Consider the following 47,527-nt stretch of genomic DNA (forward strand, 5'->3'; position numbering starts at 1 on the left):
ATAGTTACAATTGAAATCCGACGAATAACATGGGTTGTATACAAAATCATAACTTACTGTTTTTACTGGGGAACTTAGTCGATTTTAGTCAGTCTCACGTCGCTTGAACTCGCCTGTTTTGCACGTCCTGCGCCGCTGAAAAGAGCTTTTCCGGACCTAGCGCCGGTTCCAGAAAATTGATTCGCTCCAGCGTTTTTCCATCCCATAGAACTGTTGCCGGTTGCCCAGGTAAGCGGCGTAGATCCGTGTCAGCAGATCGGCATAACCGGGCAATGCCTCGGGGTCGCCTTGCAGCGCGGCATGCACGGCCTGGGCGCAGTGTTGGCCGCAGTAAAGGGCGGTGGCGATGCCTTGCGAGGACAACGGATCGAAGGACAAGGCCGCATCCCCGACTGCCGCCCAGCGTTCACCGTGGAACAGCGAAAGCCGCCCGCTGCTGGCGTCCATGCCGTGGACCGAGGTGCCGGGGCGGTAGCCGTGGGTTTGGCACAGTCCCCATAGCAGGCGAGTCTGTGCCAACTGCTGCCACAGACCTTCGCTGCTCAGCAGTTGCTGGCGATCCAGCAGGTCGAGATCGCTGAGGTAGGTCACCAGCCGTTCCCCCGACGGCAGCAGCACGCTGTACCACCAACCTTGCTCGACCGCCTCGACCAGGGTCCGACCGTCCTGGTCGCTGCCTTGTGAACTGTGCAGCAACAGATAGAACGCCACCAGTCGATCATCCGTCAGGCGTTGCGCGCCCTGCTGGCGTGCGAATACGGCCGGGCGGCCGCCGGCGTCGATCAGCCAGCGGCTGTGGGCCAGGTGTTCGTGGCCGTCGCGGCTCAGTTGCAGCTGGAAACCGTCTTCGGCGGCGCTCTGGCTCAGTCGTGTGGAGGCGTGCACCGATACCCCGGCTTGTCGCGCCGCCGCACGCAGTTGCTGGTCGAAAGCCGCACGGTCCAGTTGATAGCCCTGGCCGTGGGTGTGAAAGATGAAGTCATCCGCGTGTGGCTCGTCCGAGCCCCACACGGAGACATTGCCGTAGCTGGTGCGATGCCTGGCGTCGAGGAAGCCCTCGAGCACTCCCAGATCACTGAGCAGCGAGCACGCCGAAGGCGGAAAACCTTCGCCCACCCGAAAGCGCCCGGCGGGCGCCGAGTCGGCCAGCAGCACCCGCCAGCCCAGGCGAGCGAGGGTAATCGCGGTCGCCGAGCCGGCCGGGCCGCCACCGATAATGGCGACGTCGTAGTGCTCCATCTAGACCGGACGGCTTCCGGGTTTGATGGCGCGAGGGGCCTGCAACGCTTCTTCCGGGCTGCTGAAGTTGGCGCCTTTGGGCGGACGTGGGCCCGCGCTCGACGGACTGCCCGCCGCGGCGAAATCGGCGGCCAATTGCGGGCTGGCAAAGGTCTGCGCCTGGGTGATGGCCGGCCCATAGCTGGCGACCATCATCGTGTCGGGATACACCGGGTTACCGGGGATCCCCTGGCGCACTTCCAGCAAACCCATGGAGCCGAAGATATCGACCATGGTCTGCATCTGGACGGCGGTCGGGGTCTTTTTCGGATAGTTGATGTCCAGCGGTGCGTTCCAGTTGCTGCGATCGGCAAAGGCGTCGCGACGTTGCTCCGGTGCCACCGAGGGATCGATGACCAGGGCGTAATCGGCATCGCTGAGGACCTGGTTGGGTACGCGGGCCGGCCAGAAGGTCGAGGTGAACGGGTTGTAGGCCTGGTCGTAGCCGCCACGGCAATATGCGGTGTCGGCCTGCCAGGGCAGCCCCATCCAGCGGTTCAGGTCGCCGGGGGCTTGTCCGTAAAGCGGACCGCCGACGGCCAGCGCCTGGGTCTGGTCCAGGGTCGCCCCGTAGTCGGGCTGCGGGTTGCCCGCCGCGCGTTGGCGGATGCGCCAGGGCTTGGCGTACAGCGGCAGGTGGCGCATCGGCCAGGTCAGTTCGCAGCCAGGGTGGAAGGCATCGGCCAGGCAGAAGTCGAGGGCCGCGCGGTCGAGCATCGCCGGCTGTTCGGCCAGGGGCACCGAGTCGAGGTGACCCGGCGGCGGCTCGCGGGTCCAGTCGGCTTCGAAGGTCCCGGCGGCCCAGCTGGAGAGGACCAGGTACTGGGTCTGGGTAATCGCCGAATTCTGCCGTGGGCTCTGGTTGGGCACCGAACTCATGAAGTCGCCATAGATCCATGGCCAGGGCAGAACGTTGCCATCGGTCGGTTCGGGCTGGCGGAAACTGTTGAAGATCTGCCGGCGGGTTTCGGCGAAGAGGTCATAGTTACCCGGTGCCGGTTTGCTCGCCAGCTGGGCGATAAAGGCCGGGTCTTCGAAGTTGTAGCGGCCGTGGTGGCCGAACTGGGTGGCAAAGCCCTGGTTGACCCATTGCAGGCCCGACAGGCGTTGCAGGATCGGATAGACGTCATGGCGGAACGACACCGAGGTGTTCGGCGTCAGCCAGCCGGCCTGGATAAACAGGTCGTAGGTCAGGTCATACAGGGTGCGCACGGCCTTGACCTGCGGCGCGTAGTTCGGTGGTGCGGTGACGACCCAGGCCGACTCCACCGGGATCGAGCGCCCGCCGATGCTGACCTGGGCGCTGACCGGGCCATCGGAGGTGTCGTCGAACCAGCCGTCGGCGTTGATGAAGCTGTTGCCGTCGGCGGGATTGAAGATCGGCGTGCCGGCGGGCGAGGCCGAGACACCGCGCCCGCCGAGGAACAGCAGCCGACCCTGGGCATCGGTGCGCAGTTCGCCGAGGTTGACCGGGGTGTCTTCGTACTGCCCGTTGAATTCGACACCGCTCTGGTTCGGCCCGCTGATGCTTTGCAGGCCGCCGTCGATGGTCAGGGCCGCGCGGGCCTTGGGGTCGGTGATCTTCGCGTTGCGCAGGGGCAGCACCACGGTGGCGGCTTCGGGGATGTCCATCGCCAGTTGCCACTGGTACCACTGCGCCTTGCTGTTGGCGACATGGGCCGACCAGACGATATCGGCGTTTTCCACGGTCAGCTCGGCGACCACTTCTCCGGCCAGGTTGTAGCCATACAGCCGGAACTCGGCGGCCTGGCGCTTCAGCGCCCCCTGGGCATCGCGGTAGAAGCCCAGGGGCTCGGGTCGCGGTGAGGTCACCAGGGGGCCGACAAAGTATTCCGCCTCGCTGTTGCCGACCCGCGCCACGCCGATGGCGGGGTGGATCGCGGCGCTGACGATGCGATTGTCTTTGCTGGGGGAGGAAGGGGTGTCGCCGTGGTAGTGCGTGGTATGACCGGGCGTGATAGACATAAATGCGCTCCGCAATCCGTGCTGGGAGGACGGGCCCGACGGGCGGGCAGGGTCCCTGGGCGGGTGCCGGACATCACATTCGCAGCACCGTCCGCAGACTCTAGTAAAGGGCCCGCGGTTTGTCGAATGGCCTTTTGCTATTGCCCAGGCGGCTATCCGACGCCCTGGTTATAGAGCGCCTCGCGGGGTGTCGATCAGCTCGCCTTGGCCATGATCGGCCTATTACTGTCGAGGCGAGGGGATAGGAGATATTCCTTGTTCCGCAAGCCACAGGCGGCCGGCCTCGGTTGTTCGATAGGCCTGTTGCGGGTGATTGACCACTTCGGGATGTAGGTATTCCAGAAAGCCTTCTTTGTCGCGCAGTGGGTTGATATGCCCAGTCTTCAGCGGCCCCATCTGCCTGTGTAATTGCCTGGCCAGCTGTTCGGCGCTGTGTGGCCGGATTGAGCAAAGCCAGAGGATTAAAGGCCACAGCTTTTCCTTGCGCGCTTTGGATGAGAGCGTCTTGATCGCGACCAGCAGTGTAGGGGGGAACTCGCTTGTATTCGGGGTGAGGTCACTCGTATTTGGGATCAGGTCACTCGTATTTGGGGCCAGGTCACTCGTATTTGGGACCTTAGTGGCGTCGGTTGTGACTATCGAGGTGGTTTGTCGTGCGTCGAAAGATGGAGGTGCGGGCAATTCGGCGAGTTGGTAATAGGTTGAGGGACCACCACCGCCTTTTACCAGCAGGCCGCGATCATGATGCAGCCTGCGCAACACTTGGCTGGCCGCCAGCGTGTCGAGTCCACTGATATCACGCAGGGCCGCATTATCAACCGCGCCGGTTTCCGACGCTAAAATCAGGGCCTTGGCCTCATCATCAGTCAGGTGCAGGTGGTTGAATTGCTGAAGCCAGCGTAACTGTTCCTCACCCAGCAATTGGTGGAGCAGGTAGTGAGCGGTGAACTGGTTTTCCAGTTGATGGCTGCTGAACACCGGGGCTGTCAATCCCAACTCCTGAAGCAAGCGGCGCATGGTGCGGATACCGGTGCCTTTGGTTTCGGCGAAATCCAAGTCATAGAGCACACTGGCAATGACCGGATTGCGCAATAGCGAGCCCATTTCTCCGAGCATCGTCGTGGGTTTGAGTGAGTAGCCCGCGTTGCGGATTTCCAGTCGGTTGCTGTAACGCACCACGAGTGTTGGTTGGTTGATCTGATAGTCCCTGTGCATGAGCGCATTCACAACCGCCTCGCGAATCACTTTCTGAGGCAACAGCGGTTGATCGGAACGTTGTGTTTCTCCCTCACGCAAACGAAAGTGCCGGGGTATGTCATCAAGAATCGTGGCCTCCAGTCGTGCTATCAGTCGAATCAATGGTTCGCGGAAATCCAGGGTGGTCGCAAAACGTTGTGTCGGATCTTGCACCCATTGCACACCCTGGATTCGCACATAATCCACGCGCACGGCTGGCAATAGACGACGAAGAGCCAGAGACTTGCCTAGCAATAGAAGTCCTGCAACGTTAGGGCGTAGGCGCCCGTTGGTTTCCTTGACGAGATTGAGTGCGCGCAGCATTTCCTCGTCGTTAGCCAGCAACTCCTCTGCCTGCGGACGCACCCTTGCGCGTAGCTGGCGATACAGAGAAATGGTGCCAGAATCCAGGTCCTCCCACTCGGCATCCGGGAGAACGACCTGCTCGAAACTCAGTCCTGACTTAGCCAGTAACAGAGGCTCAAGCTCTTGCTGGGAACATTCGTAATCACCATTGAGACCGCGTCGCCAGACGCCAGTCTTACGTTTGTTTTTGCTGTCGAATTTACCCTTGAACACACAAGGCTTTGCCGCTGCGTCCAGCTCGGGTACATAAACGGCGATGATCCGTTTGTCTTCCAGCACTACGGCTTCGCATTGCACCGGAATGGGCGTTTCGAATTGCTCACGGCAATTGACCTGAATGTCATTCAGCAGCTTGTCGATGTCTGTTACGCCATCGAGCCAGAACTTATCGTGAAACTCGTCCGGCTCGCACACGCCCAGCAGTAGATACCCGCCACCCAACCCTGGTTCATTGGCGAAGGCACAGAGGGTCTGCATGATTGAGCTGCCAACTTGTCCGGCACGTTTCGCCTCGATGCGCGGGTGCTCATCGAGTAGACGAAGTTCATCAAAAAGAGACTCGACCGATTGCATCAGCACAGATCACCTCCACCCCGTGTACCCGCGCAGGTTGGCGGCGCTGAGGCATGGGCTTTGGGGCTGATCATTCACCAACAGGTTCAAAAGGTGGATGCAGAAAGAGCTCTTTTACTTGCCTGAATTTTCCTGGAAGTCCGCAGCCCGTTGCTTCTGCCATTTGGCAGGGCGCCGTTGCAGCGCCCCGCCATTCGCTGATCAGCTTGCTTTTGCCATGATCAGCCCGGTTTCGCTGGCCTGCTCCAGGACAATGGCGACGAACTTGGAGGTCGGGGTGTGGCTGCCGTCGCCGATGCTTTCCAGCGGCACCAGCGGGTTCACTTCCGGGTAGTAGGCGGCGGCCTGCCCGGCGGGGATGTCGAATGCCAGCAGGGTGAAGCCCTTGACCCGGCGCTCGCGGCCATCCTCCCAGAGCGAGACGATGTCGGCTTTCTGGCCGGGCTTGAAGCCCAGGCGGATGATGTCCGCCTCATTGACGAACAGCACGTCGCGCTGGCCCTTGACCCCACGGTAGCGGTCATCGAGGCCGTAGATGGTGGTGTTGTACTGATCGTGGGAACGCATCGATTGCATGATCAGATGCGGCACCTTGCCGGTGGCATGGATGCGCTCGTGGATCAGGTCGGCCGGCAGGATATTCGAGCGGAAGTTCGCCCGGCCCGACGGGGTGTGCCAGCGGCGCGTGCCAGCGGCGTTGCCCAGATGGAAACCTCCCGGGTGCGCGAGGCGCTGGTTGAAGTCCTTGAAGCCGGGAATGGTGTCGGCGATCAGGTCGCGGATGCGTCCGTAGTCGGCCACCAGCCAGTGCCAGTCCACCGGCTTGGTGCCCAGGGTCGCGGCGGCAATGCCGGCGATGATCGCCGGCTCCGAACGCATCTGCTTCGACAGTGGCTGCAACTGGCCATTGGAGGCGTGGACCATGCTGAACGAGTCTTCGACGGTGACGGCCTGCGGACCTTCGGTCTGGATGTCGATGTCGGTACGGCCCAGGCACGGCAGGATCAGCGCTTCCTTGCCGTGGGTCAGGTGGCTGCGGTTGAGCTTGGTGCTGATCTGCACGGTCAGGTCGCAGTTGCGCAGCGCTTCGAAGGTCCGTGGGCTGTCCGGGGTCGCCTGGGCAAAGTTGCCGCCCAGGCCGATAAACACCTTGGCCCGGCCGTCGAGCATGGCGTGGATGGCTTCGACCACGTTATGGCCGTTGCTGCGCGGTACCTTGAACTGGAAGCGTCGCTCCAGGGCGTCGAGGAACGCCACCGGTGGACGCTCGTTGATGCCCATGGTGCGGTCGCCCTGCACGTTGCTGTGGCCACGCACCGGGCACAGGCCCGCGCCCGGGCGGCCGATATTGCCGCGCAGCAGCATCAGGTTGGCGATTTCCTGGATGGTCGGCACGGAGTGCCGGTGCTGGGTGATGCCCATGGCCCAGCACATGATCACGTTCTTGCCTTTGACGTACATCCGCGCCGCTTGCTCGATCTCCACCAGGGGCAGGCCCGATTGCGAAACGATCTGCTCCCACGGGGTGTCATCGATGGCGGCCAGGTAGTCGAGGACATTGGCGGTGTGTTCGTTGAGGAAGTCGTGGTCGAACACCGACGGCTCATTCGCCGCCTGGGCCTCGCGCTCCCATTGCAGCAGGAACTTGGCCATGCCGCGCAGCACGGCCATGTCGCCGCCCAGGGCCGGGCGGAAATAGGCGGTATTGGTCGGCTTGTCGCCATTGGTGAGCATTTCCAGCGGGTGCTGCGGATGCTGGAAACGTTCCAGGCCGCGCTCCTTGAGCGGGTTGATGCAGACCACCTGGCCACCGCGCTTCACCGCTTCACGCAGCGGTTCGAGCATCCGTGGATGGTTGGTGCCGGGGTTCTGGCCCCAGACGAAAATCGCGTCGGCGTGTTCGAAGTCGTCGAAGGTCACGGTGCCCTTGCCGACCCCGACACTCTGGGCCAGGGCCACGCCGCTGGCCTCGTGGCACATGTTCGAGCAGTCGGGGAAGTTATTGGTGCCGAAGGCCCGCACGAACAGTTGATACAGGTACGCCGCTTCGTTGCTGGCGCGGCCCGAGGTGTAGAACTCGGCCTGGTCGGGGCTGGTCAGGTTGAGCAGGTGCTTGGCCACCTTGGCGTAGGCGGCTTCCCAACTGATGGGCTTGTAGCGGTCGGTGAGCGGGTCGTAGCTCATCGGTTCGGTCAGGCGGCCCTGGTATTCCAGCCAATAGTCGCTCTGGTCGAGCAGCGCAGTGACGCTGTGCTTGGCAAAGAATGCGGCGTCCACCTGCCGTTTGGTGGCTTCCCAGTTGACCGCCTTGGCGCCGTTCTCGCAGAACTTGACCATGCCGCTTTCCGGCGAGTCGCCCCAGGCGCAGCCCGGGCAGTCGAAGCCACCGTTCTGGTTGGTCTTGAGCATCATGCGCAGGTTCTTCAGCGCGTTGTCGCTGGTCAGCCAGGCCTGGGCCACGCTGATCAGCGCGCCCCAACCACCGGCCGCGCCCTTGTAGGGCTTGTAGCGCGGGGTGGGGGTCTGATCGGCTTGTTGATGATTGCTCACGCGGGTTTCTCCATCGCAGGGCTGTAGACCCGCGGCGCATTCTTTTGCGGCAGGTGGATGAGATTGAGGTTGTGCCGGCGCGCCCACTGCAGGGCCAGGCCGGTAGGCGACGACAGGCTGACCAGGGTTTGGATGCCGGCGCGCAGGACTTTCTGGATCAGTTCGAGGCTGCAACGGCTGGTGACAATGGCCAGGCCGCCAGCGGTCGGGATGTTTTGCCGGATCAGCGCGCCGATCAGCTTGTCCAGGGCGTTGTGTCGGCCGATGTCTTCACGGCCCAGCAGCAATTGGCCCTGGTCGTTCATGAACAGGGCGGCATGCACGGCCCCGGAATATTGCCCCAGGGGCTGGAAGGCGCCGATGCGTTGGCGCAGGCCGTCGAGCCAGGCGGCCGGCGGCAAAGGCGCGCCGGGCAGCATCTGGAGTTCGGGCAGTGCCTGTTCCAGCGCTTCCACGCCGCACAGGCCGCAGCCACTGGTGCCGGCCAGCTGGCGGCGTTGCTGCTTGAGGTTCCAGAACGCGCGACTGGCGATTTCCACCTGGGCGTACTGGGCCGAGCCGCTGCCGCTGAGTTTCAGGTCGTAGATTTCAGAGGCGTCGGCAATGATGCCGCTGCCGATGCTGAAGCCGACGATAAAGTCTTCGAGGTCCGTGGGGGTGACCAGCATGACCGCCTGGCTGATGCCGTTGTAGGCAATCGCCAGGGCCACTTCTTCGGCAAGGGCCGTCTCAGCGGTTTCGCTGCGATCGAGGTCGCTGTACTGGTAGCTCTGGCTGGCGGCGGGCACGGCTGTCGAGGCGGCAGGGAGCGCGCAGGTGGGATCCTTGGCGTTCATGGGGGCATTACCGGCGGAATATCCAGTGTCAAGATTAGGCGCGACAAAGGGTCGCGTCTAATCGCTAGTACTGATCTGCCGATAGAGCCCGTCGATCAAGCCTTGTTCGATGATCGTTGGTGGAGGGCGAAACAGGCTTCCGCCAAGGCCGAGCGTGGTGCTCCCCGGCGCATGATCAGGCCGAGGCGTGCCAGGGTCCGGGCTTCGGCGATGGGTTGCAGGCGCAGGGTACCGACCAGATTGCCGCGACAGGCGGCGGCTTCGGCCTGCAGGCCGTCGTAGGCCGCCAGCACGGTACGAGCCCAGGCCAGGACCCGTTCGCCAGGGGCGGTGAAACCTTCGAAACGCTGGCCGCGGTTGACCAGTTGCAGGTCGAGTTCTTCTTCCAGGCTGCGCAGGCGCATGGACAGCGTCGGCTGAGTGATGTGGCAGTGGCTGAAGTGTCGGGTCTCGTCCAGGGCAATCAGGAATTTCAGCTGTTTGATGTCCATCGTCGCTCCGCGGGCTGTACAGCCGGGGATTCTAGCGCGCCTGGCTTCGAACTTGCTTATTCCAGGCCTTCGATCAAGGTCCGGTAATCACCTACGGCGTTGAATTCCTCGGTGTCCTTGGGGCCCTTACGGCTGTCCGGCTCGCTGACCGCGAGCAAGTGCGCCACGCCGAAGCGCCGGGCGCTGCGCAGGATCGGCAAGGTGTCGTCGATAAACAGGCTGCGGGCCGGGTCGAAGTCGATATCGGCCTGCAAGGCGTCCCAGAACTGCGGGTCTTCCTTGGCGAAACCGTAGTCATGGGAACTGATCAAACGCTCGAAATACGGCGCCAGTTCGATGCGCTCCAGCTTCAATGACAAGGAATCGCGGTGGGCGTTGGTAATCAGGATGACCCGCTTGCCAGCCCGACGGATGGCTGCCAGGAAGGTATCGGCATCCGGGCGCAGCGCAATCAGATGGGCCGTCTCCAGCTTCAACTCACGCACCGGCAGCTTCAACTCGGCGCTCCAGAAGTCCAGGCAGTACCACTTCAACTGGCCGGCATGGTCCCTGAACAACGGCGTCAGCTCCTGCTCGGCCCGTTCCCGGCTGACACCATGCAGATCGGCATACCGCTGGGGCAGGTGCTCCATCCAGAAATGGTTGTCGTAGTGCAGGTCCAGCAGGGTGCCGTCCATATCCAGCAGAACGGTGTCGATGTCGCGCCAGGGCAATGAGGGCATGGGAAACTTCTCGAACGGTAAAGGATATCCGACACAGACAATCGGAAAAGCCACGGTATAGTAACCCGTTCACGCCCAGGAGCCGCCCCATGCGCCAGAAACCCACCGTCCTCGCCCGCGAAATCATCGCCAGCAGCCGTTTGTTCCGTGTCGAAGAAGTGCAACTGCGCTTTTCCAATGGCGTTGAGCGGACCTATGAGCGCCTGGTCGGCCGAGGCGCCGGTTACGGGGCGGTGATGATCGTGGCGATGATCGATGCCGAGCATGCCCTGCTGGTGGAGGAGTATTGCGGCGGCACCGACGAGTACGAGCTGTCCCTGCCCAAGGGCCTGATCGAGCCGGGCGAGGACGTGCTGGCGGCGGCCGAGCGTGAACTCAAGGAAGAAGCCGGTTATGGCGCGCGGCAACTGGAGCACCTGACCGAGCTGTCCTTGTCGCCCGGTTATATGAGCCAGAAGATCCAGGTGGTCCTGGCCACCGACCTGTATGAAGAGCGCCTGGAAGGCGACGAGCCGGAGCCGATGCGGGTCGAGCGCGTCAATCTGCGTGAGTTGTCCGCCCTGGTGCAGAACCCGCAGTTCAGCGAGGGGCGGGCCCTGGCGGCGTTGTACCTGGCGCGAGACCTGTTGACCCAGCGTGGAGTTTTTCAATCGTGAGTGAGTTTTTTTCGAATCTGCCGCACCCCTACCTGGCCCCGGTGATCGACCTGGCGCGCCGCGCCGGCGAGGTGATCCTGCCGTTCTGGCGGGCGAATGTGCAGGTCATGGACAAGGCCGATGCCTCGCCGGTGACCGCCGCCGATATCGCTGCCCATCACCTGATTCTCGATGGGTTGACGGCGCTGGACCCAAGCATCCCGGTGCTGTCCGAAGAGGACGCCGATATCGCCCTGGCCGTACGGGCCGGCTGGCAGCGCTGGTGGCTGGTGGACCCGTTGGACGGCACCAAGGAGTTTATCGCCGGTAGCGAAGAGTTCACGGTGAACATTGCCCTGATCGAGCAGGGCCGGGTGGTGTTTGGCGTGGTGTCGATGCCGACCAATGGTCGCTGCTATTTCGGCGGTGCCGGCCTGGGCGCCTGGCGTGCGGACGCCGACGCGGCGCCGCTGCCGATCCGGGTACGTGACGTGCCGGCGGCGGGCGAGGCGTTTACCGTGGTTGCCAGTCGCCGGCATTCGAGCCCGGAGCAGGAAAAATTGTTGGCGGGGCTGAGCAGTAGCTTGGGGGAACTGGCGTTGGCGAATATCGGCAGTTCGTTGAAGTTCTGCCTGCTGGCTGAAGGCGCGGCGGACTTTTATCCGCGCCTGGCGCCGACTTCGCAGTGGGATACGGCGGCGGCCCAGGGCGTGCTGGAAGGCGCGGGCGGCGAGGTGCTGGAGTTGAGCGGCGAACGCTTCAGCTATCCGCCGCGCGAATCATTGCTCAATCCGTTTTTCCTGGCGTTGCCGGCCAAGGCGCAGTGGCGTGGGCAGTTGCCGGACTTGTTGCGTAGCTGAAAGCAGCGCCGAACCCTGTGGGAGCAGGCTTGCCCGCGAAGAGGCCTCGCAGCCTTGCGCCGTCTACACGGACACCGCCGCACTCCTCAGCGGTGCAGCACGTACTGCCCGCTGAAGCGCACCGCCGCGTCCTCACTGCCCTCATTCACCACCCGCGTCTCAAGCGTCAACCGCGCCCGTCCATACCGCTGGTAGGTTGCGAGGAATTTCTTCCAGACCTTTTCCTGCGGCGCATCACAGATCGCCTGGGCATCCCCCGTCACCGGCAGTGGATAACCGATCTGCCCCTCCTGGATCACGATATGCCCATCCTCGATGCCGGCCTCGCGCAGGCTCAGGTGCAACCAGCCCCAGCCGGCCAGCACCGCGCCGCAATAGAGACTGCCGCCGAACATGGTGCTCTTGTGGTTGACGTTGGGTTCCAGCGGCAGGTGCAGGCGCAACTGCCCGGCCTGCCAATCCAGGACCTTCAGCTTCATGTCGCGGGTAAGCGGAATATCGTGATGGAGAACGGATTCCAGGTAACGACTGTCGCGGTTCATGCACTGACCTCTTGGCGGTGATTCATTCGAGTTCGTCGCTGGCGGCGGTGCCGACGCTGTCGAAGCTCAAACCGTGTTTGCGCAGCTTGTCGTGCAGGGTCTTGCGCGGAATACCCAAGGCTTCGGCCAGGCTGCGCAGCGAGCCGTGAGCGCGCGCCAGTTCGGCGGCGATCAGGGATTTCTCGAAGTGCTCCACCTGCTCGCTCAAGTTGCCGCCCGGGTGCCCGGCAATGTTCGTATCGAGATTTTCCGGCGTGTTGTCCAGGGCCAGTTCCAGGCCCAGGGCGAAGCGCTCCGCGGCATTTTGCAGTTCGCGGACATTGCCCGGCCAGGTATGCCGCAACAGCAGGCCGCGTTGCGCCGGTTGCAGGGTATGGGGCGGCAGGCCGTGGCGCGCGCTGGCTTCGTCGGCAAAGTGCTGGAACAGTATCAGCGCGTCTTCACCGCGTTCGCGCAGGGGCGGAATCCGCAGCGGCGCGACATTCAGGCGGTAGTACAGGTCAGCCCGGAAGCGCCCCTGGTCTGCCGCCTGGCGCAGGTCTTCCTTGGTGGCGGCGATCACGCGGATATCCAGGGGGATCTGCTGGTTGCCGCCGAGGCGTTCGACCACCCGCTCCTGCAACAGCCGCAGCAGCTTGACCTGTACGTCCAGGCTCATGCTTTCGATTTCATCGAGGAACAGGGTGCCGCCATTGGCGAATTCGAACTTGCCGATCCGGCGTTTCTGCGCCCCGGTAAAGGCCCCCGGTTCATGGCCGAAGAGCTCGCTTTCCACCACCGACTCGGCCAGGGCCCCGGCGTTGATCGCCACAAAGGGACCGTTGCGGCGGTTCGACAGGTCGTGCAGCGCCCGCGCCACGACCTCCTTGCCGGCGCCGGTCTCGCCGAGGATCAACACATCGGCGCGGGTCGCCGCCAGGGCGCCGATCTGTTCGCGCAGGCGCAGCATCAGCGGCGAGTGCCCGACCAGTCGCGCACTGAGTTCCTGGCGGTCACTCAACGCCAGGCGCAGGCTGCGGTTGTCCAGTACCAGGCGGCGCCAGGCCAGGGCCCGGCGTACGCTGTCGAGCAAAGCGTCGCTGGCGAAGGGCTTCTCGAGGAAGTCATAGGCGCCGGCCCGCATGGCCTCTACGGCCAGGGGCACATCGCCGTGACCGGTGATCAGCAGCACCGGCAGTTCCGGGTCCTGGTCATGCAGCTCCTTGAGCAGCTCCAGGCCATCCATGCCCGGCATGCGGATGTCGCTGACGATCACGCCTGGCCAGTCGCGCTCGATCTGCGCGGCCAGGCCCTGGGCTTCGGCCAGCGGCAGGATCTTCAGGCCGGCCAGGTCCAGGGTCTGGCTCAGGGCCTGGCGCAGGTGGGGATCGTCGTCGATCAGCACCACCTGGATCTGGTGGTCGATTTTCATACACTCGAGTCCTCGGGTGGTTGCAAGCTGACCCCGGGCGCGCCGGCGCGCATCCGCAGGGTGATCAAGGCGCCGCCGTCGCGGTGGTTGGCAAACAGTAACTCGCCACCGAAGGCGCGCATCAGCGAATCGCAGATCGCCAGCCCCAGGCCCAGGCCTTGGGTCCGCGTCTTGGTGGTGTAGAACGGCTCGCCGGCGCGGTCCAGGGCTTCCAGGCAGAAGCCCGGGCCATTGTCGCGAATCGTCAGGCTGACGCCCTGTTCGGAAGATTGCGCACTCAGCCAGAGCTTACGCGGCGGGCCCTTCTCAGTCAGGGCATCGAGGGCGTTGGCCAGCAGATTACCGAGCACCTGGCGTAGCCGGGTTTCGCCGGCCTGGACCCACAGGGCCGCCGCCGGCAGGTCGCGGATCAGTTCGACTTCCATGGCCCGCCGGCGCTTGGCCAGCAAGGCCAGGGCGTCGTCCAGGGCCGGCTGCAGGGCCACGCTTTCCGGGGCATGTCGGTCGCGGCGGGCGAAGGCGCGCAGGTGGGCGATGATCGAGGCCATGCGCCCGGTCAGTTCGCTGATCAGCTTGAGGTTGCCGCGGGCGTCGTCGGTGCGTTGGTGGTCGAGCAGCACTTCGGCGTTTTCCGCGTAGCTGCGGATCGCCGCCAGCGGCTGGTTGAGTTCGTGGCTGATACTCGCCGACATGGTGCCCAGGGCCGAAAGCTTGCCCGCCTGGACCAGGTCATCCTGGGCGCGCACCAGTTCCTGCTGGGCGTGTTCGCGCTCCAGCACTTCCTGTTTGAGACGGCGGTTGAGTCCTTCCAGGTCGCTGGTCCGTTCGGCCACGCGCATTTCCAGCTCGCGCCGGGCCTTGGCCTCGAAGGCGATCCGCTCCAGGTAATGGCGGCGCCGTTGCATCATCAGGCCGAGCAGCAGCATCAGCACCAGCAGGGTTGCGCCGCCGACCGCGACGACGGTGCGCACCGGACGGTCGACCAGGGTCCGCGGCGCGAGAATGCTCACGTTCCAGCCGGTTTCCTCGATCTGCTGGGTCTGGGTCAGCCAGGCATCGGGGTTGATGTTCAAGGGCTGGGGATTGCGGGTCGGGTAAGGTTGCACGGCGGTGATCGCATCGCGTTCCTGTTCGCTGAGCACGCGGGTCGAGCGGAAGCGCCATTCGGAGTGCGAGGTGAGAATGACCACGCCGTTATGGTCGGTCATCATCAACTGCTCCGGGGTCCTGCCCCAGAGGCTTTCGGTGCGGTCCAGATCAACCTTGACCACCAGCACGCCGATGATCTTTTGCCCTTCATGCACGGCCGCGGCAAAGAAGTAGCCGCGTTTGCCCGACGTGGTGCCGAGACCGAAGAAACGCCCCAGGCGCCCGGCCATGGCTTCGGTGAAGTAGGGGCGGAAGGCGAAGTTGCGATTGACGAAGCTGTCGTGTTTGTCCCAGTTGGAGGCCGCCAGGGTCTTGCCGTTGGTGTCCATCAGGTACATCACTTCGGCGCCGGTCTGGGCGCAGATACTCTCCAACAGGTTGTTGGCATTGGTCAGGCGCAGGCTCTGGTCCGGCTCTGCCAGGGCGTCGCGCAGGGCCGGCAGGTCGCCGAGGATTTGCGGCAGGACCTCATAGCGGTGCAGGGTACCCAGCAGGTTGGCGACATAGAGGTCGAGGGTCTGGCGGTTCTGGCTGACCAGTTCGTTGCGGTAGTAGCGCTCGGCCAGGTGCTCCAGCGGCCACAGCAGCGGCGCCAGGCACAGGAACAGCAGGGCGAGGCTGCGCCAGCGGGGTCTGCGGGGAAGGGTGGGGCTCGTGATCATGAAGAGAATGCGCCGGTAGAGTCCGACGCATTATGGGGTAGGGCACGCAATCAATAAATGACGGTCGCGCCGTCGCCCCTTCAATAGCGGCGTGACTCACGTGATTTCGGGTGGGGGCTTAGGCCCTGCGGGTTGAAACTGTGGTCGCGCCAGGCTGCGTTGCGGGACTTGGAGGGGCGGCAAGCATCTCCTGCGTCCCGCGCCTTGCCTGGCACGACCACAGCTCCAACGCGATCCGTCCTTTATTGATTGCGTGCCCTAGCCCTGCTCTGCAAGACACTCGCGTAATGCGGTGTGCCAGTCGGGCTGGGCAACCTGCCATTCGCGCAACAGGCGGCTGCAATCCAGGCGCGAGTTCAGCGGCCGGCGGGCAGGCGTCGGGTAGGCGCTGGAGGGGATGGCTTCGATCAGGGCGCAGGGCTTGTTCAGGGCCAGCAGTTGCTCGCCGATGGCCTGGGCAAAACCGAACCAGGAGGTTTCACCGCTGGCGGTCAGGTGATAGGTGCCCCAGGCCCCGGCGTGGCCGGCCTGCCAGCGTTCGATCAGGGCCCGGGTGCTGTTGGCGATGGTGCCGGCCCAGGTCGGCGCGCCGATCTGGTCGGCGACGATGCGCAGCTCCGGCTTTTCCTGCAACAACCGTTGCATGGTCAACAGGAAATTGCGCCCGTGATTGGAGTAGACCCAACTGGTGCGCAGGATCAGGTGCTGGCCCCGGGCTGCGGCGATGGCCCGTTCGCCGGTCAGCTTGCTGTCGCCGTAGACGCTCAACGGGTGGGTCGGGTCGTCTTCGGTGTAGGGTTCTTCCTTGCTGCCGTCGAACACATAGTCGGTGGAATAATGGATCAGCGGCACGCCCAGGTGGGCGGCTTCCTGGGCGAAGATGCCCGGCGCCGTGGCGTTGATGGCGAATGCCAGGTCGGGTTCGCTTTCGGCCTGGTCGACGGCGGTGTAGGCCGCCGCGTTGATGATCAGGTCGGGGCGCAGGGCGCGGACCTGTTGGCGAATCTGCTCCGGGTGCGCCAGGTCGAGCTGGTCGCGGCCCAGGACAATCAGTTCGCCCAGATCGGCGAGCCGCTGTTGCAGTGCGCGGGAGACTTGGCCGTGCTGGCCGCTGATAAGGATTTTCAGGGCTGAAGTACTCATTCGAACAAGTCGGCCTCGTGCAGGGTTTTACCGTTCAGGTCCTTGGCCGACAGCTGGGGGACACCGGCGAACTCCCAGTCGATGGCCAGGCTTGGATCGTCCCAGCGAATGCAGCGTTCGGCGCTGGGGGTGTAGTAGTCGGTGGTCTTGTAGAGGAACTCGGCGGACTCGCTGAGGACCACGAAGCCGTGGGCGAACCCCTCGGGTATCCACAGTTGGCGGTTGTTTTCGGCGGACAGGCGCACCGCCACCCACTGGCCGAAATGGGGTGAGCTGCGGCGAATGTCCACGGCCACATCCAGTACTTCGCCGGCAATCACCCGCACCAGCTTGCCCTGGGTGTTTTCCAACTGGTAATGCAGGCCGCGCAGGACCCCTTGCTGCGAGCGCGAATGGTTGTCCTGGACGAACGAAACGTCGAGTCCCGTCGCGTCCTGGAACGTCCGGGCATTGAAGCTTTCATAGAAAAAACCGCGCTCGTCGCCAAAGACCTTGGGTTCGAGGATCAGCACCCCCGGCAGACGGGTCGGCGTTGCTTTCATCGGTGTTCTCCCGCGACGGTATACAGGTATTGCCCATAACCGGTCTTGCCGAAGTATTTGGCCCGCTCCAGCAGATACTCACGGTCGATCCAGCCGTTCTGGTAGGCGATCTCTTCCAGGCAGGCGACTTTCAGGCCCTGGCGATGCTCGATGGTCTGCACGTACTGCGAGGCTTCCAGCAGGCTGTCGTGGGTGCCGGTATCGAGCCAGGCAAAGCCGCGCCCGAAGCGTTCGACATGCAGGTCGCCGCGCTTGAGGTAGGCGTTGTTGACGTCGGTGATTTCCAGCTCGCCGCGAGGCGAAGGCTTGACCGCCTTGGCCACCTTGATGACGTCGTTGTCATAGAAATACAGGCCGGTGACCGCATAGCTGGACTTCGGCTGGGCCGGTTTTTCCTCGATGGAAAGGGCACGACCTTCGCTGTCGAAATCGATCACACCGAAGCGTTCCGGGTCCTTGACCCAGTAGCCGAAGACCGTCGCACCGCTCGGCCGGCGCGCGGCGTGTTTCAACTGGTCGCCAAAATGCTGGCCGTGGAAGATGTTGTCGCCCAGGATCAGGCACACCGGATCGTCGCCGATAAAGTCTTCCCCGATCAGGAACGCCTGGGCCAGACCGTCCGGAGACGGTTGCTCGGCGTAGCTCAGGTGCACCCCGAACTGGCTGCCGTCGCCCAGCAGGTTGCGGTACTGCGGCAGATCCTGGGGCGTGGAAATCACCAGGATTTCGCGGATACCGGCCAGCATCAGCACCGAGATCGGGTAGTAGATCATCGGTTTGTCGTAGATCGGCAGCAACTGCTTGGAAACGCCGAGGGTAATCGGGTGCAGTCGGGTGCCAGAGCCACCCGCGAGGACAATGCCTTTCATCATGCCAAGAGTTCCTTATGGTCAAGCGCGCCGAGGCGCTCTCCTTGATAGCTACCATCCTGGACGCGACGGCACCATTCCAGGTTCTCCAGATACCACTGCACGGTCTTGCGCAGACCGCTTTCGAAGGTTTCCTCAGGGGTCCAGCCCAGCTCGCGCTCGATCTTGCCGGCGTCGATGGCATAGCGCAGGTCGTGGCCCGGGCGATCCTTGACGAAGGTGATCAGGTCGGCGAATTTTTCCACGCCGGCCGGGCGCGTCGGCGCCAGCTCTTCCAGCAGGCCGCAGATCCCGCGTACCACATCGATATTCTTCTGCTCGTTATGGCCGCCGATATTGTAGGTCTCGCCCACCACGCCGTCGGTCACTACCTTGAACAGGGCGCGGGCGTGGTCTTCGACATACAGCCAGTCGCGCACTTGCAGACCGTCGCCATATACCGGCAGCGGCTTGCCGGCCAGGGCGTTGAGGATCACCAGCGGGATCAGCTTTTCCGGGAAGTGGAACGGGCCGTAGTTGTTCGAGCAGTTGGTCAGCAGCACCGGCAGGCCATAGGTGCGGTGCCAGGCGCGGACCAGGTGATCGGACGCCGCCTTGCTCGCGGAGTACGGCGAGCTGGGGGCGTACGGGGTGGTCTCGGTGAACAGGTCATCGACGCCATGCAGGTCGCCATACACTTCGTCGGTGGAAATATGGTGGAAGCGGAACGCGCTTTTCTCGGGTTCGGGCAGTTTCGACCAGTAGCCACGGGCGGCTTCCAGCAGGCTGTAGGTGCCGACGATATTGGTCTGGATAAAGTCCGACGGGCCGTCGATGGAGCGGTCGACGTGGGATTCGGCTGCCAGGTGCATGATGGCATGGGGTTCGAAGCGCGCCAGCACCGCGCTGACGGTGGCCTGGTCGACGATATCGGCCTGGACGAACTCATAGCGACTGTCCGTGGCGATGCTGCTCAGTGATTCCAGGTTGCCGGCGTAGGTGAGCTTGTCCAGGTTAAGGACCTCGTGCCCGGTGTGGCGGATCAGGTGCCGGATCAGGGCCGAGCCAATAAAACCGGCGCCGCCGGTGACTAGAATTCGCATATCGGTGTGCCTTCTTCCTTAAGCAGACTCAAGCTGGATGGAGCATAGCTTGTGGGCAGGCGTTCAGCGGTGCAAGTGTCATGGCGATGTATCCATCTTCAGACGGCTGGCTTTAGTGCCGTACTTGCGTCTTGGCGGCACCAATGGCGATATAGGCAGCCAATAAAAACTTCAGGGAGTTGTTCCATGTTGCTCACCACGTTGATTCACCGCGCCAGCCTGCCCAGCCCGAATGTCTCGGCGCAGCAGGCGCTGAACCTGCTTGAGGAGCACTATGGCCTTTCTGGAACGCTGCGGGCACTGGGTAGCCAACAGGACGTCAATTACCGTGTCGACAGCGACCAAGGCTGTTTTGTCCTGAAAATCTGCCATGGCGACTACGCCACGCTGGAATTACAGGCCCAGCATGCCGGCCTGGCTCACCTGGAGGGGCGCGCCGGCTTGCGGGTGCCGCGGGTGATTGCCGCGCGCAACGGCCAGGACCTGCTGTCCCTGGTGCTGGACGGCCAGCCTGTGCACGTGCGATTGCTGGAGTATATCGAAGGCCAGTCGCTGACCCATCTCAAGCATCTGGGCCGTGACCTGGTGGTGGGCCTGGGGCAACTCTGCGGGCAAATGGACCTGGCCCTGGCCGACTTCCAGCACCCGGGCCTGACGCGCACCCTGCAATGGGATCCCCAGCATGCTGCCGCATTGATCGAGCACCTGCTGCTGGTGCTTAAGGATACGGATCAGCAAACGCGGGTTCGTGACGCCGCCGCACAGGCCCGGCACCGCCTGCAGCCTCTGGTCGAGGCCTTGCCGGTCCAGGCCATTCATCTGGATATCACTGACGACAACGTGGTCTGGCGCCGTGATGCCCAGCGCCACTGGCAACTGCAGGGCGTGATCGACTTCGGCGATCTGGTCCGGACCTGGCGCATCGCCGACCTGTCGGTGACCTGCGCGGCGCTGCTGCACCATGCCGAAGGCGACCCCTTTGTGATTCTGCCGGCGCTCCAGGCCTATCACGCGGTCAACCCATTGCAACGCGAAGAACTGCTCGCACTCTGGCCGTTGATCGTGGCGCGGGCGGCGGTGCTGGTGCTCAGCGGCGAACAGCAGGTCGGCATCGACCCGGGCAACACCTACAGTCGCGATAACCTGGCCCACGAGTGGGAAATCTTCCAGGTGGCGACCTCGGTGCCATTTGAACTGATGGAGGCCGCGATCCTGACGGCCGTCGAAGAGCGCCTGGCGCCGGTTGCCGGCGAAGGTTTCGCGCCCTTGCTGCCCGAGCTGGTGGGCCGCGAGTTCGCCTTGATCGACCTGGGCGTGCTCAGCCCGCATTTCGAGGCGGGAAACTGGGAGCAGAGCGGCATCGACGAACGCTTGCTGGCCGAGGCGGCTGCGGCCCATGGCCTGGCGGCCAGTCGCTACGGACAATATCGCCTGTCGCGCACCCGGCCCGACAGCGCCAGCGAGCCGGACACCTTTCCCTTGCATGTGGACTTGCAGGTACCGGGCGGCACCACCGTGGAGTCGCCATTTGCCGGGACCCTGCGGATCATGGCCGATGGCGCCCTGCTATTGGCCAGCGCGCAACTGAGCGTGCGGCTGTGGGGAGTCAAGGCGTCCCTCAGGTCCGGTGCCGCCGTGGTCAAGGGCCAGGTACTGGGCGAGGCCGGCGGTGCTCTGCGGGTGCAACTGTGCCGCCACGCCGATCTCACCCCACCGTTGTTTTGTACACCGTCGCGGGCCGCCGCCTGGCAGGCGCTGTGCCCGTCGCCGGCGACCTTGCTGGGACTGGCCTGCGATGCCGAGCCCGAGCTGGACTCGGCGGACCTGCTGGCCCGCCGGGACGCCAGTTTCGCCCGCACACAAAAGCACTACTACGTCGACCCGCCGCGCATCGAGCGCGGCTGGCGCAACCACCTGATCGACATGCAGGGCCGTTCCTACCTGGACATGCTCAACAACGTCGCCGTGCTGGGCCACGGTCATCCGCGCATGGCCGCCGAGGCGGCGCGGCAGTGGTCGCTGCTCAATACCAACTCGCGCTTCCACTACGCCGCCGTGACCGAGTTCTCCGAACGACTGCTGGCCCTGGCGCCGGACTCAATGGACCGGGTGTTCCTGGTCAACAGCGGCACCGAGGCCAACGACCTGGCGATTCGCCTGGCCTGGGCCTACAGCGGCGGACGCGACATGCTCAGCGTGCTGGAGGCCTACCACGGCTGGTCGGTGGCGGCGGATGCGGTGTCCACTTCCATCGCCGACAATCCCAAGGCCCTGAGCAGCCGCCCGGACTGGGTGCATCCGGTGACCGCGCCCAACACCTATCGTGGGGCGTTCCGCGGCAGCGCCAGTGCGCCGGACTACGTGCGCAGCGTGGAACACAACCTGGCCAGGCTGGCGGAAGAAAATCGCCAGTTGGCGGGCTTTATCTGCGAGCCAGTGTATGGCAATGCCGGCGGTATCTCGTTGCCGCCGGGTTACTTGCAGCAGGTCTATGCGCTGGTCCGGGCCCAGGGCGGCGTGTGTATCGCCGATGAGGTGCAGGTCGGCTACGGACGCATGGGCAAGTTCTTCTGGGGTTTCGAGGAGCAGGGCGTGGTGCCGGATATCATCACCATGGCCAAGGGCATGGGCAACGGCCAGCCCCTGGGTGCGGTGATCACCCGCCGGGAGATCGCCGAGGCGCTGGAGGCCGAGGGTTATTTCTTCTCGTCTTCCGGCGGCAGCCCGGTCAGTTGCCGGATCGGCATCGCCGTGCTCGACGTGATGGCCGAGGAAAAACTCTGGGAAAACGCCCAGGTGGTGGGCGGCTATTTCAAGGAGCGCCTGGAAGCACTGATCGACCGTTATCCGCTGGTGGGCGCGGTGCACGGTTCCGGTTTCTACCTCGGCGCGGAGCTGATCCGCAATCGCGAAACCCTGGAGCCGGCGACCGAAGAGACTGCGCTGTTGTGCGATCGCCTGCGTGAACTGGGGATCTTCATGCAACCCACCGGCGACTACCTCAACATCCTCAAGATCAAGCCGCCGATGTGTACCAGTCGTCGTAGCGTGGATTTCTTTGTCGACATGCTGTCCAAGGTGCTCGACGAAGGCCTGTAAAAAGCATCGCCGGCTTGCCGGCGATAGCGATAGATCAGTCAAGGTAAATCTCGATTCTTATCGGTAAAAATAACATCAGATACATCTGTTTTTAATTTTTTATCTTTAAAAGCCGATTTTTATCGGCTATAAAGTCGCCATCACCTAGGCCGGACCCATCACGCCCGGCTATTCTCAATCTGTCATCGGTCGATGCCTAGAATCGCCCACCGCATTCGCCCAGGAGATGATCCATGAGTCGTATCGTTACCGTTGCCGCCACCCAGATGGCCTGTTCCTGGGATCTCGAAGCCAATCTCGAAACCGCCGAAAAACTGGTGCGCGAAGCGGCCGCCAAGGGTGCGCAGATCATCCTGATCCAGGAACTGTTCGAAACCCCGTACTTCTGCCAGAAGCCGAACCCGGACTACCTGCAACTGGCGACCCCGGTGGAAGACAACATCGCCATCAAGCACTTCCAGAAGGTTGCCAAAGAACTGCAAGTGGTGCTGCCCATCAGCTTCTTCGAACTGGCCGGCCGTGCGCGCTTCAACAGCATCGCGATCATCGACGCCGATGGCAGCAACCTCGGGGTTTATCGGAAAAGCCATATCCCGGACGGCCCTGGCTACCACGAGAAGTACTACTTCAATCCGGGCGACACCGGTTTCAAAGTGTGGGACACCCGCTACGCGAAGATCGGCGTGGGCATCTGCTGGGACCAGTGGTTCCCCGAGTGCGCCCGCAGCATGGCCCTGCAAGGCGCGGAGATCCTCTTCTACCCGACCGCCATCGGCAGCGAGCCGCACGACAAGAGCATCTCTTCGCGCGATCACTGGCAGCGCGTGCAACAAGGCCATGCCGGCGCCAACCTGATGCCGCTGATCGCCAGCAACCGCATCGGCAACGAAGAGCAGGACGGCTACGACATCACCTTCTACGGCTCCTCGTTCATCGCCAATCAATTCGGCGAGAAGGTCGAGGAACTCAACGAAACCGAAGAAGGCATCCTGGTCCACAGCTTCGACCTTGATGAACTGGAACACACACGCAGTGCCTGGGGCTCGTTCCGCGACCGCCGACCGAACCTGTACGGCGCACTGAAAACCCTCGACGGATCCCTGGAGTCCTGATCGCCATGACCACTTTGAACAGCACACCACGCGCCGACGGCTTCCATATGCCCGCCGAATGGGCGCCACAAACCCAGGCCTGGATGATCTGGCCCGAGCGCCCGGACAACTGGCGCCTGGGCGGCAAGCCGGCGCAGGCCGCCCATGCCGCCGTGGCCCGGGCCATTGCGCGTTTCGAACCGGTGACGGTGGCGGTGTCCGCCGCTCAGTATGAAAACGCCCGGGCGCGCCTCGACGTGCCGAATATCCGTCTGGTGGAAATGTCCAGCGACGACGCCTGGGTCCGTGACAGCGGCCCGACCTTTGTCATCAACGACCAGGGTGAAGTGCGCGGCGTCAACTGGGGCTTCAATGCCTGGGGCGGTTTCGACGGCGGCCTCTATGCGCCGTGGAACCGCGACGAACAGGTAGCCGGCAAGATCCTCGAAATCGAGCGCTGCCCGCGTTACCAGACCGAAGGCTTCGTGCTCGAAGGCGGCTCGATCCATGTCGACGGCGAAGGCACGGTGATCACCACCGAGGAATGCCTGCTCAATCGCAACCGCAACCCGCACCTGACCCGCGAAGCCATCGAGCAGGTGCTTGCCGAGCACCTGGCGGTGGACAAGGTGATCTGGCTGCCGGACGGCCTGTTCAACGACGAAACCGACGGCCATGTGGATAACTTCTGCTGCTACGTGCGCCCGGGTGAGGTGTTGCTGGCCTGGACCGACGATCCGCAAAACCCCAACTACCCACGCTGCCAGGCGGCCATGAAGGTGCTGGAAAGCAGCCGTGATGCCAAGGGTCGCCCCTTTACAGTGCACAAAATGCCGATTCCGGGGCCGCTGTATGCCACTGAAGAGGAATGCGTCGGAGTGGACGCGGTGGCGGGCAGCCAGGAGCGTAACCCCTCGGTACGCCTGGCCGGCTCCTACGTGAACTTCCTGATCGTCAACGGCGGCATCATCGCGCCGAGCTTCGATGACCCGCAGGACAGCGTGGCCAAGGAAATCCTGCAGAACCTGTTTCCACAACACGAGGTGGTGATGGTGCCAGGGCGTGAGTTGTTACTGGGGGGCGGAAATATCCATTGCCTTACACAACAACAACCTGCGCCACACAAAGGTTGAGTGAAGTTGTAACAAAAGATGCATTGCTACAAATGATGGCACTTTTCAATCACCGTTAAGCGACCCCCTGTCAAACCCGCAGCCCTTACAGACTGCGGGTTTTTTTTGGTTTTCCGACTGCTGAACTGGCACTTTGGCATAGCTCTTGTATCAGCTTGGTTTATATGACGGAGCGTTTTCTACAATTCAACGTTCTGTCATAAACCTTAAGTAAGTTAGCCGCTCATGAACCAGGAGAGCGCTGAGATGAACGTAGCCAGTGAGCGGGTTTCGCACCCTCTGTCGGTGACGAGCGAGTCGCTTCAAGTCCTGGCTCAGTGGTTGAAAAGCAATGGAACGCGTACCACCCGTGCTCAGGATCCTCGTCGGATGATTACCGACCGTTACCCCGCAGGCTTGTTCAGCGATGCTGAATTGGAGGTCTTGCTCGGGGTTTTACAGGGTTAAAAGGACTTTGCAGAAAAACGCCGCTGGCCGGAGCGATCCGGGCAGCGGCGTTTTTTTATGGCTGTTCCCTGGGGGGCGGGTCGGTTGATTCGACCGGTTTGCGCAATAAACCAGGAGTCATTCCGGCGTTTTTCGATGGGCCGCCAGCGACTAGTCTGAAGGTATCGAACTCATTGATACCTTCGGGAGATCTCCATGGCTGCCACGAGCGTCCTTCACTACATCTACGATCCCTTGTGCGGTTGGTGCTACGGCGCCAAACCGCTGATCCAGGCCGCCAGTCAGGTGTTGCCCGTGGCCTTGCATGGCGGCGGCATGATGGCTGGTAACAACCGCCAGTTCGTCTCCTCTAACCTGCGCGACTACGTCATGCCCCACGACCGGCGGATTGCCGAGTACACCGGCCAACCGTTTGGCCAGGGCTATTTCGAGGGGTTGCTGCGTGACTCGTCGGCGATCTTCGATTCCACACCGCCGACCCGTGCGGTCCTCGCTGCTGAACAACTGCAAGGGCGCGGGCTGGAGATGCTGGGCCGCCAGCAGACCGCGCACTACGTCGAGGGGCAGCGCCTGGCCGATGTGGAGGTCCTGCTGGCGTTGGCCGCCGAACTGGGCTTTGAAGCGCAAGCGTTCAAGGCCGCTTTTGAGCGGAACAGCGATGCGGTGGCGGCGGAACATTTCAAGCAAAGCCGTGCCTTGTTGTCCCGGGTCGGCGGCCAGGGTTTTCCGACCCTGGCGCTGGAGCAGGAGGGGCGTTTCAGCCTGATCGATATCGGTCCTTACCTGGGCAAACCCGACGCGTTCGTCGCCTGGCTCAGTCAATCGCTGGCGCCCACCACCCCGGCCGCCACGGGGCCATCCTGTGGCCTGGAGGGGTGTTCGTCCTGAAGAAGGCGAGGTCGTGAGGGGAAAGCGACGTCGCCCGGAGATAAAGGGCAGTCGGTGGCGGATATGCCTTTTTTCGAGGTTGTCTCGCTAATCCCTTCTATTCTCAGGTGTTTCACGAAATTGACACAATACTCGTGTCGCGGATAGGATTCGCTCTACGCCTGTGGCTATACGCCATACACTTAAAATAATAAAAGGCCCGCTGCATTCATTGCAGGCGGGTCTTTTTGTTTTTGCGTGAAGCATCAACACAACATTTCAGCTCGAAGCCGCAGGGCGTTTCATCCAGAGATTAAGGAATAAAACATGTTGAACAAACGGATCGGCCTGCTCGCATTGAGCATCCTCGGCGCTACCCAGGCCATGGCCAGTGACCAATCGGACTCCAAGGGTTTCGTTGACGACAGCCACCTGAACGTCCTGCTGCGTAACGCCTACATCAACCGCGATTACAAAAGCGGCGCCGACGACAAGATCGAATGGGGCCAAGCGGCCATCGCTACTTTCAAGTCCGGCTTCACCCAAGGCACCGTAGGTGTGGGTGTTGATGCTTTCGGCCAGTACGCTGTGCGTCTGGACGGCGGTCGCGGTGAGACCGGTGCGCAAGGTATCGACTTCTTCAAGCAGGACAACAACGGCAACCCGGCCAAAGACCTGGCTCAGGGCGGCGCCGCGGTGAAATTCCGTCTGTCCAACACCGTGCTGACCTACGGTGACCAGATGCCGGCTCTGCCGCTGCTGAACTACGACAACTCCCGCCTGCTGTCGGAAAGCTACACCGGTACCTTGATCACCTCCAAAGAGATCAAAGGCCTGGAACTGAATGCCGGTCACTTCACCGCCGAATCGCGTAAAAGCGCCGAAGGTCGTGACAGCGGCGGCCTGAAAGGCATCGACATCCTGGGTGGTAGCTACCAGTTCACCGATCAGTTCAAGGCAGCCTTGTACGCTTCCGACGTCGACGAAGTGCTGAAGAAGCAGTACCTGAACCTGAACTACGTGTTCCCGATCGCGTCGGACCAGTCCCTGACCCTGGACTTCAACGGCTACCGCACCCAGCTGGACCGTGGCTACGCCGCAGAGCAGAACGCTCAAGGTCGCGACAACAAGATCTGGAGCCTGGCCGCTACCTACGCCCTCGGCGCTCACTCGTTCACCATCGCCCACCAGAGCAGCACCGGTTCGAGCGTGCTGGGCTACCCGTACGGCGGTTACCAGCAAGGTCAGGGTCGCGTTGGCGACGGTGGCAACACCATCAACCTGGCGAACTCCTACTGGTCGGACTTCAACGCTGCTGACGAGCGTTCCTGGCAGGTGGGCTACGGTCTGGACTTCGCCACCTTCGGCGTTCCGGGCCTGACCTACAACGTGGCCTACGTCCGTGGCGACAACATCACCACCTCCACCAGCACCGGTGGTACCGAGCGCGAGTTCTTCAACCAGGTCAAATACGTGGTCCAGAGTGGCCCGGCGAAAGACCTGAGCGTGAAGCTGCGTAGCTCGATCCTGCGTGTCTCGGAGAAATCCAGCGAGTACAACGTGGGCGGTAACGAAGTACGTGTGTTCGTCGACTACCCGATCAACGTGTTCTGATCGAGCGACATAGCTGTAGCGACCTGATCCCAGGTTGAAAAAAACGCCCCGACTGGTTCGGGGCGTTTTTGTTTGTGCGCGCGCTTGCGAGTAATCTGTCGGCTTTGTGAGCCAATGCATTCCTTGCAAGCGAGACCCGGGCGCCATGACCCTCAGAACCTTTATCGCCCGTCGCCGCTGGTTGTCCCTGGGGTTGCTGGCGGTTTTTCTTGCCGTCGGGCTGCCTTATGGGTGTTCGCGGCTGGCTTATAAAGAGCGCGAGCTGCTGTTCAATGTCCAGCCAGGCACGGCGAGCTGGTTCAGCGGCGTACCGGCGGGGGTCAGGGAGCTGCGGATTCCCATCAGCGACGGGGTGGCCGGTTCCGACTATCTGCATGCCTGGTGGTGGCCGTCGAGCCGGGCGAATGCGCCGGCCATCCTCTACCTGCACGGCACCCGTTGGAACCTGACGGCGCAGGTCGGGCGGATCACCCAATTGCGCGACCTGGGTTTCTCGGTACTGGCCATCGACTATCGCGGCTTTGGCGACAGCCCCGGCAGCCTGCCTTCCGAACGCAGCGTCTACCAGGACGCGGACAATGCCTGGAAGCGCCTGGTGCAACTGCAACCCGATGTCCACAAACGTTATATCTACGGCCACTCCCTGGGTGGCGCGGTGGCGGTGGACCTCGCCGAACGTCTGGCCGGCGACAAGGCGGCGCCCAAGGCCACGGGCTTGATCATCGAGTCGACCTTTACCGACCTGGGCGATGCGGCCCGGGCGGCGATCCCGACCTCGCTGCCGGTCAGCTGGATTCTCTCGGAGAAATTCGACTCCATCGACAAGATCAACCAGATCGATATCCCGGTGCTGATCGTCCATGGCACCGACGATCCCTATGTCCCCTCGCGCTTCAGCCAGGCCCTGTATGAAGCCGCCGCGCAGCCCAAACAATTGCTGCTGATAAAGGGCGGTAACCATATCAACAGCATGACCCTTGGCAGCCGCGAATATGCCAAGGCCTTGCGGCAGGCATTCGAAGGTTTTGCGTCGCCCGTGGCGCGATAACGTTTCAGGCAAAAAACACGCGCAAACCCCAATAGACATTGCGTTCCGTGGATAAGGTACTAGCTTTATGCCTGCACGGATTGCAGCTGTTGGATGCTTATGCCATTGCGCCTGCTCCCCGCCTCTTTCCTGTGCCCAAACCACGAAGTTCACGGTTGCTCCGCAGGAGAAACACCATGACAGGAATGCGCAAGGACAGGTCCCGTTATCCGTACGCTCTGGGGCTGCTGGCCCTGGGAGTGATGGGGGCCGCCACCACGGCACAGGCAGTGGAAGCCTCCCGGCTGTTCAACAACCCGCCGACCCTGGAACAGCAGGCACCGACGGCCAAGGTGGTGGAGGGCACGTTGATGCTCAAGTCCACTCCCACGCCCTTGGCACCCCAACCCCATGTCGGGCGTGAGCGGCAGTTGGACCTGATCATCAAGTACACCAAGAACGAGATATTCGATCCGGCCACGGGAGCGCAAGTGCCGGTGATGTTGCGTAGCTACGTCGGCACCGGTGTCGACCCCAAGGCACCCTTTATCGCCCCCACCATCGACGTGACGCCGGGCGACACCGTCCGCATCAGCCTCAACAACCAGTTACCGCCTGACCCCAGCTGCACCGCCCACGACAGCAGGCCGGACGTGCCGCACTGCTTCAACGGCACCAACCTGCATTCCCACGGGTTGTGGGTCAGCCCCACCGGTAACAGCGACAACGTGCTGCTGTCGATCAACCCCGGGGTCAGCTTCCAGTACGAATACAACATCCCGGCCGACCACCCGGCGGGCACCTTCTGGTATCACCCGCATCGCCATGGTTCCACCGCGATCCAGGTCGCCAGCGGCATGGCCGGTGCGCTGATCATCCACGGCGATCGCAAGCCGACGGCCGACACCAACGGCGATATCGACACCCTGCTCAAAGGCGCTGATGGCAAGTCTTTCAAGGAACGCTTGCTGGTGTTCCAGCAAATCCCCTATGCATGCCGGGACACGGCCGACAAATTCCGCTACAAGCCGGTGAGGGACAAGGACGGCAATATCGTCAAGGACAAGGATGGCAAGGACAAGATGACCCTGGACTGGACCTGCAAACCGGGCGAGGTGGGGGTTGTCGAGTCGTTCGACCAGTTGCAGCCTTCCAGTTGGTCCGACTCGGGGCGCTACACCAGCGTCAACGGCCTGGTGCAGCCGATCTTCGACGATGCACGGCCCGGTGAGGTTGAACGCTGGCGCCTGGTCCACGCGGGGATTCGCGACACCATCCGGCCGCTGTTCCGCAAACTCAAGGACAGCGCCAAGCCGGCCAGTGACAAGGGCATCGCGGCCCTGGCGTCGGCCAACTTCATCGAGGAGCAATGCACCGGCCAGCCGGTCGAATACCAGGTGATCGCCTCCGACGGCCTGACCATGGAACAGGCCCAGAGCCGCCAGGTCATCACCCTGCAGCCGGGGTATCGCAACGATCTGCTGATCGTCTTTCCCGAGCCTGGGCGTTACTGCGTGACGGATGAACCTTCCACGGCTTCAGGCGGGGTCAGCCAGCAGGCCAACGGTCGTCAATTGCTCGGCTTTGTCGATGTGGGCCCTGGGGAGAAAGTGGCGAACACCAAGGCCCGCTTGACTGAGGAACTGCTGGCGGCGGCGGAACGCAACATGCCGGCGGACATCAAGGCCACGGTGGTGGCGGATCTGAAAAAAGACCTGCGCTTTGACAAGTTCATTCCGCACCCGAGCATTGTCGACAGCGAAATCAAGGGTGAACAGAAACTGGTGTTCCTGATCGATACCAAGGACCCGAACCACACCAAGTTCGCCGTGGGCACTACGGCGGAAAATGCCGTGCCTTACCAGCCGGGGGTGGTCGATCGTCATCTGAAGCTGGGTGATGCGCAAACCTGGATCCTGCAATCGGCGTTTGCCAGTCATCCGTTCCATATTCATGTGAACCCGTTCCAGATCGAGAAAATCATCGGCCCGGATGGCGTGGATCTCAGTGAGCCGGGTGCGGTGGACAAGACGGACAAGAACGACTCGCAATATGCCGGTATGAAAGGGGTGTGGAAAGACACGCTGTTCGTCAAAGGCAAGACCGATGGCAGCGGGATGTACACCCTGTATGTGCGGACTCGATACCAGCGCTATATCGGTGAGTTCGTGCTGCACTGCCACATTCTTGATCATGAGGATCAGGGGATGATGCAGAACGTGAGCATCGAGCTGCCGGATGGGGTGGGGGGGACAACGATGGGGGCGCATCACTGAGGCGAAAGAGGTCGGCCTTTTCTGATGGCTAAGGTATGAAATCGGCCCTGCTTACGGTTGTGTGAGGAGGGCCGTGTCATTTGGGGCTTGGAAATATGTGAAATTATGCTGGAAAACATAATTATGGTTTTTCACATAATTTGGCATAACCGGACCTCCGGAATGCGGATGGTGTCTTGGTTTCAGGATCAGTTGAATGACCCAGGCAGCCTCATTTTCTCAAGTCCAGTTCACGTAGAAGTGCATCCACCTGCCCGAATGCATCCTGTTGCCATTGATCCGCTGTTCGCTCACCCAGGATCTGCGTGTCCTCGACAAACCGGCGCACGGAGGTGGGCCCATAGCCTTCGACCACATCAAATTTATCGGCGATGTATCGGAACCCCTGCTCACCACTGTCCCGTTCCAGCACCGGACGGCATTCGCGAGCGAGTGCTTCAATGCCGTCAGGGTAGTTTCGAACGCAATAGTAGATGTCGTAGGCATCTTTCTGTTTGTGTCGGCCGACCAGCGCATAGCCCTTCATCGCCAGCAAGGCGGGAATGGAGCACACCGCGATTTCTACGCGGTTTTTACCGCCCGTTGGCATGGGGCCTTCAATAGCCACCATTTGGTAGAAACGCATTGCCAGGTCAGCACCATCGGCACGCTGTACCGCGAAGTCACTCAGGATCGGCGGCACGTTGCGAATGATCTCGGCATCGCGGGGCATTAGAAAGTCTACGATCACGTCGATGGGAGCATCGCCCTCCTGCACGGTGATCTGGCGGCTCAGTTGAAAGCGTCTCAGCTCGCCACGTTGCTGATAGCCATGTCCCATCAGAGTACCGATCAATGTCGCGTACTCCCCATCACCCAGCGCCTCGGCATCCAGGCTCAGATCAATATCCAGTGTTCCCACATGCTGCATATCCTCATTGGCGAGCAGCAGCCAAGGGACGGCGCCGCCGATGACCGCGAACTTGCCGCGGAAGCTGCCAAGGATCTGGCCGATCTCCACCAGCACGGTCTTGACTGCGTTGGTGGTCCGATCATCGTAGTCGGCCGCAGATTGCGGCTCTTTTGGTATCACTGGCTCCATCTGAATTTTTCCTGTCGTAGGTAATGGGCGGCTTCTTGTCCGCGCTCCCCTGCGATGGAAAGATCCAGATAGGTTTGGATGGGGTCGGTGCACAGGACACCGGGGGAGGGCTCAACCGTATCGAAGAGTAGGGCTTTATCCTTCGGCAAGGTAATGACGATATTGTCTCCTTTGGTAACTGGAGTTAGCTGTAGCGCCTCTTTCAGCACCTCCAGCCCTTGGTGATCGGCGTAAAAATGCAATGTGCCAACCCGGGCGTAAGGGGCGATCCAGTTCGAGGCGGAGAACGAAGAAAAACAGCCATGGCCCTTTAAATCCTGATTGAACGCGCGGCGTGCTGTGTCCTCTAGAAGGGAGCCATGCAAGGGGCTATAAAAGCGCTTTCGCTCGCCAAGTGGGGCTTCGTAGCCTGAGCTCCAGGCGTCCAGCAACTCGTCGGGGGCAGATAGATACAGGCCAGCGCTCGTGGTCCGTGCCCATTCCCGATCCAGCAGGGCGGTTCGTACATTGCTGACGTGTCCCAAGCTCACGCCGGTAGCTTCGACCAGCTCAGTGACTCGCCATGCTTTCTCTGGTTCACGCAGCATGGCGCGCAGCAGTCGTGCCGATTTAGGCTTGAACAAGGATTTGAGCGCTCGGTGCTCGGTGGTTGGCTTGTCGGTGACCTGGCGTTCGATAAAGACCCCATCGAACGCTATCCAGGCATTACCTTGCAGGTCGAGGAATCCCACCTGTTTATCGCGGCACATTGCTCTGGCCGCAGGTGACAGGTAGGGGGCTACAAGTACCGGGATGGAGTTTTTTTTGTAGGCGACATGTTCATGCAATTGCAGAAGGGCGTTGCGTACGTGTCGCGGCTGTCCGTTGGGCAGCACCTCGCAGACCAACGTATGTGCCGTTTTCGCCGTTTTGATGTGAGCGAGCAGATCGGCAGCGTCGGTCGCCTCGGCAACGTTCTGCTCCAGGCTTTCGATCTCGATGATCGATACCTGGCTCAGAAGCTGGTGCAAGGCTTCGCGGGCTTGAATGATCATCTCTTTCATAGAAAACCCATATTTCAGCGTTTGCTGAAATTAGTTAGTTTAGTGAAATAAGTCAAAATTTCACCAATTCTGCCTATTTCAACGTTTGCTGAAATGGCGCGGTTTTCATGGGGCACGCTGGGCATGCAGCGTTGCCAGCTACCCATACACATTCGGCTGCGGTAAGCGGGTATGACAATGAACTGCGTTGGCGTGAGCTCGAAACGGCGGAACTCAATGGCGACGAGATCAGCCTGCATACCAATCCCGTCGAGCGGGCATTGTTCTGGGGCTCGTTCAAGCATGAAGTGCAATCTATATCAGCAGTCACAGCTTTTGATGGCTGCTGAGTTTCCCAATACAGGAGTCTCCGTGATGGTAGTCGCCGAGAAAGCCAGTCAGTCCCTGTCCACTTGGATAGACGAAGAAGAGCTCCGTCGGATGACCTACGAAGCTTTGGCCGATGTTGATGCCGGTCGTTTTATTGAGCACCAGACGGTCCAGACCTGGGTCAGCGGTCTCAGTATCGATATCCGCAACTGCGGGCCTTACAATGGCGTACTCCCTTCAAGGTGATCTGTGAAACCTGGACTCAAAATCCAGACCGTTTCACAATTAATCCTCACCCTCTCATTGCGGGACCGAACACCTAGGTGCTTTCCGTGCTGGGGGTGTAGCATTCGGGGGAGGTGACGTGAGAAATAGGATCTGCGCTTAGGCAAGCATCGCCGCCAGAAATAAATCTCTTCTCTTTGACTGGTCTTGTTGGATTTTATTGTTGCTCGAGTTTAGCGGAAATGCTCGACTCGTTTGAGTTTTGGTGTGGGCGAGGTAGCTTGGTTGAGTTGAGAGTAAGTTTGCTATTGTTTTTGTGTGTTTTTTGTAAATAGGTTGTTCCACTCCTGGATCAGGAATATGTCGTGATAATTTCTCTCGCATAAAGATTGAAGCGTGTTGAGCTTTTCTTGGTCTTTTTCAGACAGGTTTGTGATTTCAACAGTAGGGCATTTGTCTCTTTTTTCTAGCGCGGGGGTTAGAAGTTTGTTTGAGTTCAGCATTCTAAATGCTGGGGCGCTCAATTGGTCACCGGCCTTTGAGGTGAAGTGAATCGGGGCACTGACGTCAATGATTTCGACAGCCCACTTCCTAATATCATCATCGCCGCCCGTGCGGGGTTCTTGTAGGATTTTTAGAGCCATTTGGACGTAATCCTTACGTATTCCGGTTTCTGAAATAGAACGCTGTGCACTCCAGCCAGCAACTGCAATTATTAAGGGTATTACTATTAGGGCAAAGGTTTGTGCTAGCTTATAACCCTTGTCAAGTGCTGATTCGGAAAGCGCTTTTTTTAATGGGTTTTTATAATTTCTTTTTAGGGGGGCGTGGTTTCGCAACGGTATGTTCCTTTTTGTAGGATGCTAATATTTTCTGCCTTTGCCGAATCCATCGATCTCAGCGATAGTCCACTCCACCCAACTCTATCAGCTCATGTCCGAAAGCTAACTATAGGCCTTGCCTCACTCTGCACTTGGGAAATTTCGAACAGCCCCAGAATTGCTGTCCTGCCTTCGTGCCAGAATTCACGGTGCGGATCACCAGCTTGTTGCCGCATTTCGGGCATTGCCGCTCGGCGTTTGGGTCGCTACGGCGTTTCAGGTTTTGTACATGTTCGCGGTGGGTCGCGAGGGATGGAGCGCGCCGGCTGGTTTGCAGGGCCAGCATGAGGGCGTCGACTTCGGCCTCACTGAATACCCTCTGCTGGAATGATTTGATGTAGCGGATAAAGCCAATGCCCTGGGTGACGTTGGTCGGCATCTGAGTCTTGAAGGTGCTGCCGCCGATGAAGGTGATGACCGAGTGCAGGTGCGCGGCGCTAACGCCAAGGGTGGCTTCCAGGGCTTTGAGGTGTTTGTAGTTCTGTCGCAGTGGGTTCTGGAACTTGAATGTACGTTTGTAGAGCTTTTGCGTCCATTGTGGCTGCTGCTCGCTGCCAAAGATCCAGCCGCGCATGTTCTTCGTTTCCAGCACGAAGATACCGTAAGGCGAGAGGAAGACGTGGTCGATCTGCGTGGTGCCGTCAGGTGTGCTCAAGGTGACGTTGTGCAGACGGCGGTAGGTCTGCTTATCCAGTTGCCAATGGGCGAACAGACGCACCAGGAGTTCGCCGATCTGACCCTTGACCCAAGGCAACTTGAACAAGCCGATCAGCAGAATCAGCGGGATCAGCCAGCCAAACGTGCTCCAGAGCTGCGCAATGATGGGGGTGAAGTTCATAGCCATCACTCTGTTTGAGCCATCGAGGCGGGCGGGAAGATCACTTCCTTGGTGTCGATATTTTTGATGCTCGACTGCACCTTGATCTCCAGCTCCTCGCGACCGGGCGGACCTTTGATATTTTCGTCAGTTCGGAATGTTACGACGTAGCGCTGCCCAGGCAGGAACTCAACGTCAGCCGCGGCAAAGTTGCACATTGCCCCGCCAGTACCCAAGGCATTCATCGAGAGCCAACACCAGCGCAGGGAGTGTTTACCGGGCTTTAGCTTCAGGGCCTGTTCGCCTGAGACATCCAGTATGGATCGGCGCCCGGCACCCTTGATCCGTTGGCCATCCACGTCGGTTGCGAGCAACAGCCGATGATAGGGAACGCCCAAGGCTCGATATCGAATCGTATCGAAGTACACGAGCGCGGCATCGCTGGCGTTGTCGGACAGGTCGTAGGGCTTGAGCTGTTCGGGAGCCCAGTCGCCTTGATAATTTTTGTAGTGGTAGTCCGAACAGCCGCCAAGCAGTGCGACTGTGAGAAGCATTGCCGCCCATTTAAGTGGCGTCATTGCGTAGATTTTGAACATCGGTCGTCCTTGAGATCGAGTACTGATTCCTTCAGCGCTGAGCGGTTGTAGCGCCGCTGGTAGCGGTTTTGGCGTTGGGCGCGCAGGTGCTACAGGTAGCGAATCCAACGACCAAAGAAGCCTGAGCCATCATATTGGCATTATCGACGTTTAGAAAGTCGGAATTAACCAAGTGCTTTCAGTGGGGCTCGCGCAAAGGGTAACGCCGTGGCTTGTCCCCGCCACGGTTGATAACCCGAGGTACCTAGTGGTGCGTCATTGCGCCAAAAAAATCTAAACCCATCTTGTTGTTTCTACGATGTTTAAACGTTTATTGCCGGAGCCATCCTGCCGCCGGCTTGGGCCTGGCCGCCAGCGAACTAAACTGGATGTACCTCTGAAGCAGATGTCTCCAGAGAGGTCAGGAGGTGTCAGATGGCCATTTATGATACTTATCGGGAAATTGAAGAAGCCCTCGGTGTGGTACCGGAGTGGATCAAGCAGATGCCGGAAGGCGGAGCGAACGGATTCTGGGGCGTGGCCCGGGACTTTTGGCTGGCAGATACCAAAATCCCGAATAAGTACAAGGAGTTGATTGGTCTGGCGGTGTCCGGGGCGACCCGTTGCAAGTACTGCACCCTGTTTCATACCGAAGCCGCGCGCTTGTTTGGCGCGAGCGACGAGGAAATTGCCGAAGCCAGCTTGATGGGCGCGGTGACCATGATGGGCAGCACTTTTATTAACGCCCAGCAGATCGACTACGAGCAGTTCCGCCAGGAAACACTGAGTATCGTCCGCTATGTCAAAGATCACTCGCAACCCAAGGCCGCTTGAGCCGTTGCGGGAACCAGCCCTTCGCCAACTGACGAAGGATCACTTGATTGCAATCACCGGCGATGGTCCGAGGACCACCGCCCGGTGGCAAGCGGCGGTGCTGCGCGCCATCAGTGAACTGATGCGATACAGCGATACCGCCCGCGAAGATAACCAGGACCTGCGCATTCCATTCGCCAAAGTACTCCATGACCTCTATGCGGGACGCAAGTCCGACGCCGAGTTGACGGAAATGGTGTTGCTGATGCTGGAAGTGGAAAGCGCGCCCTTGCTCGGCAACGGCCCCGAGGCGGGAACGGCATCTGGGAACAGTGATCGCTGAGAAGTGGACCGGGCCAAAGGAGAGTCTGAAGAGGAGCGATGGGACACCCTCCAGCCCTTCTGCCCGTCACAAAAGTGTGTAGCGCTCCTCAAAAATCACGAGAGCCCGCTAGCCACTGCATCCCCCAACAACCCCTCCCTCGCATCCCGAGTCTTCGACGTCAACAGCATCCGATACTGCCCCGGTGTCATGCCAAACCACTGGTGGCAGGCACGATAAAAGCTACTCAGTTCCCGAAACCCTACCCGATACGCCGCTTCCTGCAAGGTGCAGCACAGATTACCCAGATGAAACTCAGCCTGGCCCCGGCGCGTTTCATTGGCCAGCTCCTTATACGGCTGACCGGCCTTCTGCAGCAGCCGTTGCAAGGTACGCTTGCTCATGCACAGCTTCCTGGCCATGTCTTCGATATGCGGGACGCCCTCGCTCAGCGACTCCAGAATCATCTTGCGTACTTCCCCCGGTACCGAGAAATAACGGCGGGTCGACAGGTGCATCTCGGCAACCAGTTCATGCAAGGTTGCCAACTCCTTGTTCGCCGAAGAAAGCGGTTTTTCCAGATCGCTGTTGGCCAACACAATCGAATAGCAGCTTGCGCCGTACTTCACCGGGCAATGGAATGTGTGCTCATACACCGAAACATCCGCCGGAATCGAATGCATCACGCCGACTCCGCGCAACTGAAGCGCCGGGCCGACCAACATTCGACACAGCCCGAACATCGTGGCAATGCCGGCATCGCCGTATTGGCGCGGGACCTGGTTCGCGTCCAGAAAGTGGCAGGAGAACCGATGCTGCCCGCCCTCCTTGTGCAAGGACATGGCGATAGAGGTGTCGAGCAAAGTCACGAAGTGCACCAGCCGTTCCAGCGCCGCGTGCAACGTGGCGCTGGACATCATCACATAACCCACCACATCGAAGATGCCGGGGCCGGTTTGCGAGGTGGCGCGCAGGCCGATGTCGGGGTCGTGGGACAGTTCGGCGGCCAGGGTATAGAGGCGGTAGAGCTTGACCCGCGGAATCCATGACTCGTCGAAGCTCAAGGCCTGCACGTCCAGGTCCACGGTCTGGCAAAAGCTGTCGATGTCCAGCCCCGTCGACCGCAAGGCGTCGATCATGAAATGCGCTAATGAGGGGATGACCTCAGGCATGGACGTTCCTTGATGGTTGCTGTGAAGCACAGCGCGCGCTGGCGATAGACCATCGAACGCTGCCGTCGTTCAGGTCACGGCGCTGTCCCTCTCAAATGAAGCAGATGGCGCCAGATGCCAAGGCCATGGCGCCGTAGGCGATTGCCGGCCAGTGCGGCGAGGGTCAGATTGAGCCCCGGGCTGAGCCCAGCACGCCCTACTGTTTGCCTGGCTCCGTTGCCGATTATGGAGTTACTTCATGGCTTTGCACCAGACCGTAGAAACGCGCGACCCCTCCATTGAAGACGTCTACTCAAGCGGCGCCTCAGAGCGTCGTTTGCCCAAATACCGACTGCCCGACCACTCCACCGCACCCTCGACGGCCTATAACCTGGTACGCGATGAGTTGCTGCTCGATGGTAACTCCCGGCAGAACCTGGCGACCTTTTGCACCACCTGGGTCGAGCCGGAAGTCCAACAGTTGATGGCCGACTCCATCGACAAGAACATGATCGACAAGGATGAATACCCGCAGACGGCTGAAATTGAAAACCGCTGCGTGCATATCATCGCCGATCTCTGGCACGCGCCGAAGTCGTGGCAAACCGTGGGCTGCTCGACCACGGGCTCCAGTGAGGCGGCCATGTTGGGCGGTCTGGCCCTGAAGTGGAGCTGGAAGAAACGTCGCGAAGCCGCGGGCCTGCCGACCGACAAACCCAACTTCGTGTGCGGCCCGGTGCAGATCTGCTGGAAGAAGTTCGCGCGTTACTTCGACGTAGAGATTCGCGAAGTGCCCCTGCGGGACGGCGCGCTAGGTCTACGGCCCGAAGACTTGCGTGAGTTCTGTGACGAAAACACCATTGGTGTGGTGGCGACGCTGGGGGTCACCTTTACCGGTATTTACGAACCCGTGGCGGCACTGGCCCATGAACTCGACAGCCTCCAAAGTGAACTGGGGCTGGATATTCCCATCCATGTCGATGCGGCAAGCGGCGGCTTTATCGCGCCCTTCATCCAGCAAGAACTCAGCTGGGATTTCAGCATCGAGCGGGTCAAGTCGATCAATGCCTCGGGCCACAAGTATGGCCTGGCGCCCCTGGGCGTCGGCTGGATTATCTGGCGAGCCAAGGCCGACTTGCCGGAAGACCTGATCTTCTACGTGGATTACCTGGGCGGCAATATGGCCACGTTCGCCTTGAACTTCAGTCGCCCGGGTGGCGAGATCATCGCCCAGTACTACAACTTCCTGCGTTTGGGCCGCGAAGGTTATACCCGTATCCAGCAAGCCTGTTCGGACACCGCCCAATGGCTGGCGTCGGAGATCGCCAAGATCGAGCCGCTTGAATTGGTCTATGACGGCAACGGTGGTCTGCCGGCGGTGTGCTACAAGCTCAAGGATGGGATCGAGCACGGCTTCACCCTCTATGACCTTTCCGAACGCGTACGCATGCGCGGTTGGCAGATTGCCTCGTACCCACTCCCGTCCGATCGCCAGGACATCGTGGTTCAGCGAGTCCTCGTACGCCACGGTGTCAGCCGGGATTTGATCGCGATGCTGCTGGATGACCTGCACAAGGCCATCGCCTTCCTGCAGAAAAATCCGGTCCCGCATTCCGAGGCCGGGCCTACGTTCAACCATGGTGCCCTGTCGGCCGCCGATACCACGGCCAACCTTTAACCCCGCCTGACTCCGACCACCCGGGGCGCGCCTTCCATTGCGCCCCGGGTGGTCGTGCCCTTTATTGCAAATAGCTTGAGGAAAGCAATGTGAATTGGCTCCAAAGCACTCTGCGTGCCTACCCGGAGATGGCGATTTTCCTGTCCCTGGGTTTGGGATTCTGGTTTGGCGGCAAGTCATTCAGGGGGTTCAGCCTCGGCGCGGTGACCTCCACCTTGATTGCCTCACTGATCATCGGCCAGGCGGGGATTGTCATCTCGCCCAACGTCAAGAGCACCTTCTTCCTGATGTTCCTGTTCGCCGTCGGTTATGGCGTGGGGCCGCAGTTTGTCCGTGGCATCGCCAAGGATGGTTTGCCACAGGCGTTGTTTGCCGTGGTCATGTGTGTCCTGTGCCTGGCGGCGCCGATGCTGGCGACCTGGATCGCCGGTTACGGCCTCGGCTCGACGGCCGGGCTGTTCGCCGGTTCGCAGACGATCTCCGCGTCCATGGGCCTGGCCACCGATGCCATCAATCGGCTGGGCCTGGACGCCGAGCAGGCGCGCCAGCAACTCGATTCCATGCCGGTGGCCTATGCGGTCACCTATATTTTCGGCACCGTCGGTTCGGCGCTGATTCTGGCGTTGCTGGGGCCGAAGCTGCTGGGTATCAACCTGGTCGAAGCCTGCAAGGATTACGAACTGAGCATGGGCGGCCATCAGGACATCGCCAGCGAAGGCACGGCCTGGCACCGCTATGTGCTGCGCGCCTACAAGGTGCCGGAGCACAGTGCATTCGTCGGCCTCACCGTCCACCAGGCCGAAGCCCACTCCCATGGCAAGCGCGTGTTTATCGAGCGACTTCGGCGCCAGGGCAAGATTGAGCCCCTGACCCCCGGCACCATCCTTATGGCCGGTGACATCCTGGCAGTGGGTGGACGCAACGCCGATATCCTGGACCTGCTCGGCCATTCCGAAGCCGAGGTGGACGATCCGGAGTTGCTGGTGGTGCCGGTCGAAGGGGTCGATATCTTTGTCACCAATAAACAATACGATGGCCAGACGCTGGAGCAACTCTCCCACCTGCCGGGGGCCCACGGGGTGTTTATTCGCCGGATCAAGCGCGGCGCAATCGCCGCCGAGTTGCCGGTATTGCCCAAGACGGTCATTCACCGTGGCGACATCATCACCCTGGCCGGGCTGACCTCGGACACCTCCGCGGCTGCCAAGGAGTTGGGCCAACCCGACCGCAAGAGCGACATGGCGGATGTGGCGTTCATAGGCCTGGCGATCTTTATCGGCGCGCTGATCGGCGCTGCGGTGTTCACCGTCCATGGCGTGCCGATCACGCTCTCCACCGCCGGTGGCGCGTTGATCGCCGGTCTGGTCTTCGGCTGGTTGCGCTCGATTCACCCGACCTTCGGCAGAATCCCCGAGCCCACCGTCTGGTTCATGAACTCGGTGGGCTTGAACGTCTTCATTGCCGTGGTCGGCATCAATGCCGCGTCGGGCTTCGTCCATGGCCTGCAGACCCTGGGTGTGAGCCTCTTCCTCTGGGGCATCTTCGCCACCTCGGTGCCGCTGATCCTCGGGATGTTTATCGCGCGCTACGTCTTTCGTTTCCATCCCGCCCTGGTGTTGGGTTGCTGCGCCGGTGCGCGAACCACCACCGCCGCGCTGGGGATGATCTGCGAGACCGCTAAAAGCAACGTCCCGGCCCTGGGTTACACCGTGACCTATGCCGTCGGCAACACATTGCTGACCATCTGGGGAATGGTGCTGATCGTCATTCTTTCCTGAGATTGCCCTTCCGTATTCCCGTGCGGCCACTGGGTCGCACGTCAGACAAGGCCCCGTTCATGACCCATGATTACAGCCAATACGCAGCGCTGAGCCCCTTTGAACTCAAGGATGAACTGATCAAGGTGGCGAGCAGCCGAGAAAATCGCCTGATGCTCAACGCCGGTCGCGGCAACCCGAACTTTCTTGCCACGCTGCCGCGCCAGGCGTTTTGCCAACTGGGGTTGTTTGCCAACCACGAGGCCGAGCTGTCGTTTTCATTCCTGGGCAATGGCATCGGCGGCTTGCCGAAAGTCGAGGGCATCGAAGCGCGCATGGACCGCTTTCTGGCCGACAACGCCAGCCAGCCAGGTGTTGATCTGCTGATGAAAATCACCAGTTACGTGCGCGACCAACTGGGTCTGGACGGCCCGGCGTTCCTCCATGAAATGGTCGAAGGCATCCTGGGCTGCAACTATCCGGTACCGCCGCGCATGCTGAGCATCAGCGAGAAAGTGGTGCGTGAGTATCTGGTCAAGGAAATGATCGGCGGCACCGTCTCGCGGGACGACTTCGATATTTTCGCGGTCGAAGGCGGCACGGCGGCCATGACCTACATTTTCAACAGCCTCAAGGAAAACAAGATCATCCACGCGGGCGATAAGGTGGCGATCGGCATGCCGACGTTCACGCCTTATTTCGAGATTCCGGTGCTGGAAGATTACGGTCTGGAGGTCGTGCATATCGACGCTTCACCGGAGCTGGACTGGCAGTATCCGCAGGCCGAACTGGACAAGCTGCTGGACCCGGCGATCAAGGTTTTCTTCGTGGTCAACCCGAGCAACCCGGCGTCGGTGCGCATCGATGACCGCAGCCTGGCTTATATCGCCGAGTTGGTGGAAAAGCAGCGCCCGGATCTGTTCATCATCACCGATGACGTGTACGGCACCTTTGCCGACAACTTCACCTCGCTCTTTGCCACCTGCCCACGCAATACGGCCCTGGTGTACTCGTTCTCCAAGTACTTCGGTTGCACCGGTTGGCGCCTGGGGGTGATTGCGCTGCACAAGGACAATATCCTCGACCAGCAAATCGCCGCGTATGACGAGGATAAGCACGCCGCGCTCAACCTGCGTTACCAGACGCTGGTGCCCGATACCTCGAAATTGAAGTTTATCGACCGGCTGGTGGCGGATAGTCGCTCAGTGGCGCTGAACCACACCGCCGGCCTGTCGACGCCTCAGCAAGTGCAGATGGTGTTGTTCTCGTTGTTTGCCCTGATCGACAGTACCGACAGCTACAAGCAGGTTCTGAAAAAACTGATTCGTCAGCGTCACCATGCCCTTTACCGTGAGCTTGGGGTGGCTATTCCGGTGGACGCGTTCGAGGTGGAGTACTACACGCTGCTGGACTTCGAGCAGATCACCGAAGAGTTGTACGGTGAGGCGTTTGCGCGTTGGGTTCATGACAATGTCGACCCGAATACGCTGTTGTTTCGGATCGCTGATGAGACGGGGATCGTTATGCTCCCGGCCACGGGGTTTGGCACCAAGAAGCCGGGTGGGCGTTTGTCCCTGGCCAATCTCAACGAATATGACTACGCCAATATCGGCAAGGCTTTGCGCAAGCTGGCGGATGGTGCTTACGAGCACTATAGGGCGTCGCTGGAGAAGTGAGGGTCATCTGAAGGCATCTCAATCGGCGCGCAGTTGAGCTTGGATCGTTCTTTCTGCGTCGCTGGATCAGCCGAGGGGGATCCGGACTCGCTTGAGCGTTTGGTGTTAACAGCAGAGCCTAACTGAGATGAGGAAGCCTGAAAACTATCAGAACAGATAGGTTTACTAGTGTCGGAAAGCTGTTAGGTTTCGATTGCCTCACCACACTATTTATTGCAGATGAAGCGCTAAATTTTCTATTTTTAATGCGGTTCGTCGTGTGCTGATAAATATTAATACGGTGTGTAAAGAGAATACTTGGCTACTCAATGTAACTTCGCGCGCTGTCGCTGTTCCGCAGTTTTATGAGTCATACAGACTCGATGGCTATAACAGCGCGGACAATAAGGTACGGCTACGGGATCATCTGTGGATTGACGGAGTGAGGATTGAATATGAAAGCTGATTTGACCTTTGACTGGCTGTTTCTGGCAGGCATCGGCAACTCCGGGCCAACGCATTGGCAGCGCTATTGGGAGGCCGAGCACACCAATACCCTGTGGCTGGAGCATCGCGACTGGGATAGCCCCAGTCGTGACGAGTGGGTCGGGGAGTTGCAGCAATTGCTTTCGACCCGTCAGCGCCCGGTGGTGGTGGTCGCTCATAGCCTGGGCTGCCTGTTGCTACTGGAGTGGGCGGCGGAATATGCGCCCGCTTCGAATAAGGTTTTGGGGGCATTTCTGGTGGCGGTGCCGGACCCTCGCAGTACCAGGTTTCCCCAGGAAGCCACTGGCTTTCGCCCGGCCGAGGATTTTACCAGCCGCTTGCCGCTGACTATGATCGCCAGCGAAAACGACCCCTATGGCGCCTTGGAATATGTCCAGCACAGCGCCCGGCAGTTGGGTTGCGAGTCTGTGAACGTCGGGGCGCAGGGACACATCAACGGCAAGTCGGAGTTGGGTTACTGGCACCCGGGATTCAGTCTTCTGCAAGATTTTACTCGGTCGCTGATCGCTTGAGCCGCCCTGCGTAGGCGTCTGATCGGGCGCCTGCGTGGTCCTGCCGATCAGGTCGACGATAGGTCTGCACGTACTACGCCTTTGTCCACATCTCACCTGTTTGCCTCGACGTTATCACCCCTGGTGCAGTGGGCGCGGCCTTCAGTCAATCGCCTCGTATTCAATCTAGACCTGGATGATCTGCATGGACAGTGCTTGCACCACTGCGGCGTTGCGGCTGGTCACGCCAAATTTTCTGCGGATGTTCTTGAAGTGAAAGTCCACATTGGCTTCCGAACAATTACAGATATTGGAGATCTCCCAACTGGTTTTGCCAATTGCACTCCATTGAAGGACTTCTTTTTCACGTCTGGTCAGTCGAACCTCATTGGCCGGCTTGGGCACGCAGAGAAATTTCAGGGCGCTTTGCAAGGCGGTGTCCTTGAGCCAGGAGAGTTCGTGCCAATTCGCCTGGATCACCACTTTGGCGGTGTGCTCATCGACCCCATCGATGCTCAGGCCAAAAGTGCCGAACTGACCTTGGGGGCCATGCAGGGCCAAGGTCACGCCATTGATCAGAGCATGGCTGCCGGCTTTTTCGCGCAGCTCCCGCTGATTGCTACTGGTGTACAGCTGATCGGTCCATATCACAGGCAGAACACTGTGCATGCAGTGCCGCTCCAGCGGGTCGATAGTGGCGTAACCGGCGCGATCATAGGCCTCGATCCAGGATGTCGGGAAATCGCCAATAACCAGGGCACTGCGACAGTCGGCCTTGATGCTGGATCTCAAACAGAACAGAAAACGGCTAAACCCCAGGCACAAGACCCGCTCCTTCATGCAAGTCCGCCATTCGTTAATTGTGCTGATCCGATTGAGGTCCGAGAACGATTCGATGGGTGGTGGTGTTGCTGTAGAAGAGCCACAAGCTGGCCGGCAGCAGCATCCCTGAAAGTGTTCTTCAGGGCGCACAGGTGTCATTGGCGCTGGCCTTCAACCACCGGCGCAGCTCCGTCTTCAGGAGCTCGCCGTAGCTGTTCCTGAGCAGCACGCTGCGCAGGTCTGTCGGGTAGATGGGCGCGTCGCCATAGATAATGGTTTTGATCCCCCCGCCGTCGTAGCCTTGGTGGCGAGCTTGCTCGACCATATGCGTGAACATGGCGGGCGTCACGAACAGCGTGATATTGCCGAACCCACTCGCCAGCTCGAACAGTTCCTCGGCCTTGAAGTCGCGGGACTCCGGGACGATATGGCGAGCAGCCCGGCGTACATGGATCAGGCTGTAGAGTCCGGCACAGTGAGACATCGGTGCCGCATACACCACGACCTCATCGGCGTCGAGCGGATCGACATCGGGCGAACAGCCCTGCGACATGGCCGTCAAGTTGCCGTGGCTGAGCATCACTGCCTTGGCGTCGCCTGCGCTGTTGGAGGTGTAGAACAGCCAGGCGAGGTCGTCGGCGCGACGCGGATACGGTGTGTCGGGCGGCGAAGGGATCGAGGTGAGTGCACCCATGTCCTCTCGATCCAGTTCGTGGCAACCCAGGGGGAGCCTCTCGGGGGAGAACACCTGGCCGCCGTCGGTGAAAATCAGCCGGGCGTCGGCGTTGCCGACGATCCAGCCGGCCTCGACGGGGTGCAGTTTGCAGTCGATCGGCACCGCCACGGCGCCGGCCCACCAGATGGCGTAGAGCAGTTCGAGGTATTCGCAGCAGTTCTGCATAAACAGGGCGACGCGGTCGCCGGGAGCGATACCGTGCTCGTCGATCAGATAGGCGGCCCGGTGTCGGACCAGGGCGACAAAGGCGCCGTAGTTGGTGACGGGCTGCTGCCCTTCGAACAAGGCCGGACGCTTCGGGTATCGAAGGCCGGCTTCATCCAGCCAGTTGGCGATATTCATGCTCGGCTCCTGCGTGCCAATGGCTTCCAAATCCATCTTTGAGTCCTTCTGAACTGGCTTTTAAAACCCGTCTCTCCGCGGAGCTATCTGTTCTACAACCCTATGGAGAAGGCAATCAACCTCCCTTTAATGCCTTGCAACCAAGACAAATGAGTGTTCAACAAGAAGGGTGGGCAACCATAGGTGAGCAGGAGCTTGCGGCAGACAAATCCTGATCCCATCAAAACGCGGGTGCCGTTGAGATGGCCGATATACTTTGGCTTACATTAAATGGCTGGCGGGCTTTAAAATATCGGTCATTTTTTACGATTTCTGTTAGGTGGGCTTACATGTCGGCCGTTCCCCCCCTTAGTTGTCTCCGTAGCTTCGAGGCCGTCGCCCGGTTAGGCAGCGTGACGCTCGCGGCCACGGAACTTCATGTGACGCACTCGGCGATCAGCCAACAGATCAAGGTGTTGGAGGAGTTGGTCGGTATCAACCTGTTCATTCGCGAGGGGCGTGGCTTGCGGGTGAATGAGCATGGTCGCCTGTACTCACTGCAAATCCGTCAGTCGTTGGGTGCCATTGCCGAGGCCACTCATCTGGTCCAGGCGCGGCCCAAGGCTTCCGAATTGGTGGTCGCGGTGATGCCTTCATTCGGGCGTTCCTGGCTGTTACCCAGGATCGGGCGGTTTCAGCAGCACTATCCGCATATCACCGTGCGCTTGCAGGCCAGCCTGACGATATCGAATCTGCTTCAGGAGTCGGTTGATATCGGCGTGCGTATGGGGCGTGGCGACTGGGAGGGATTGGAAAAGCGTCTGATGTTCCACGACGATATGGTGGTGATCGCCGCTCCCGACTTCAATGGTGGGCAGCTACCGATGACACCGGCGGAGATTGTCGCCAGCACGATCATTTTCACGATGGACTCCTGGCAACCTTGGTGTGAGGCAGCCGGCCTGCTGGATGTCAATGTGCCCCGTGCGGGCTTGTGCAGCAATGATTCCAACCTGGTACTGGAGGCTGTGCGTCTGGGGCAGGGTATCGCGTTGGTCCGCCGGAGCCTGGTGCACGATGCCATCGTGCGAGGTGAACTGGTCCAACTGACTGAATACGCGTGCCCTTATGCCTACCCCTATTGGTTGGTATTGCCGGTTCAGGAGCACTTGGAAGCCAAGCAGCATCAGTTTTCCGCATGGCTGTTTGCGGAGGTGGAGCGCTATGTGGCAGAGGTCGAGCAACTTCGTGAGTCGTAGCGGGGTCTCTAACGCGTAGCCTCTATCTCCCTTCAAACCCTGTTTTTACCTGTTCAACATTATGGGCCATTACAAAAAACAGCAGCCACCGAAAGCGGTGGCTGCCAATGGCAATTGCACTGCATGCGCACGGTGGGCTTTGCTACCGGCAGATCAGAAATCCAACCGCCACCTGCGCTAGTTCGATCACACGAGCGGTGCTCTACGGTGATGCGTGATGGTCTGAGGTCGAGCCCTCAAGCAGCGCATCCACCACAGCTTTCGCCATCTCTACCGAGTGAAACATCCCCCAGAACAGAGAGCGTTCCACCGGATTCGTATGCAGGCTGATTTCGTCTCCATTCAGTTCGGCTACGGCGAGCAATTTTGAAACGTAGGTCAGTGCGTCCTGAGCGTGGACACCTGGCTGGATGGCAAAAATCGTAGGTCTGAACGGGTCATCGTAATCGATGGTTTTAGAGAGGGTTAGACCGAGGGTATCGAGCAGGCGGGCCGCATCCGGTCGCGTTGATTTCACAGGAACGTTGGAAGCGGGAGGTGGATCGGGGGTGATTTTTTTAACCATGGTAAATCTCCTTGTCAACGCCGGCCCAAAAC

The 47,527-nt window shown here is 60.8% G+C and carries 41 protein-coding genes and 1 pseudogene; 18 read left to right on the top strand and 24 right to left on the bottom strand.

Annotation, left to right across the window (positions count from 1 at the left end):
• Positions 1–156: 156 nt before the first annotated feature.
• From HX830_RS30435 to yrfG, 7 genes and pseudogenes are all read right to left on the bottom strand, one after another.
• Positions 157–1,239, bottom strand: coding sequence for an NAD(P)/FAD-dependent oxidoreductase (locus HX830_RS30435; RefSeq protein ID WP_177104411.1), 1,083 nt, complete (start codon positions 1,237–1,239; stop codon positions 157–159).
• The gene (locus tag HX830_RS30440; RefSeq protein WP_177104413.1) at positions 1,240–3,264 is read right to left on the bottom strand and encodes a LodA/GoxA family CTQ-dependent oxidase; all 2,025 of its coding nucleotides are present in this window, start codon (positions 3,262–3,264) and stop codon (positions 1,240–1,242) included.
• Positions 3,265–3,486: 222 nt separating this feature from the next.
• Positions 3,487–5,439 carry an ATP-binding protein gene (locus tag HX830_RS30445; RefSeq protein WP_177104489.1) on the bottom strand — a complete coding sequence of 651 codons (1,953 nt, stop codon included), beginning with the start codon at positions 5,437–5,439 and terminating at the stop codon, positions 3,487–3,489.
• Positions 5,440–5,640: 201 nt separating this feature from the next.
• Positions 5,641–7,989 carry an FdhF/YdeP family oxidoreductase gene (locus HX830_RS30450; protein ID WP_177104423.1) on the bottom strand — a complete coding sequence of 783 codons (2,349 nt, stop codon included), beginning with the start codon at positions 7,987–7,989 and terminating at the stop codon, positions 5,641–5,643.
• Positions 7,986–8,825, bottom strand: coding sequence for a formate dehydrogenase accessory sulfurtransferase FdhD (gene fdhD, locus HX830_RS30455; RefSeq protein ID WP_177104425.1), 840 nt, complete (start codon positions 8,823–8,825; stop codon positions 7,986–7,988). Before fdhD ends, HX830_RS30450 begins: the two co-directional genes overlap by 4 nt.
• A gap of 218 nt (positions 8,826–9,043) precedes the next feature.
• A pseudogene (locus HX830_RS30460) lies at positions 9,044–9,316 on the bottom strand (LysR family transcriptional regulator); the annotation flags it as partial.
• A gap of 56 nt (positions 9,317–9,372) precedes the next feature.
• Complete coding sequence (gene yrfG / locus HX830_RS30465; protein WP_177104429.1) at positions 9,373–10,038, bottom strand: GMP/IMP nucleotidase; 666 nt, start codon at positions 10,036–10,038, stop codon at positions 9,373–9,375.
• Between the two features lie 89 nt (positions 10,039–10,127).
• Here yrfG and nudE point away from each other — a divergent pair, with 89 nt between their 5' ends.
• Together nudE and cysQ are read left to right on the top strand one after the other, a co-directional pair.
• Complete coding sequence (gene nudE / locus HX830_RS30470) at positions 10,128–10,694, top strand: ADP compounds hydrolase NudE (RefSeq protein ID WP_177104431.1); 567 nt, start codon at positions 10,128–10,130, stop codon at positions 10,692–10,694.
• Complete coding sequence (gene cysQ, locus HX830_RS30475; protein WP_177104433.1) at positions 10,691–11,533, top strand: 3'(2'),5'-bisphosphate nucleotidase CysQ; 843 nt, start codon at positions 10,691–10,693, stop codon at positions 11,531–11,533. Before nudE ends, cysQ begins: the two co-directional genes overlap by 4 nt.
• Positions 11,534–11,619: 86 nt before the next feature.
• Here cysQ and HX830_RS30480 read toward each other — a convergent pair whose 3' ends face one another.
• The 7 genes from HX830_RS30480 to rfbB all read right to left on the bottom strand — a co-directional run bounded on the left by HX830_RS30480 (position 11,620) and on the right by rfbB (position 18,933).
• Complete coding sequence (locus HX830_RS30480; protein WP_103495418.1) at positions 11,620–12,075, bottom strand: YiiD C-terminal domain-containing protein; 456 nt, start codon at positions 12,073–12,075, stop codon at positions 11,620–11,622.
• 22 nt (positions 12,076–12,097) lie between these two features.
• Positions 12,098–13,486, bottom strand: a complete 1,389-nt coding sequence (locus HX830_RS30485) for a sigma-54-dependent transcriptional regulator (RefSeq protein ID WP_152741645.1) — start codon at positions 13,484–13,486, stop codon at positions 12,098–12,100.
• Positions 13,483–15,297 (bottom strand): sensor histidine kinase, encoded by a 1,815-nt coding sequence (locus tag HX830_RS30490; RefSeq protein WP_103495416.1) that lies wholly within the window; start codon positions 15,295–15,297, stop codon positions 13,483–13,485. Before HX830_RS30490 ends, HX830_RS30485 begins: the two co-directional genes overlap by 4 nt.
• Before the next feature lie 258 nt (positions 15,298–15,555).
• Positions 15,556–16,440, bottom strand: a complete 885-nt coding sequence (gene rfbD, locus HX830_RS30495; RefSeq protein WP_103495415.1) for a dTDP-4-dehydrorhamnose reductase — start codon at positions 16,438–16,440, stop codon at positions 15,556–15,558.
• Positions 16,437–16,982: a dTDP-4-dehydrorhamnose 3,5-epimerase gene (rfbC, locus tag HX830_RS30500; RefSeq protein ID WP_177104435.1), complete on the bottom strand. Its 546-nt coding sequence runs from the start codon at positions 16,980–16,982 to the stop codon at positions 16,437–16,439. Before rfbC ends, rfbD begins: the two co-directional genes overlap by 4 nt.
• Positions 16,979–17,854: a glucose-1-phosphate thymidylyltransferase RfbA gene (gene rfbA, locus HX830_RS30505; RefSeq protein ID WP_177104437.1), complete on the bottom strand. Its 876-nt coding sequence runs from the start codon at positions 17,852–17,854 to the stop codon at positions 16,979–16,981. The genes rfbC and rfbA overlap by 4 nt, the downstream gene beginning before the upstream one ends.
• Positions 17,851–18,933, bottom strand: coding sequence for a dTDP-glucose 4,6-dehydratase (rfbB, locus tag HX830_RS30510; RefSeq protein WP_177104439.1), 1,083 nt, complete (start codon positions 18,931–18,933; stop codon positions 17,851–17,853). The genes rfbA and rfbB overlap by 4 nt, the downstream gene beginning before the upstream one ends.
• Positions 18,934–19,119: 186 nt before the next feature.
• On the opposite strand from rfbB, the gene HX830_RS30515 reads away from it, so the two are divergent.
• From HX830_RS30515 to HX830_RS30545, 8 genes are all read left to right on the top strand, one after another.
• Positions 19,120–22,032 carry an aminotransferase gene (locus tag HX830_RS30515; protein WP_177104441.1) on the top strand — a complete coding sequence of 971 codons (2,913 nt, stop codon included), beginning with the start codon at positions 19,120–19,122 and terminating at the stop codon, positions 22,030–22,032.
• A 233-nt stretch (positions 22,033–22,265) separates the two neighbouring features.
• On the top strand, positions 22,266–23,144 hold the full coding sequence (aguB, locus tag HX830_RS30520) for an N-carbamoylputrescine amidase (RefSeq protein ID WP_177104443.1): 879 nt from the start codon (positions 22,266–22,268) through the stop codon (positions 23,142–23,144).
• A 5-nt stretch (positions 23,145–23,149) separates the two neighbouring features.
• Positions 23,150–24,256, top strand: coding sequence for an agmatine deiminase (gene aguA / locus HX830_RS30525; RefSeq protein WP_177104445.1), 1,107 nt, complete (start codon positions 23,150–23,152; stop codon positions 24,254–24,256).
• A 246-nt stretch (positions 24,257–24,502) separates the two neighbouring features.
• Positions 24,503–24,703 carry a hypothetical protein gene (locus HX830_RS32270; RefSeq protein ID WP_103495408.1) on the top strand — a complete coding sequence of 67 codons (201 nt, stop codon included), beginning with the start codon at positions 24,503–24,505 and terminating at the stop codon, positions 24,701–24,703.
• A gap of 195 nt (positions 24,704–24,898) precedes the next feature.
• Positions 24,899–25,591 carry a DsbA family protein gene (locus HX830_RS30530; RefSeq protein WP_152741641.1) on the top strand — a complete coding sequence of 231 codons (693 nt, stop codon included), beginning with the start codon at positions 24,899–24,901 and terminating at the stop codon, positions 25,589–25,591.
• A 306-nt stretch (positions 25,592–25,897) separates the two neighbouring features.
• A complete protein-coding gene (locus HX830_RS30535) occupies positions 25,898–27,184 on the top strand; it encodes an OprD family porin (RefSeq protein ID WP_177104447.1) in 1,287 nt (428 codons plus the stop codon).
• 145 nt (positions 27,185–27,329) lie between these two features.
• Positions 27,330–28,232 (top strand): alpha/beta hydrolase, encoded by a 903-nt coding sequence (locus tag HX830_RS30540; RefSeq protein WP_152741639.1) that lies wholly within the window; start codon positions 27,330–27,332, stop codon positions 28,230–28,232.
• Between the two features lie 176 nt (positions 28,233–28,408).
• The gene (locus HX830_RS30545) at positions 28,409–30,487 is read left to right on the top strand and encodes a multicopper oxidase family protein (RefSeq protein WP_177104459.1); all 2,079 of its coding nucleotides are present in this window, start codon (positions 28,409–28,411) and stop codon (positions 30,485–30,487) included.
• Positions 30,488–30,698: 211 nt separating this feature from the next.
• Here HX830_RS30545 and HX830_RS30550 read toward each other — a convergent pair whose 3' ends face one another.
• Genes HX830_RS30550 through HX830_RS30560 form a run of 3 tightly spaced genes read right to left on the bottom strand, consistent with a single transcriptional unit; the run spans position 30,699 to position 32,895 of the window.
• Positions 30,699–31,568, bottom strand: coding sequence for a nucleotidyl transferase AbiEii/AbiGii toxin family protein (locus HX830_RS30550; RefSeq protein WP_177104461.1), 870 nt, complete (start codon positions 31,566–31,568; stop codon positions 30,699–30,701).
• A complete protein-coding gene (locus tag HX830_RS30555; RefSeq protein WP_177104463.1) occupies positions 31,556–32,611 on the bottom strand; it encodes a type IV toxin-antitoxin system AbiEi family antitoxin in 1,056 nt (351 codons plus the stop codon). The genes HX830_RS30550 and HX830_RS30555 overlap by 13 nt, the downstream gene beginning before the upstream one ends.
• 14 nt (positions 32,612–32,625) lie before the next feature.
• The gene (locus HX830_RS30560; RefSeq protein WP_177104465.1) at positions 32,626–32,895 is read right to left on the bottom strand and encodes a hypothetical protein; all 270 of its coding nucleotides are present in this window, start codon (positions 32,893–32,895) and stop codon (positions 32,626–32,628) included.
• Positions 32,896–32,929: 34 nt separating this feature from the next.
• Between HX830_RS30560 and HX830_RS30565 the strand changes: the two genes are divergently transcribed.
• On the top strand, positions 32,930–33,166 hold the full coding sequence (locus tag HX830_RS30565; protein WP_256350843.1) for a hypothetical protein: 237 nt from the start codon (positions 32,930–32,932) through the stop codon (positions 33,164–33,166).
• A gap of 284 nt (positions 33,167–33,450) precedes the next feature.
• Here HX830_RS30565 and HX830_RS30570 read toward each other — a convergent pair whose 3' ends face one another.
• From HX830_RS30570 to HX830_RS30580, 3 genes are all read right to left on the bottom strand, one after another.
• Positions 33,451–33,984 (bottom strand): hypothetical protein, encoded by a 534-nt coding sequence (locus tag HX830_RS30570; RefSeq protein ID WP_152741634.1) that lies wholly within the window; start codon positions 33,982–33,984, stop codon positions 33,451–33,453.
• A 109-nt stretch (positions 33,985–34,093) separates the two neighbouring features.
• The gene (locus HX830_RS30575; protein ID WP_177104467.1) at positions 34,094–34,864 is read right to left on the bottom strand and encodes a nuclease-related domain-containing protein; all 771 of its coding nucleotides are present in this window, start codon (positions 34,862–34,864) and stop codon (positions 34,094–34,096) included.
• A gap of 5 nt (positions 34,865–34,869) precedes the next feature.
• Positions 34,870–35,439: a hypothetical protein gene (locus tag HX830_RS30580; RefSeq protein WP_177104469.1), complete on the bottom strand. Its 570-nt coding sequence runs from the start codon at positions 35,437–35,439 to the stop codon at positions 34,870–34,872.
• Positions 35,440–35,853: 414 nt separating this feature from the next.
• Between HX830_RS30580 and HX830_RS30585 the strand changes: the two genes are divergently transcribed.
• A complete protein-coding gene (locus tag HX830_RS30585; protein ID WP_103495397.1) occupies positions 35,854–36,252 on the top strand; it encodes a carboxymuconolactone decarboxylase family protein in 399 nt (132 codons plus the stop codon).
• Between the two features lie 43 nt (positions 36,253–36,295).
• Positions 36,296–36,574, top strand: coding sequence for a hypothetical protein (locus tag HX830_RS30590; protein ID WP_256350844.1), 279 nt, complete (start codon positions 36,296–36,298; stop codon positions 36,572–36,574).
• A 95-nt stretch (positions 36,575–36,669) separates the two neighbouring features.
• On the opposite strand, the gene HX830_RS30595 is transcribed toward HX830_RS30590, so the two are convergent.
• Positions 36,670–37,725: an AraC family transcriptional regulator gene (locus HX830_RS30595; protein ID WP_177104471.1), complete on the bottom strand. Its 1,056-nt coding sequence runs from the start codon at positions 37,723–37,725 to the stop codon at positions 36,670–36,672.
• Positions 37,726–37,963: 238 nt separating this feature from the next.
• Here HX830_RS30595 and HX830_RS30600 point away from each other — a divergent pair, with 238 nt between their 5' ends.
• From HX830_RS30600 to HX830_RS30615, 4 genes are all read left to right on the top strand, one after another.
• The gene (locus tag HX830_RS30600; protein ID WP_103495394.1) at positions 37,964–39,382 is read left to right on the top strand and encodes a glutamate decarboxylase; all 1,419 of its coding nucleotides are present in this window, start codon (positions 37,964–37,966) and stop codon (positions 39,380–39,382) included.
• Positions 39,383–39,471: 89 nt separating this feature from the next.
• Entirely contained in the window at positions 39,472–41,160 is a 1,689-nt protein-coding gene (gene aspT / locus HX830_RS30605; RefSeq protein WP_177104473.1) for an aspartate-alanine antiporter, read from the top strand.
• A gap of 59 nt (positions 41,161–41,219) precedes the next feature.
• Positions 41,220–42,815, top strand: a complete 1,596-nt coding sequence (locus HX830_RS30610) for a bifunctional aspartate transaminase/aspartate 4-decarboxylase (RefSeq protein WP_177104475.1) — start codon at positions 41,220–41,222, stop codon at positions 42,813–42,815.
• 434 nt (positions 42,816–43,249) lie between these two features.
• A complete protein-coding gene (locus HX830_RS30615) occupies positions 43,250–43,813 on the top strand; it encodes an RBBP9/YdeN family alpha/beta hydrolase (RefSeq protein ID WP_177104477.1) in 564 nt (187 codons plus the stop codon).
• 165 nt (positions 43,814–43,978) lie between these two features.
• On the opposite strand, the gene HX830_RS30620 is transcribed toward HX830_RS30615, so the two are convergent.
• Positions 43,979–44,773, bottom strand: coding sequence for a helix-turn-helix transcriptional regulator (locus tag HX830_RS30620; RefSeq protein WP_177104479.1), 795 nt, complete (start codon positions 44,771–44,773; stop codon positions 43,979–43,981).
• Positions 44,754–45,692, bottom strand: coding sequence for a class I adenylate-forming enzyme family protein (locus tag HX830_RS30625; protein ID WP_177104482.1), 939 nt, complete (start codon positions 45,690–45,692; stop codon positions 44,754–44,756). Before HX830_RS30625 ends, HX830_RS30620 begins: the two co-directional genes overlap by 20 nt.
• A gap of 329 nt (positions 45,693–46,021) precedes the next feature.
• On the opposite strand from HX830_RS30625, the gene HX830_RS30630 reads away from it, so the two are divergent.
• Positions 46,022–46,930, top strand: a complete 909-nt coding sequence (locus HX830_RS30630) for a LysR substrate-binding domain-containing protein (protein WP_177104484.1) — start codon at positions 46,022–46,024, stop codon at positions 46,928–46,930.
• A gap of 202 nt (positions 46,931–47,132) precedes the next feature.
• Here the strand turns inward: HX830_RS30630 and HX830_RS30635 are convergent, their stop codons facing one another.
• Positions 47,133–47,495 carry a hypothetical protein gene (locus HX830_RS30635; protein WP_177104486.1) on the bottom strand — a complete coding sequence of 121 codons (363 nt, stop codon included), beginning with the start codon at positions 47,493–47,495 and terminating at the stop codon, positions 47,133–47,135.
• Between the last annotated feature and the right edge of the window lie 32 nt (positions 47,496–47,527).

It is taken from the genome of Pseudomonas gingeri, from assembly GCF_013385425.1.
In the GTDB taxonomy this organism is placed as follows: domain Bacteria; phylum Pseudomonadota; class Gammaproteobacteria; order Pseudomonadales; family Pseudomonadaceae; genus Aquipseudomonas; species Aquipseudomonas gingeri_D.

Excerpts from the sequence above, each read along its gene's own strand:
- rfbB (WP_177104439.1), bottom strand. The coding sequence starts at position 18,933 with ATGCGAATTCTAGTCACCGGCGGCGCCGGTTTTATTGGCTCGGCCCTG.
- HX830_RS30490 (WP_103495416.1), bottom strand. The coding sequence starts at position 15,297 with ATGATCACGAGCCCCACCCTTCCCCGCAGACCCCGCTGGCGCAGCCTC.
- HX830_RS30635 (WP_177104486.1), bottom strand. The coding sequence starts at position 47,495 with ATGGTTAAAAAAATCACCCCCGATCCACCTCCCGCTTCCAACGTTCCT.
- nudE (WP_177104431.1), top strand. The coding sequence starts at position 10,128 with ATGCGCCAGAAACCCACCGTCCTCGCCCGCGAAATCATCGCCAGCAGC.
- rfbA (WP_177104437.1), bottom strand. The coding sequence starts at position 17,854 with ATGATGAAAGGCATTGTCCTCGCGGGTGGCTCTGGCACCCGACTGCAC.
- HX830_RS30535 (WP_177104447.1), top strand. The coding sequence starts at position 25,898 with ATGTTGAACAAACGGATCGGCCTGCTCGCATTGAGCATCCTCGGCGCT.
- rfbC (WP_177104435.1), bottom strand. The coding sequence starts at position 16,982 with ATGAAAGCAACGCCGACCCGTCTGCCGGGGGTGCTGATCCTCGAACCC.
- HX830_RS30600 (WP_103495394.1), top strand. The coding sequence starts at position 37,964 with ATGGCTTTGCACCAGACCGTAGAAACGCGCGACCCCTCCATTGAAGAC.
- HX830_RS30580 (WP_177104469.1), bottom strand. The coding sequence starts at position 35,439 with ATGTTCAAAATCTACGCAATGACGCCACTTAAATGGGCGGCAATGCTT.
- HX830_RS30585 (WP_103495397.1), top strand. The coding sequence starts at position 35,854 with ATGGCCATTTATGATACTTATCGGGAAATTGAAGAAGCCCTCGGTGTG.
- HX830_RS30540 (WP_152741639.1), top strand. The coding sequence starts at position 27,330 with ATGACCCTCAGAACCTTTATCGCCCGTCGCCGCTGGTTGTCCCTGGGG.
- HX830_RS30515 (WP_177104441.1), top strand. The coding sequence starts at position 19,120 with ATGTTGCTCACCACGTTGATTCACCGCGCCAGCCTGCCCAGCCCGAAT.
- HX830_RS30610 (WP_177104475.1), top strand. The coding sequence starts at position 41,220 with ATGACCCATGATTACAGCCAATACGCAGCGCTGAGCCCCTTTGAACTC.
- HX830_RS30440 (WP_177104413.1), bottom strand. The coding sequence starts at position 3,264 with ATGTCTATCACGCCCGGTCATACCACGCACTACCACGGCGACACCCCT.
- aguB (WP_177104443.1), top strand. The coding sequence starts at position 22,266 with ATGAGTCGTATCGTTACCGTTGCCGCCACCCAGATGGCCTGTTCCTGG.
- HX830_RS30575 (WP_177104467.1), bottom strand. The coding sequence starts at position 34,864 with ATGAACTTCACCCCCATCATTGCGCAGCTCTGGAGCACGTTTGGCTGG.
- HX830_RS30555 (WP_177104463.1), bottom strand. The coding sequence starts at position 32,611 with ATGAAAGAGATGATCATTCAAGCCCGCGAAGCCTTGCACCAGCTTCTG.
- HX830_RS30480 (WP_103495418.1), bottom strand. The coding sequence starts at position 12,075 with ATGAACCGCGACAGTCGTTACCTGGAATCCGTTCTCCATCACGATATT.
- HX830_RS30620 (WP_177104479.1), bottom strand. The coding sequence starts at position 44,773 with ATGACACCTGTGCGCCCTGAAGAACACTTTCAGGGATGCTGCTGCCGG.
- HX830_RS30485 (WP_152741645.1), bottom strand. The coding sequence starts at position 13,486 with ATGAAAATCGACCACCAGATCCAGGTGGTGCTGATCGACGACGATCCC.
- fdhD (WP_177104425.1), bottom strand. The coding sequence starts at position 8,825 with ATGAACGCCAAGGATCCCACCTGCGCGCTCCCTGCCGCCTCGACAGCC.
- HX830_RS30550 (WP_177104461.1), bottom strand. The coding sequence starts at position 31,568 with ATGGAGCCAGTGATACCAAAAGAGCCGCAATCTGCGGCCGACTACGAT.
- aguA (WP_177104445.1), top strand. The coding sequence starts at position 23,150 with ATGACCACTTTGAACAGCACACCACGCGCCGACGGCTTCCATATGCCC.
- yrfG (WP_177104429.1), bottom strand. The coding sequence starts at position 10,038 with ATGCCCTCATTGCCCTGGCGCGACATCGACACCGTTCTGCTGGATATG.
- HX830_RS30565 (WP_256350843.1), top strand. The coding sequence starts at position 32,930 with ATGGCTGCTGAGTTTCCCAATACAGGAGTCTCCGTGATGGTAGTCGCC.
- HX830_RS30445 (WP_177104489.1), bottom strand. The coding sequence starts at position 5,439 with ATGCAATCGGTCGAGTCTCTTTTTGATGAACTTCGTCTACTCGATGAG.
- HX830_RS30625 (WP_177104482.1), bottom strand. The coding sequence starts at position 45,692 with ATGAATATCGCCAACTGGCTGGATGAAGCCGGCCTTCGATACCCGAAG.
- HX830_RS30615 (WP_177104477.1), top strand. The coding sequence starts at position 43,250 with ATGAAAGCTGATTTGACCTTTGACTGGCTGTTTCTGGCAGGCATCGGC.
- HX830_RS30560 (WP_177104465.1), bottom strand. The coding sequence starts at position 32,895 with ATGCTTGAACGAGCCCCAGAACAATGCCCGCTCGACGGGATTGGTATG.
- HX830_RS30435 (WP_177104411.1), bottom strand. The coding sequence starts at position 1,239 with ATGGAGCACTACGACGTCGCCATTATCGGTGGCGGCCCGGCCGGCTCG.
- HX830_RS32270 (WP_103495408.1), top strand. The coding sequence starts at position 24,503 with ATGAACGTAGCCAGTGAGCGGGTTTCGCACCCTCTGTCGGTGACGAGC.
- HX830_RS30595 (WP_177104471.1), bottom strand. The coding sequence starts at position 37,725 with ATGCCTGAGGTCATCCCCTCATTAGCGCATTTCATGATCGACGCCTTG.
- HX830_RS30545 (WP_177104459.1), top strand. The coding sequence starts at position 28,409 with ATGACAGGAATGCGCAAGGACAGGTCCCGTTATCCGTACGCTCTGGGG.
- HX830_RS30630 (WP_177104484.1), top strand. The coding sequence starts at position 46,022 with ATGTCGGCCGTTCCCCCCCTTAGTTGTCTCCGTAGCTTCGAGGCCGTC.
- HX830_RS30530 (WP_152741641.1), top strand. The coding sequence starts at position 24,899 with ATGGCTGCCACGAGCGTCCTTCACTACATCTACGATCCCTTGTGCGGT.
- rfbD (WP_103495415.1), bottom strand. The coding sequence starts at position 16,440 with ATGAGTACTTCAGCCCTGAAAATCCTTATCAGCGGCCAGCACGGCCAA.